The 53,304-nt window shown below is 65.3% G+C and carries 51 protein-coding genes (1 of these 51 cut by a window edge); 16 read left to right on the plus strand and 35 right to left on the minus strand.

Annotated elements, in window-relative coordinates:
• Together AC1ROX_RS23310 and AC1ROX_RS23315 are read right to left on the minus strand one after the other, a co-directional pair.
• A protein-coding gene (locus AC1ROX_RS23310; protein WP_493129625.1) for an ABC transporter permease crosses the window boundary here: on the minus strand, positions 1-752 show its 5' portion. 31 nt of this gene lie to the left of the window's left edge; 752 of the gene's 783 nt are visible here — the first part of the coding sequence; it begins with the start codon at positions 750-752; its stop codon lies beyond the left edge, outside the window.
• Positions 753-790: 38 nt separating this feature from the next.
• Complete coding sequence (locus AC1ROX_RS23315) at positions 791-1,738, minus strand: ABC transporter substrate-binding protein (RefSeq protein ID WP_493129627.1); 948 nt, start codon at positions 1,736-1,738, stop codon at positions 791-793.
• A gap of 283 nt (positions 1,739-2,021) precedes the next feature.
• Between AC1ROX_RS23315 and AC1ROX_RS23320 the strand changes: the two genes are divergently transcribed.
• Both AC1ROX_RS23320 and AC1ROX_RS23325 read left to right on the plus strand, forming a co-directional pair.
• On the plus strand, positions 2,022-3,338 hold the full coding sequence (locus AC1ROX_RS23320) for a Rieske 2Fe-2S domain-containing protein (protein ID WP_493129630.1): 1,317 nt from the start codon (positions 2,022-2,024) through the stop codon (positions 3,336-3,338).
• Entirely contained in the window at positions 3,325-3,945 is a 621-nt protein-coding gene (locus AC1ROX_RS23325) for a DUF1989 domain-containing protein (protein WP_493129632.1), read from the plus strand. The genes AC1ROX_RS23320 and AC1ROX_RS23325 overlap by 14 nt, the downstream gene beginning before the upstream one ends.
• Positions 3,946-3,953: 8 nt before the next feature.
• Here AC1ROX_RS23325 and AC1ROX_RS23330 read toward each other — a convergent pair whose 3' ends face one another.
• The 8 genes from AC1ROX_RS23330 to AC1ROX_RS23365 all read right to left on the minus strand — a co-directional run bounded on the left by AC1ROX_RS23330 (position 3,954) and on the right by AC1ROX_RS23365 (position 10,250).
• Positions 3,954-4,901, minus strand: a complete 948-nt coding sequence (locus AC1ROX_RS23330; protein WP_493129634.1) for an amidohydrolase family protein — start codon at positions 4,899-4,901, stop codon at positions 3,954-3,956.
• Positions 4,902-4,906: 5 nt separating this feature from the next.
• Positions 4,907-5,314, minus strand: coding sequence for a RidA family protein (locus AC1ROX_RS23335; protein WP_493129636.1), 408 nt, complete (start codon positions 5,312-5,314; stop codon positions 4,907-4,909).
• A 74-nt stretch (positions 5,315-5,388) separates the two neighbouring features.
• Positions 5,389-5,898 carry a 3-hydroxyanthranilate 3,4-dioxygenase gene (locus AC1ROX_RS23340; protein WP_493129638.1) on the minus strand — a complete coding sequence of 170 codons (510 nt, stop codon included), beginning with the start codon at positions 5,896-5,898 and terminating at the stop codon, positions 5,389-5,391.
• A gap of 17 nt (positions 5,899-5,915) precedes the next feature.
• On the minus strand, positions 5,916-6,821 hold the full coding sequence (locus tag AC1ROX_RS23345; RefSeq protein WP_493129640.1) for an MBL fold metallo-hydrolase: 906 nt from the start codon (positions 6,819-6,821) through the stop codon (positions 5,916-5,918).
• Positions 6,822-6,831: 10 nt separating this feature from the next.
• Positions 6,832-8,166, minus strand: coding sequence for an NAD(P)/FAD-dependent oxidoreductase (locus tag AC1ROX_RS23350; RefSeq protein ID WP_493129642.1), 1,335 nt, complete (start codon positions 8,164-8,166; stop codon positions 6,832-6,834).
• A gap of 28 nt (positions 8,167-8,194) precedes the next feature.
• The gene (locus AC1ROX_RS23355; protein WP_493129644.1) at positions 8,195-8,596 is read right to left on the minus strand and encodes a RidA family protein; all 402 of its coding nucleotides are present in this window, start codon (positions 8,594-8,596) and stop codon (positions 8,195-8,197) included.
• A gap of 15 nt (positions 8,597-8,611) precedes the next feature.
• Entirely contained in the window at positions 8,612-9,631 is a 1,020-nt protein-coding gene (locus AC1ROX_RS23360) for an ABC transporter substrate-binding protein (RefSeq protein WP_493129646.1), read from the minus strand.
• 46 nt (positions 9,632-9,677) lie between these two features.
• Positions 9,678-10,250, minus strand: a complete 573-nt coding sequence (locus AC1ROX_RS23365) for a MarR family winged helix-turn-helix transcriptional regulator (protein WP_493129648.1) — start codon at positions 10,248-10,250, stop codon at positions 9,678-9,680.
• A 188-nt stretch (positions 10,251-10,438) separates the two neighbouring features.
• Here AC1ROX_RS23365 and AC1ROX_RS23370 point away from each other — a divergent pair, with 188 nt between their 5' ends.
• Both AC1ROX_RS23370 and AC1ROX_RS23375 read left to right on the plus strand, forming a co-directional pair.
• Entirely contained in the window at positions 10,439-11,251 is an 813-nt protein-coding gene (locus AC1ROX_RS23370; protein ID WP_493129650.1) for an ABC transporter ATP-binding protein, read from the plus strand.
• Positions 11,248-12,081: an ABC transporter permease gene (locus tag AC1ROX_RS23375; protein WP_493129652.1), complete on the plus strand. Its 834-nt coding sequence runs from the start codon at positions 11,248-11,250 to the stop codon at positions 12,079-12,081. Before AC1ROX_RS23370 ends, AC1ROX_RS23375 begins: the two co-directional genes overlap by 4 nt.
• Positions 12,082-12,116: 35 nt before the next feature.
• Here AC1ROX_RS23375 and xdhB read toward each other — a convergent pair whose 3' ends face one another.
• The 5 genes from xdhB to AC1ROX_RS23400 form a co-directional block, all read right to left on the minus strand.
• Complete coding sequence (gene xdhB, locus AC1ROX_RS23380; RefSeq protein ID WP_493129654.1) at positions 12,117-14,447, minus strand: xanthine dehydrogenase molybdopterin binding subunit; 2,331 nt, start codon at positions 14,445-14,447, stop codon at positions 12,117-12,119.
• Positions 14,444-15,871: a xanthine dehydrogenase small subunit gene (gene xdhA / locus AC1ROX_RS23385; protein ID WP_493129656.1), complete on the minus strand. Its 1,428-nt coding sequence runs from the start codon at positions 15,869-15,871 to the stop codon at positions 14,444-14,446. Before xdhA ends, xdhB begins: the two co-directional genes overlap by 4 nt.
• 71 nt (positions 15,872-15,942) lie before the next feature.
• Positions 15,943-16,893, minus strand: a complete 951-nt coding sequence (locus tag AC1ROX_RS23390; RefSeq protein WP_493129658.1) for a tripartite tricarboxylate transporter substrate binding protein — start codon at positions 16,891-16,893, stop codon at positions 15,943-15,945.
• On the minus strand, positions 16,886-17,971 hold the full coding sequence (locus tag AC1ROX_RS23395; protein ID WP_493129660.1) for a TauD/TfdA family dioxygenase: 1,086 nt from the start codon (positions 17,969-17,971) through the stop codon (positions 16,886-16,888). Before AC1ROX_RS23395 ends, AC1ROX_RS23390 begins: the two co-directional genes overlap by 8 nt.
• A gap of 69 nt (positions 17,972-18,040) precedes the next feature.
• A complete protein-coding gene (locus tag AC1ROX_RS23400) occupies positions 18,041-18,994 on the minus strand; it encodes an ABC transporter substrate-binding protein (protein ID WP_493129662.1) in 954 nt (317 codons plus the stop codon).
• A 197-nt stretch (positions 18,995-19,191) separates the two neighbouring features.
• On the opposite strand from AC1ROX_RS23400, the gene AC1ROX_RS23405 reads away from it, so the two are divergent.
• Both AC1ROX_RS23405 and AC1ROX_RS23410 read left to right on the plus strand, forming a co-directional pair.
• The gene (locus AC1ROX_RS23405; RefSeq protein ID WP_493129664.1) at positions 19,192-20,214 is read left to right on the plus strand and encodes an ABC transporter substrate-binding protein; all 1,023 of its coding nucleotides are present in this window, start codon (positions 19,192-19,194) and stop codon (positions 20,212-20,214) included.
• A 24-nt stretch (positions 20,215-20,238) separates the two neighbouring features.
• Complete coding sequence (locus AC1ROX_RS23410; protein ID WP_493129666.1) at positions 20,239-21,096, plus strand: TauD/TfdA dioxygenase family protein; 858 nt, start codon at positions 20,239-20,241, stop codon at positions 21,094-21,096.
• A 13-nt stretch (positions 21,097-21,109) separates the two neighbouring features.
• Here the strand turns inward: AC1ROX_RS23410 and AC1ROX_RS23415 are convergent, their stop codons facing one another.
• From AC1ROX_RS23415 to AC1ROX_RS23440, 6 genes are read right to left on the minus strand one after another with little or no spacing between them, the layout of a single operon-like run.
• Complete coding sequence (locus AC1ROX_RS23415) at positions 21,110-22,420, minus strand: NtaA/DmoA family FMN-dependent monooxygenase (protein ID WP_493129668.1); 1,311 nt, start codon at positions 22,418-22,420, stop codon at positions 21,110-21,112.
• A 2-nt stretch (positions 22,421-22,422) separates the two neighbouring features.
• Positions 22,423-23,133: a DUF1028 domain-containing protein gene (locus AC1ROX_RS23420; RefSeq protein WP_493129670.1), complete on the minus strand. Its 711-nt coding sequence runs from the start codon at positions 23,131-23,133 to the stop codon at positions 22,423-22,425.
• Between the two features lie 3 nt (positions 23,134-23,136).
• On the minus strand, positions 23,137-23,844 hold the full coding sequence (locus tag AC1ROX_RS23425) for a DUF1028 domain-containing protein (protein ID WP_493129672.1): 708 nt from the start codon (positions 23,842-23,844) through the stop codon (positions 23,137-23,139).
• The gene (locus AC1ROX_RS23430) at positions 23,841-24,560 is read right to left on the minus strand and encodes a DUF1028 domain-containing protein (protein ID WP_493129674.1); all 720 of its coding nucleotides are present in this window, start codon (positions 24,558-24,560) and stop codon (positions 23,841-23,843) included. Before AC1ROX_RS23430 ends, AC1ROX_RS23425 begins: the two co-directional genes overlap by 4 nt.
• The gene (locus tag AC1ROX_RS23435; protein WP_493129676.1) at positions 24,557-25,273 is read right to left on the minus strand and encodes a DUF1028 domain-containing protein; all 717 of its coding nucleotides are present in this window, start codon (positions 25,271-25,273) and stop codon (positions 24,557-24,559) included. Before AC1ROX_RS23435 ends, AC1ROX_RS23430 begins: the two co-directional genes overlap by 4 nt.
• Positions 25,270-26,367 carry a LysR family transcriptional regulator gene (locus tag AC1ROX_RS23440; RefSeq protein WP_493129678.1) on the minus strand — a complete coding sequence of 366 codons (1,098 nt, stop codon included), beginning with the start codon at positions 26,365-26,367 and terminating at the stop codon, positions 25,270-25,272. The genes AC1ROX_RS23435 and AC1ROX_RS23440 overlap by 4 nt, the downstream gene beginning before the upstream one ends.
• A 38-nt stretch (positions 26,368-26,405) precedes the next feature.
• Here AC1ROX_RS23440 and AC1ROX_RS23445 point away from each other — a divergent pair, with 38 nt between their 5' ends.
• From AC1ROX_RS23445 to AC1ROX_RS23480, 8 genes are all read left to right on the plus strand, one after another.
• Entirely contained in the window at positions 26,406-27,416 is a 1,011-nt protein-coding gene (locus tag AC1ROX_RS23445) for a glutamate cyclase domain-containing protein (RefSeq protein WP_493129680.1), read from the plus strand.
• Positions 27,417-27,516: 100 nt separating this feature from the next.
• Positions 27,517-28,545, plus strand: coding sequence for a glutamate cyclase domain-containing protein (locus tag AC1ROX_RS23450; RefSeq protein ID WP_493129682.1), 1,029 nt, complete (start codon positions 27,517-27,519; stop codon positions 28,543-28,545).
• A gap of 16 nt (positions 28,546-28,561) precedes the next feature.
• A complete protein-coding gene (locus AC1ROX_RS23455; protein ID WP_493129684.1) occupies positions 28,562-30,118 on the plus strand; it encodes an ABC transporter substrate-binding protein in 1,557 nt (518 codons plus the stop codon).
• Between the two features lie 25 nt (positions 30,119-30,143).
• Positions 30,144-31,094, plus strand: coding sequence for an ABC transporter permease (locus AC1ROX_RS23460; protein WP_493129686.1), 951 nt, complete (start codon positions 30,144-30,146; stop codon positions 31,092-31,094).
• Between the two features lie 2 nt (positions 31,095-31,096).
• Complete coding sequence (locus tag AC1ROX_RS23465; protein ID WP_493129688.1) at positions 31,097-32,014, plus strand: ABC transporter permease; 918 nt, start codon at positions 31,097-31,099, stop codon at positions 32,012-32,014.
• Positions 32,011-32,997, plus strand: a complete 987-nt coding sequence (locus AC1ROX_RS23470) for an ABC transporter ATP-binding protein (RefSeq protein ID WP_493129690.1) — start codon at positions 32,011-32,013, stop codon at positions 32,995-32,997. Before AC1ROX_RS23465 ends, AC1ROX_RS23470 begins: the two co-directional genes overlap by 4 nt.
• Positions 32,994-33,968: an ABC transporter ATP-binding protein gene (locus tag AC1ROX_RS23475; protein WP_493129692.1), complete on the plus strand. Its 975-nt coding sequence runs from the start codon at positions 32,994-32,996 to the stop codon at positions 33,966-33,968. The genes AC1ROX_RS23470 and AC1ROX_RS23475 overlap by 4 nt, the downstream gene beginning before the upstream one ends.
• On the plus strand, positions 33,961-35,268 hold the full coding sequence (locus AC1ROX_RS23480; protein WP_493129694.1) for an NtaA/DmoA family FMN-dependent monooxygenase: 1,308 nt from the start codon (positions 33,961-33,963) through the stop codon (positions 35,266-35,268). The genes AC1ROX_RS23475 and AC1ROX_RS23480 overlap by 8 nt, the downstream gene beginning before the upstream one ends.
• A 24-nt stretch (positions 35,269-35,292) precedes the next feature.
• On the opposite strand, the gene AC1ROX_RS23485 is transcribed toward AC1ROX_RS23480, so the two are convergent.
• The 13 genes from AC1ROX_RS23485 to AC1ROX_RS23545 all read right to left on the minus strand — a co-directional run bounded on the left by AC1ROX_RS23485 (position 35,293) and on the right by AC1ROX_RS23545 (position 50,666).
• Positions 35,293-36,756: an FAD/NAD(P)-binding protein gene (locus AC1ROX_RS23485; RefSeq protein ID WP_493129696.1), complete on the minus strand. Its 1,464-nt coding sequence runs from the start codon at positions 36,754-36,756 to the stop codon at positions 35,293-35,295.
• 2 nt (positions 36,757-36,758) lie between these two features.
• Positions 36,759-37,928 (minus strand): acetylornithine deacetylase, encoded by a 1,170-nt coding sequence (gene argE, locus AC1ROX_RS23490; protein ID WP_493129698.1) that lies wholly within the window; start codon positions 37,926-37,928, stop codon positions 36,759-36,761.
• Between the two features lie 7 nt (positions 37,929-37,935).
• Complete coding sequence (locus AC1ROX_RS23495) at positions 37,936-39,114, minus strand: Rieske 2Fe-2S domain-containing protein (RefSeq protein ID WP_493129700.1); 1,179 nt, start codon at positions 39,112-39,114, stop codon at positions 37,936-37,938.
• Positions 39,115-39,269: 155 nt separating this feature from the next.
• Complete coding sequence (locus AC1ROX_RS23500; protein ID WP_493129702.1) at positions 39,270-40,211, minus strand: LysR family transcriptional regulator; 942 nt, start codon at positions 40,209-40,211, stop codon at positions 39,270-39,272.
• A 105-nt stretch (positions 40,212-40,316) separates the two neighbouring features.
• On the minus strand, positions 40,317-41,276 hold the full coding sequence (locus AC1ROX_RS23505; protein ID WP_493129704.1) for a PDR/VanB family oxidoreductase: 960 nt from the start codon (positions 41,274-41,276) through the stop codon (positions 40,317-40,319).
• A gap of 26 nt (positions 41,277-41,302) precedes the next feature.
• Positions 41,303-42,319, minus strand: a complete 1,017-nt coding sequence (locus AC1ROX_RS23510) for an oligopeptide/dipeptide ABC transporter ATP-binding protein (RefSeq protein ID WP_493129706.1) — start codon at positions 42,317-42,319, stop codon at positions 41,303-41,305.
• Positions 42,316-43,347 (minus strand): ABC transporter ATP-binding protein, encoded by a 1,032-nt coding sequence (locus tag AC1ROX_RS23515; RefSeq protein WP_493129708.1) that lies wholly within the window; start codon positions 43,345-43,347, stop codon positions 42,316-42,318. The genes AC1ROX_RS23510 and AC1ROX_RS23515 overlap by 4 nt, the downstream gene beginning before the upstream one ends.
• Positions 43,316-44,146, minus strand: coding sequence for an ABC transporter permease (locus AC1ROX_RS23520; protein ID WP_493129710.1), 831 nt, complete (start codon positions 44,144-44,146; stop codon positions 43,316-43,318). Before AC1ROX_RS23520 ends, AC1ROX_RS23515 begins: the two co-directional genes overlap by 32 nt.
• Positions 44,143-45,129 carry an ABC transporter permease gene (locus tag AC1ROX_RS23525; protein ID WP_493129713.1) on the minus strand — a complete coding sequence of 329 codons (987 nt, stop codon included), beginning with the start codon at positions 45,127-45,129 and terminating at the stop codon, positions 44,143-44,145. The genes AC1ROX_RS23520 and AC1ROX_RS23525 overlap by 4 nt, the downstream gene beginning before the upstream one ends.
• 13 nt (positions 45,130-45,142) lie before the next feature.
• Entirely contained in the window at positions 45,143-46,729 is a 1,587-nt protein-coding gene (locus AC1ROX_RS23530) for an ABC transporter substrate-binding protein (protein WP_493129715.1), read from the minus strand.
• Positions 46,730-46,841: 112 nt separating this feature from the next.
• The gene (locus tag AC1ROX_RS23535; RefSeq protein ID WP_493129717.1) at positions 46,842-48,125 is read right to left on the minus strand and encodes a hypothetical protein; all 1,284 of its coding nucleotides are present in this window, start codon (positions 48,123-48,125) and stop codon (positions 46,842-46,844) included.
• The gene (locus tag AC1ROX_RS23540; RefSeq protein WP_493129719.1) at positions 48,122-49,465 is read right to left on the minus strand and encodes an NAD(P)-binding domain-containing protein; all 1,344 of its coding nucleotides are present in this window, start codon (positions 49,463-49,465) and stop codon (positions 48,122-48,124) included. Before AC1ROX_RS23540 ends, AC1ROX_RS23535 begins: the two co-directional genes overlap by 4 nt.
• A 7-nt stretch (positions 49,466-49,472) precedes the next feature.
• On the minus strand, positions 49,473-50,666 hold the full coding sequence (locus tag AC1ROX_RS23545) for a Rieske 2Fe-2S domain-containing protein (protein WP_493129722.1): 1,194 nt from the start codon (positions 50,664-50,666) through the stop codon (positions 49,473-49,475).
• A 139-nt stretch (positions 50,667-50,805) separates the two neighbouring features.
• Here AC1ROX_RS23545 and AC1ROX_RS23550 point away from each other — a divergent pair, with 139 nt between their 5' ends.
• Positions 50,806-51,441 (plus strand): HutD/Ves family protein, encoded by a 636-nt coding sequence (locus AC1ROX_RS23550; protein WP_493129724.1) that lies wholly within the window; start codon positions 50,806-50,808, stop codon positions 51,439-51,441.
• Here AC1ROX_RS23550 and AC1ROX_RS23555 read toward each other — a convergent pair.
• Positions 51,438-52,622: a Rieske 2Fe-2S domain-containing protein gene (locus AC1ROX_RS23555; protein WP_493129726.1), complete on the minus strand. Its 1,185-nt coding sequence runs from the start codon at positions 52,620-52,622 to the stop codon at positions 51,438-51,440. The two genes, AC1ROX_RS23550 and AC1ROX_RS23555, sit on opposite strands and share 4 nt — an antisense overlap.
• A gap of 333 nt (positions 52,623-52,955) precedes the next feature.
• On the opposite strand from AC1ROX_RS23555, the gene AC1ROX_RS23560 reads away from it, so the two are divergent.
• A complete protein-coding gene (locus tag AC1ROX_RS23560; RefSeq protein WP_493129728.1) occupies positions 52,956-53,150 on the plus strand; it encodes a hypothetical protein in 195 nt (64 codons plus the stop codon).
• Positions 53,151-53,304: the final 154 nt, after the last annotated feature.

Below are 53,304 nucleotides of genomic sequence, written 5' to 3' on the forward strand. Positions count from 1 at the left end.
TCGCCGAAGCGGCTCAGCACGATGTGCTCGAGCCAGACCACGGCGCCGTAGAGCAGCAGGCCGATCAGGGTGATCTCGGTCAGCGCGGCAAACAGCAGGTCGGTCTCGAGATTCACGTTGGCGCGGATCATGAGGTAGCCGAGTCCGCGATCCGAGGCCACGAACTCGCCCACCATCGCCCCCACGACGCTGAGCAGCGCCGCCATCTTCAGCGCGGGAAAGAAGAACGGCAGCGCCGTCGGCAGGCGGATCTTCCAGAAGATCTGCGCCTTGCTGGCGGCGATCGACTCCATCAGCTCGATCACGTCGGCCTCGGCCGACTTCAGTCCCACGATCACGTTCACCAGGATCGGAAAGAAGGCGATGGTCCCCACGATGATGATCTTGGGCGTGAGCCCATGGCCGAACCAGATGAGGAAGAGCGGCGCCAGGGCCACCTTGGGCAGGACCTGGAGCACGACGATCAGCGGTTCGAGCAGGCGCTGCAGCCAGCGTGAATAGGCGATCAGGATGGCCAGCACGAAGCCGCTGGTCACCGCGGCGACGAAGCCCACCAGGATCGAGGACAGCGAGTACCAGCCGTTGGTGAGCAGGATGCCGGAGGAATCCACGAAGCGCTCGGCGATCTGCAGCGGCGACGGCAGGATGTAGGCCGGCACCCCGGTCACATCCGTCAGCACCTCCCAGACGATCAGCAGCAGCACGAAAGGCAGGGCATTGCGGCCCTGCTCGACGACGAAGTTTCTGCTCATGGCATTCTGATCATTGCGGTCCGGTCATTGCGTTCCGGTTAGGGCGTAACGTTCACGAAGCGGCCCTTCGGATCGACCTTCTTCTTGATCGTCCCGAACTTCATCAGATTGTCGATCGTCTCGTTCCAGCCGGCTTCGGTCTGCACCGGGATCTTGCGCCCACCCTCGCCCGGCACGGTCATCAGTTCGATCAGCATCGGCATTTTGGCCGCCTCGTGCTCGATGCTGATGTTCTTGTTGGCGGCGGCGAGGGCCGCGATCGCGGCCTTCGGGTCCTTGATGTTGAGTTCCAGGCCCTTCAGCGACGCGCGCACGAAGCGCTGCACCAGGTCGCCGCGCTTCATCGCCTTCTCGCCGGCCACGATCACCTGGCTGTAGAGATGGAAGTAATCCTTCACGTCGAACCGGATGACCTCGAAGCCCTGCAGCTTGAACACCGGATCGTTGAAATTATAGGTGTGGATCATGTCCACCGCGCCGCTCATGAACTCGCGCGTGCCGGGAATGGTGACCGGGATCTCCTGCATCTCGCAGGTCACGCCCGCGGCCTTCAGCATCGCCTTGGTCTGACCGTAGGTCGCGCTCTGCATGTAGACGCCGAACTTGCGGCCGCAAACATCCTGCGGCTTGGTGATGCCCGATCCCTTGGAGACGAAGATCGTGGTCGGCGTCTCGGGGAACTGCAGGTGCACCGAGGTGATGGGGATGCCGACTTCCCAGGCGCGGACGAGGCCGCCGCCGTCGACGAAGCCGAAATCGATATCGCCGTTGCCGAGCAGCTTGATGACCGTCGCTCCGCCGTCGCCGGGGATGATGTCGAGGTCGATGTTCTCCGCCGCGTAGAAGCCCTTCTCCTTGGCGAGATAGACGAAGGCGTGCGCCGCCGTGGGAATCCAGTCGAGGCGGATGGATGCCTTGTCCTGCGCCGCCGCGCCGCCCGTCATCACCGCGAAGGCCGCCGCCCATGACATCAATTTCTTGATCATCGCCCGCACCCCCGACCGAAAAGCAGAACCCGTTTCGTGCCCCAAGCGCTCCGCGTCATGCAGCAAGATGCATGCCGCCAAGAGCCATCCCACTGTCTCGACCTCCGCGCGCTTCCGGCACGACAGCGTCGATGCAGACGAACTAACCGTGCAAGCCGAGCGAGGGTAAAGATCAGTTTTTCGGGCGACCGCAGCGAAATTTTAGAGCTTCTCGATGCGTCGATCGCTGGCATGCTTCATGCCTCGCGATGCGCAAGCGGCGCGCCTCCGCACAAGGAGCAGCATGACAACCAGGATCGACAACGAGCAGCTCACCGCCGTTGGACCCGGCACGCTGATGGGCAACCTGATGCGCCAGTACTGGATGCCGGCGTTCCTGTCCTCCGAGATCGAGCCCGACGGCCCCCCGCTGCGCCTCATGCTACTAGGCGAGAAGCTCATCGCCTTCCGCGACAGCACCGGCCGCATCGGCGTGCTCGACCATCGCTGCCCGCATCGCTGCACCTCGCTCTTCTTCGGACGAAACGAGGAAGGCGGATTGCGCTGCGTCTATCACGGCTGGAAATTCGACGTCTACGGCAACTGCCTCGAAATGCCGAACGTGCCGGCGGCACAGGATTTTCGTGCCAAGGTGAAGGCGCGTGTCTATCCGTCGCGCGAGCGCGGCGGCCTCGTCTATGTCTACATGGGCGAGCGCAAGGTGCCGCCGCCGCTGCCCGAGATCGAGGTCACGCTCTGCCCGATGGAGGAGACCGCGGTGAGCTGCCGCCAGCGCGCCTGCAACTGGCTGCAGGCGCTGGAGGGCGATCTCGACACCTCGCATTTCGGCTTCCTCCACGGCGGCAGCATCGATCCCGCCGACATCGCGCCCGACAATCCCGACCGTTTCCAGATCCTCGACCGCGCGCCGCTGTTCCACGTCAAGGAGACCGCCTGGGGTACCGCCGCCGCTTCGTACCGACCGGCCGATGCGGGACAGCTCTATTATCGCTTCGCACAGTTCGCGATGCCGTTCTGGACGCTCTATCCCAACGGTCCACTCGACGACAACATCGTCGCCGACGTGTGGGTGCCGATGGACGACACCCACACGATGATGTTCAACATCACGTGGAAGAAGCGCCGGCCGCCGCTGGCGCTCATGAAGGACGGCAAGCCTTTCGCCGGGCTCGGCCGCATCCCGAAGCTGCAGCCCAACACGGCCGACTGGTACGGGCGCTGGCGGCTGGCGGCCAGCGCGGAGAACGACTACCTGATCGACCGCGACATGCAACGCACCCAGAGCTTCACCGGCATCGAAGGCGTGGCCCAGCAGGACATGGCGATGACCGAGAGCATGGGCGGCATCGTCGACCGGACGCTGGAGCATCTGTCGCCCTCCGATCGCATGATCACCGTGACGCGGCGGCGGCTGCTGAACGCGGCGCGGGCGCTGGCGGAGACCGGGAAGATCCCGCCGCTCGTCGACGATCCCGAAGCGGTCCGCGGTGCGCGGGCCGGCGACCTGCTCGCCCCCGCGGACCGGCCATGGCCGGAGATCTACGAAGAGGCACTGAGCGAAGCGCGCGATCCGACGGAGCGGCTTCATGCCGCCGAGTGACACGCAGACCCTGCCGGCAACCCGCGGCGCGGCGTTCAGGCTGGCCGAAGGACAGGCGATCGCCGTCATCAACACGCACGGCAGCCAGGTGGTCGACACCTGGGCCTTCTGCGCCGACGATATCGGCCATCACATGTCGATGCAGCACACGCGGGCGCACACGACGCGCCTCATGCCGGCGGCCGGATCGATCCTCTACACCAACCGGCGCGAGCCGATCCTGCGGCTGGAGGCCGATACGTCGGCCGGCGTGCACGACACGCTGATCCCCGCCTGCGACCGCTGGCGCTACGAGCTGCTCGGCCATGTCGGCTACCATCGCAACTGCTGCGACAACATGCAGGAGGCGCTGGGGACGCTAGGCCTGCGGGCGTCCTATGTTCCCGCGCCGCTCAACCTGTTCATGAACATTCCCGTCGACGAAACCAACGCGCTGAGCTTCGAGGCGCCGACCTCGAAGCCGGGCGACCGCGTCGTGCTGCGCGCGCTGCGCGACTGCATCGTCGTGCTGTCGGCCTGTCCGCAGGACATGGTCCCGATCAACGGCGCCAGCATGACGCCGATGGATGTCGAGGTCTCTCTCGTGCCACTCGGTCAGTCGGCGTAACGCCGACTTCATGCACCGCGCTGGAAAAGCGCAAGAGCATTATCACGTTCAACCGCGGACAATTGATCGGCAGACAAGCCCAACCTGCCGAGACTCTCAATCGACGCGGCCGTGGTGTCTTCGGGAGCAAACGGATAGTCCGAACCGAACAGAATCTGGCGATGGTCGACCAACTCGGTCAACGCGGCGAACGAATACCTGTTCGCCGAGAGGGCCGTGTCGAAATAGAGCTTCTTCAGCATCGCGATCACGCCCGGTTTCAGGATCTCCCGGTTCGCCGGTATTCGCTCGAGACGCGCAATGCGCTCCGCGAGGAAGGGGACAGTTCCTCCGGCGTGCGAGAAAATGAACCGTATGTTGGGGCATCGCTGGAAAATGCCGCTCATCATCAAGCTCACGATTGCCCGCGTCGTATCGAAAGGAAAATCGATCGTCGCCGCCGGCACTCCCGCGATGTGACAGGAACAGGGCCCCACGTCCGGATGCACGAACACGACGGCCCGACGCCGGTCGAGTTCCCGGAAGATGGGCTCGAACGAGGGGTCGCCCAGCAGGCGCTGGCCGTAGCTCGTCAGCAGGCCGATGCCGTCGGTGCCCGTCTCGTCGAAAACGCGCGATATTTCCGCGAGCGATTGCTCCACGTAGGGCAACGGAAGGAAGGAGAAGGTGCCGAAACGCCCGCCGTAATCCTTGCGGATACTTGCAGCGTCGTCGTTGAACGATCGAACGATCGCAGCGGTCTCCGCTTCCGGAAGGCCGGAAACGCCCGGCGCCGACATCGAGGTGTACGCCTTCTCGATGCCATGGCGGTCCATGACCTCGATGGCGATCTCGGGCGTCCATTTCGGCGCCTTGCCCGAGACGAGCAATTGGCCGATCGCCGCTTCTCCCACAGCCTCGACATATCGCGGCGGCAGGATGTGATGATGGACGTCGATGCGATGAGGGGCCGGCATTTCGGCTACGCGTCGAACATTGCCACGCAATCGATCTCGACGTTGACGCCCTTGCGATGGGGCGTGCCGCCGACGCAGGTGCGCGTCACCCTGTCGTTCTCGAAATAGCTCCTGAAGACTTCGTTGAAACGCGGAAAATCGTCCACGTTGCGCAGCACGACGCGGACGTTGACGACATTTGCCAACGTTGCGCCGCCGGCGTCGAGCACGCTCAGGAGATTATCGAGAGTCCGGCGCGTCTGCACCTCGATGTCTCCTTCCACGACGAGGCGCGTGCCGGGATCGAGAGGTCCCTGCCCCGACACGAACAGCATGTTGCCGAACCGGATCGCCTGGGCAATCGGCGGCGGCTTCTGCAGATCGGTGAATCCGGTGGTCGGCGCATTGCTGGATGTGACGAACTGTTTGGGCATGGGCTGGTCCTTCGTGGAAATGAATGGCCTGGAGCGGAGTCCGATCGAATTCTGGATGTCGCGGGAGCCGCGCCCTAGGGCGCCGGCATCACGGTGCCGCAGTCCTTGCAGGTCCGTGCCGCGACACTGTCGAAGAAGCGCTTGTAGGCCTGCGAGACGGGGTCTTTCCTGTAGTCGTCGACGACGAAAGTCTCCTCATGGAGAAATCCGCCGCACTTCTGGCAATACCAGTGAAAGCGGTCGATTTCGCCGGCTCGCCGTTGCCGCTCGAGGATCAGGGCGAATGCATCCGGCGGGAAGCGCGGCGAATGCGGTGTCCGCGCCGGCATGAAGTTCGTCGAGCCCTCCGGAATGACGGCGATCTCCTCTTTTCCCTCGGGCGTCCGGTAATGCAGGTTCATGGTCCCCTTGATCATGTAAGTGACCTCGTCACTTTCATTGACATGGAACTCGCTGCGATACTCCCGGCCTCGCGCGACGAACGCCAGGGATTCCGGCTCCTGCCACAGGACCTTCACGCGTCTGCCGCTCGTCGCCAGTTCCTCGGTGATCTCCGCAAGCTTCAGCACGTCCAGCTTTTCCATGAGCGCCTCCTGCCTGGTCAAAAGCCCGCCGACGCCGCGGCGACGAATTCCGGACGAAAGCCGTCACCCTCCGGCAGGATCGCGGCGACATGCGGCGCGGCGAAATGCGTGGGAAACAGCAGAGCGTGATCTTCGCAGCAATATTCGAGCATCCTGCGTCGCGTCGCCTGCGCCTGGGCGGGCAACTCGCAGAACCGGGTGTTCCACCCGGGCTCGTAGACCTGCACCGGGTGATGGAGAACATCGCCGCAGAACAGCGCTTTTCGATCCTGGTCGGCCAACTTCAGCACGACATGGCCCGGCGTGTGCCCCGGCGACGGCTCCACCGTCAGCCGATCGTCGATCGAATGATCGCCATCGAGGAGCACCGCCTGCCCCGACTGGATGACCGGCAGGACACTGTCGTCGTAGACGCCCGCCCGCCCCGGTGCCTTGGCGCGGCGATCACCGACATTCGGATTCCAGTAATCGTGCTCGATGCGCGAGAAGAGGTAGCGTGCCCTGGGGAATGTCGGGACCCAGCGGCCATTCTCCAGCCGGGTGTTCCAGCCGACGTGATCGGTATGGAGATGAGTGCACAGCACGATGTCGATATCTTCCGGCTCCGCGCCGGCGGCGCGCAGCCTCTCCAGGAAAGGCACGTTGAGCTGATGGAAGCGCGGCAACCAGGGCCGCTCCTTGTGGTTTCCCGCGCAACTGTCGAGCAGGACGGTGTGGGTGCCCGTTCGGATCAGCCAGGAATGATTGCTGGTAATGAGCTTGTCCGCCGCCGGATCGAAGTGGACCGGCACCATCCACGACAAATGGCGCTCAAAGCGCTCGCGGACCACCCCGCTCAGGAAACCCTCGACTGTCGAATCGTTGGGCCCCACCTGCTCCTCGATGCGCGTGACGGTGGTGTTGCCGATCTTCCAGGTAAGCATATCGGATCCCCTATCGTCCGCCGGCCCGCATCGAGTCGATGCGATCCAGGGCGCTGTAGGCCGCCGCGACAACCGGCAAGAACCACGGACGCCCGTCATAGAGCGGCGGACCGGGAAAGACCGGCTGGTCGAAAACGCAGATCGACTTCGATCGCTCCAGGATCTTGCGAGCGGTCTTGTGGCCGAGATAGTTCATCATCGCCAGGCCATTGCCGTTGCAGCCTGCGATATAGTGAAGTCCCGCCGATCCGCTCATATGCGGGATGCCGTCGAAACTGAAGGCAACCTTGCATCCCCATGCATGGCCGATCCGCACACCGTCGAGCTGGGGAAAGGTCTTCACCATCCGCCGGTAGAGCACGGCCGCGGACTCCTGCGGCGACACTTCGAAGGGCGAAGCACGGCCGCCATAGAGAAAGCGCCTGCCGTCAGGCGTGCGCCTGAAATAGGCGAGGAGCCGACGACCGTCGGCGCCCGTCCGGCGCTTCGGGATGAGCGCCTCGGCCGTCTCGTCGGCCAGGGGCTCGGTCACAATGATATGACTGGCCACCGGCACGATCCTCCGGGCGGTTCCGGCGGCCGGCACGCGCGCGGCATGGGCGTTCACCGCAACGACGACCGTATCGGCCGAGATCCGGCCGTCCGCGAGCGTGATGTCGAAGCCGGTCCCCTTGCGCTCGATCGCCGTCACCGTCGACGAATCGCGGAGCCGTACACCCGCCTGCCGGCAGAGCCCGAGCAGCCCGCGGAGGAAGCGGGCCGGATCGAGCTGCCCCGAGCGCGGGATGACCATCGTGCCGTAGAACGAGTCCGACGCGATCTCGGAATGCTGCTCGGCCCGCGGCACCATGTAGGCCTCGGCATCGAACAGCTTGTTCATCCGCTCAGTGCGCGCCGAAAGCTCGTCATAGTGGCGCATGGTCGGCGCGCACGAAAGCCGGCCGCGTCGATGATAGTCGCAGTCGATCGCGTTCGCGGAGATGAACGACTCCATGTAGGAAACCGACTCGGCCGCCCCGCGCGCAATCTCGCCCAGCCCGGGTGCCTGCGCACCGGCCCAACGGTGCCAGCGGGCGACTTTGGTGAGATCGAGGCCGAAGCTCACGCCGCCGCTGTTGCGGGCGCTGGCATTGAATCCGAATCTGTCGGCTTCGAGGACCGTGACGCCCACGCCATTGCGGGCGAGCTCGAGTGCAGTCGACAGCCCGGCATAACCGCCGCCGATGACCACGACATCGGAACGCGGCGCCAGCGGCTGCGGCGGCTCCGCGAGCGGCGGCGTCGCGTCCCACCAGATCGGTTGGGTGAGGAAGTCGGTGTTGGGGAGCTGACCGGCCGAGCGCATGATTGACCTTCCGTCCGAGGGCGCGAACTCAATCGTGCTTGGCCGCAATGACTTCGACTTCCAGACGAAGAGCCGGCTGGGCGAGCTGCGAAACGCCGAGCAGGGTCATCGCGGGTCGCGCGTCGCCCAGATACGGATTGCGTACCTTGGCGTAGGCCGGCTGCTCGGAAAGATCGACCAGGTAGCTGATGATCTTCACGACGTGGCTCATGTCCATCCTGGCTTCGGCCAGCAGGATGTTGATGTTCTCGTAGATACGGATGGCCTGGGCAGCGATGCCGTCCTCGATCACGCCGTCCTGACGGACGCCGACCAGGCCGCAGGTGTAGAGGTAACGCGCGCCGGGCTTTATTTCGATGGCGTTGCTCCACGGTCCGGGCGGCGTGCGAAGCAATGGCGAAGAGATCGGCTGGTTGACGGTCGCAAACACTTTAATTCTCCCTGATCAGCGATAGGCGCCCAGTTGCTTCGCGGCGGCTTCCGCGAACGAGGTGTCCGCGACGCTCGTCACCGGCACGGGCTGCTTCATGCTTCCGGCCGAAACCCACCACTCCATGTCGGACTGCATGCCAGCAATGTTGAGCTTCCCGTCCGGATCGATGCCGGGGAGCGCCATCTTCTTGTAGATCTCGCGATTCTTGACCGACGTGTTGCGAGCCAGGATGTCGATGAGCTCGTCGCGCGACGCCCTACCTTCGAGGGCGTCGTTGTAGAATCGCGCGGCCTTCAGGTAGGCGATCATGAACTTCACGCCCAGTTCCGGCTGCTTGACCAGCCGCTGGCCGAACATCAGCGCGCCATATTGCTGGTTCGGATAGATCGTGTCGGTGCGCTTCCAGATGACACCCAGATCCTTTTCCGCCGCTTCGGTGACCAGTGGCTCGATCAGGACGCCGACATCGACCTTGCCGGTGCCGAGGCCGGCGAGAATGTCGGGGAACGCCATGTTGATGACCTTCACCTCCGGCCACTTCACGCCAGCCGTCTGGAACAGCTTGTCGATCGTCACCTCGCTGCTCGCGCCCACTTTGTAGCCGGTGACCGCAAGCGTGCGTCCCCGAAGATCGGCAGCGGTCTTGACCTGATCAGCGATGTCCTTGCGCACGACGAAAGCGAAATAGCCGCGGCCCGGCGGCGTACTGCCCTTGTCGGCAACGATCCGGACGTCCATGCCCTGCCGGGCGGCATTGTAGAAAGCCGCTCCCGGAGCGCCGCCCGACGCGTCCATCGCGCCCGTGGCGAGCTGCGTCAGCATGACGGCCCCGGAACTCACCTGCACGAATTCGACATCGAAGCCCTGCTCGGCGAAATACCCCTTGTCCTTCGCGATATAGAGAGGCGCATCGGACACCGAATTATAGGCACCGACCTTGAGCTTGATCGGGTCGGCGGCATTGGCCGGGCCCCACGACAGCCCGAAGACCGCCATCGACAGCAGCAGAAATATCCTGATCGGTCTATTCATCCCAAGCCCCCATGCTTTGAGCGAGTGTTCGAGAAACGGGCGGCGTTCAGTCCCTGCACGCATCTTCCGGCATGTCGCCGACCAACGCCTTCAGCTTGATCAGCGCCGAGTGCAGGGCTTTGCGCTCGCCGGCGCTGAGATGGAGCAGCAGCGTGGCCTGACCGCGCCGCGCGGCGGGCATGATCTTCTTGTAGAGCGCGCGCCCCGCTTCCGTGAGGTCGATGGTCTGGCGCACCATGTGGCTGGCGTCCGAATCGCGACTGACCAGTCCGCGCTGCGCGAGAACCACGAGCGCGCGGCTCATCTGCGCCTTGTCCATCTCCGAGATGGTCCGGAGCGTCCGCGTCGAGATCGGTGCATGCCGCGCCAGGATGGTCATGGTCCGCCACTCGGGAAGCCCCAAGTCAAAAGGTTCGAGATACCGGCGTGTCACCTTGCGGTGAAACAAGGCGCTCAGATTGGCAAAGTGCATGCTGAGGAAGTCTTCCACCTCCAGCCTGCTTCCCGCCTTTCCCGGATTCAGCCAGCGCTCGATGGTTGGCTGCGGGAACGACGAAACGGGCTGGGGCTTGCGCCGCGATCGCGCCTCTGCACGCGACGCAGTCTCGATCTTCATCATCACGACCTCCGAGCAAGGATAGGCGTCGGAGTGTTGACAACGCAACACTTCTTTTGTCAATTCGTTGACATGACAACACTTTTTTCCAGGACACGTCCTGCGATGTTGGATCGGGATTTGCTAGAGCCCGGGCAGCGCGGCCGGCTTCCCGGCGGCTCGCGGCATCGATCGACTTGAAAGGAAACGGCGTGGCATCCGACAGTTCAGCGAGCGCCGGCGTTCAGCCCTTCCTCGCACCACCCAAGATCCACATCGTGGGCCTGGAAAAGACATTCAAGGTTGGGCGGCAGACCGTCGAGGCCATCAAGGGGATCAACCTCGATGTGCAGGCGGGCGAATTCATCTGCGTTGTCGGCCCGTCGGGATGCGGAAAGACGACCCTGCTGCGCATTCTCGCCGGCCTCGAGGCGCCGACTTCGGGAGAAGCGACGATCGAACACAGCGACCCGTCGAGTCCGCTGAATTCCATGATCTTCCAGGAGTCGTCGATCTTTCCCTGGATGTCGGTGCGCAAGAACGTCGCCTACGGCCTGATGCTGCGGGGCGCACCGGCCGATGAGATCGACAAGTCGGTCAATCACTTCCTCGCCCTGACCGGGCTGGACCGGTTCGCGGACGCCTATCCGCACCAGTTGTCGGGCGGCATGAAGCAGCGCGCCAGCGTTGCCCGCGCCTTCGCCAACAATCCGGAAATCCTGCTGATGGACGAGCCCTTCGCGGCGCTCGACGAACAGAACAAGGCGCTCCTCCAGGAGGAGCTGCTGCGGCTGTGGAGCGAGACCCGGAAGACGGTGATCTTCATTACGCATTCGATCGACGAGGCGCTCGTCCTCAGCGACCGCGTCATCGTGATGTCGCGCAGGCCCGGCCGCTTCAAGGCGGAGTTCAGGATCGATTTCCCGAGGCCGCGCAGGGTCTACGATCTCAAGGCGGATCCTGAATTCGGCCGCATAAGCCGCGAGATCTGGATGTTGTTGCGGGAAGAGGTTGTCGGCGCATGATCACTTCAATCGACAGGCGGGTGCGGATCGTCGCCGAACGGAATAGCGGACCGACGCTCATCCAGCGGATGCGTCGCTCGAGGTTCCTCATGGCGACTTTGTCCCCTCTTCTCATTCTCGTCGTCTGGGAAATCCTGGTAAGGCTGCACGTGCTCGATGCGCGGTTCTTTCCGACGCCATCGTCGATCATCGAGGAATTGATCTCGCTGCTGCAGTCGGGCCGGATCTACGTCAACATCGGTTGGACGCTGCAGCGGGTATTTATTGGCTTCGTGCTCGGCGCCGTTCCGGGAATCATCTTCGGCCTGGTACTCGGCCTTTCTCCAGCGGCTCGCGACTTCCTTCAACCCGCAATTTCGGCCCTGTATCCGGTTCCCAAGATCGCGTTGTTTCCCTTGATCATGATGATTTTCGGGATCGGCGAAGCCTCGAAGTGGGTGATCGTCGCCGTCGCGGTCTTCTTTCAGGTTTTCTACAGCACGCTGGCGGGCGTCGTGAACATCGAGCGCATCTATCTCGACGTCGCCTCGAATTTCAAGGCAAGCCGCTGGCAGACATGGAAGACGATCGCCTTCCCCGGCGCCTTGCCGTTCATCTTCACCGGTTGCCAGCTCGGCTTCGGGATGGCCCTGATCATGGTGATCATCGCCGAGAACTTCGGGACGGACGTCGGGCTCGGATATCAGATCTGGCAGTCCTGGCAGGTGTTCGAAGTACGCGACATGTTCGTCTACCTGCTGCTGGTTTCCTTGCTCGGCTATGTTTCGCAGGTACTCATCCTGCGGCTGCAGGGTGCCGTTCTTCCCTGGAAGAAGAGCGGATCAGAATAAGACGCAGCCTGTCGAGAGGGGCGCCGAGCCAGCCCTTATCGCTTGAGCCTCTGCACGGCCAGGAGCACGCGCTCCGGCGTCGCGGGAATATCCAGTTCGACCGGCATCCTGCCGGACGCCACGCTCGCGATCGCATCCTTGATGGCGACCCAGACCGCGACCGCGAGCATCAGGGGCGGCTCGCCGACGCCCTTGGAGCGGAAGACGGTCTCGGCCACCGCCGGGCGATCCTCGAGGATCCTGACGTTGAAGATTTCCGGCGCGTCGCGGCTGCCGGGAATCTTGTAGGTGGACGGGCCGACCGTCCGCAGGCGACCCTCACCGTCCCACCAGAGTTCCTCGCAGGTGAGCCATCCCATGCCCTGGACGAAGGCGCCCTCGATCTGGCCGACGTCGATCGCGGAATTGAGGGAATGGCCGCAATCCTGAACGAGGTCGGCGCGAAGCACCTTGGTCTCGCCGGTGAGCGTGTCCACCGCGACTTCGGCGACGGCCGCCCCGTAGACGAAATAAAAGAACGGCTCGCCCTTCATGGCGACGGGATCCCAATGGATCGACGGCACCTTGTAGAAGCCGGTGCTGGAGAGGGAGATGCGCTCCATCCAGCAGAGATGGGCGAACTCGCCGAACTCGAGGACACGGTTGGCGCCGGGCGGCCCGATATGGACGTGATTGTCGCGGAAGACCACGTCCTTCGGCTCCATGCCGAAATGCGCGGCGGCGAAGGCGATCATGCGGGCCTTGAGGATGCCGGCGGCGTTGAGGGCCGCGGCGCCGTTGAGGTCGGTGCCGGTCGAGGCCGCCGTCGGCGCGGTGTTCGGAACCTCCGCCGTCGATGTCGGCGAGACCCGCACGCGATCGAGATCGACCTGGAACGTCTCGGCCACGATCTGCGCGACCTTGACGAAGAGTCCCTGACCCATCTCGATGCCGCCGTGGTTGAGGCGGATCGAACCGTCCGTATAGATGTGCACCACGGCGCCGGCCTGGTTGAACTGCTTGGCGCTGAACGAGATGCCGTACTTCAGCGGGAAAAGCCCCAGGCCCCGCTTGACGATCGGGCTGGTCCGGTTGAAGGCGTCGATCTCGGCCCGCCGCCTCGTCCAGTCGCTGTCGCGCAGGACCTGCGTCACGCACTCCTGGATGAGATTGTCGCGGATGCGCTGCCCGTAGGGCGTCACGGAAGCGGTTTGCGGTCCATAGTAGTTGGCTTCGCGGACCTGCTCGGCGGACAGGCCGAGATGGCAGGCGATCCGCGCGACGGCGTCTTCCATCAGCACCACGCCCTGCGGCCCGCCGAAGCCACGAAAGGCGGTATTCGAGACGGTGTGCGTCTTGCAGGCGAAACCCTGCGCGCGGAAATGCGGAATGGAATAGCAGTTGTCGACGTGGGTGAGCGCGCGCGTGAGGGCCGCGGGCGTAAGGTCGACGCTGAACCCGCCATTGGCGGCGAGCGTCGAGTCGAGCGCGGTGATGCGGCCTGAATCGTCGAAGCCGATCTCGTAGGAGATGTCGAAGCCGTGCCGCTTGCCGGTGGCGATCATGTCGGTGGTGCGCGGAAGCCGCAGCTTCACCGGCCGGCGGGTCCGCCACGCCGCCACCGCGGCAGCACCGGCCACCCAGGAGGCATTGCTCTCCTTGCCGCCGAAAGCGCCACCCAGCCGGCGCACCGTCACGGCGATGCGGTTGAGGTCGATCCCGAGCAGCCGCCCACAGATATGCTGCACCTCGGTCGGATGCTGGGTCGACGAATGGATCGTCAGGTCCTGGTCTTCCCCCGGAATGGCCAGAGCGATCTGCCCCTCGAGATAGAAATGCTCCTGACCGCCGACGGCGAAGTTTGCCGCCAGCCGATGTTTGGCACTGGCCATCGCCCCGGCCACGTCGCCGTCCACAACGGCCTTGGGCGGCAACAGAAGCGACTGGGTGGCCATGGCCTGCGCGACGGTGAGGATCGACTGGAGAGGCTCGACGACGACGCGGACGAGATCCGCTGCGGCCCGCGCGATGTCCATCGTCCTGGCCACGACGATGGCCACCGGCTGGCCAGCATATTCGACCAGGTCCCTGGCGAAGAGCGGCTCGCCCGTCAGGACCGGCGCGACGTCGTTCTCGCCCGGAATATCGTCCGCCACGATGATCTCGATGACGCCGGGCAGCGCCTGCGCCTGGGCCGTCTCAAGCCCGAGGAGGCGGCCATGCGCGATGGGGCTCAGGACCAAAGCGGCATGCACCGTCCGCGGCGGTTCCGGAATGTCGTCGACATAGATCGCGGCGCCCGTCGTGTGCTTGAGGGCGCTGTCGTGCGGCTGGGAGGTATGGACGCCGCCCTGGGCCTCGCCGCGGACCCTGCTGACATGGTTCATGCCGCGTCGATCTCCACGGGAGCGTCCGATCCGGTGACGCGCCAGTAAAACCGCGTGAGAAGGTTTGCCGCCACCAGGGCGCGGTACTCGCCACTCGCCCTCGCGTCGCTGAGCGGCGTGAAATCGAGCGGCAGCGCGGCGGCCGCGGCCGCGATCGCCGTCTCGTCCCAGTCCCTGCCCTGCAGGGCGGCTTCGGCCTGTGTCGCACGCTTGGGAATTGCCGCCATGCCGCCATAGGCCAGGCGAACATCGACGATCCGCGTGTCCTCGAAGCGTACCCTGTAGGCGGCGCAGACCGCGGAAATGTCCTGGTCGCGCCTCTTCGAAATCTTGTCCGCGAAGAGATGATCGCCGGCAGCGAGTTTCGGCAGATGGATGGTCTTGATGATTTCGTCAGGCCGAAGTGCCGTCTTCCGGTATTCCAGGAAGAAGCCCTCCAGCGGCAGGCGGCGTTCGCCCGAGGCCTGCGAGCAAAGCGTCAGCTCAGCGTCGAGCGCCAGCAGGATCGGAAGGAAATCGCCGATCGGCGACGCCGTGCCGATATTGCCGCCCAAGGTGCCCATGTTGCGGATCTGCATCGAGCCCAGCCGGGACAGATAGGTCTGCAAGGTCGGGAAATGCTTCGCCAGCATCGGCAGCGCGGACGTGTAGGTGACCGCCGCTCCAAGACTCACTTCGCGGCCTTCGTCCGAGATCGTCGCAAGCTCGGGCACATGGCTCAAATGGATGATCGCCTCGGGCGGCCGCCGGTCGCGACTCGCCAGAAGGCCAAGATCGGTGCCGCCTGCCAGCAGGACCGCTTCCGGATGCGCCGCACGCAAGGCCAGCAATTCGTCGAGACTGCGCGGCGCCCGGAACCGCTGGTCATCCTCCGTCGACACGGCACCGGTCTCGCGTTCGAGACCGGCCAGGAGACCGAGCAAAGCCGGCTCGGATCCTCTCAGCGGATCCTGGCCGAGCGGCAGCGCCTTGACGATGGTCTCGACGATCGGACGATAGCCGGTACAGCGGCAGAGATTGCCCGCGAAGCTATCGTGTATGTCCTTCACCGTGACCGGCTCGTCGCCAAGCCCGAGCGCAACCGCCGACATCACGAAGCCGGGCGTGCAGAAGCCGCATTGCGTCGCGTAGCCCTCGGCCATGGCCGCCTGAAGCGGATGCGGCGTGTGGTCGGGCTCGACGAGGCCCTCGACCGTGCGCACGCCCTTGCCGTCGACCTGGCCCAGCACGGCCAGACAGGAATTGATCGCCCGGCGATGCAGCCGGCCATCCGCACCGGCCTGCTCCAGCAGGACGGTGCAGGCGCCGCAATCGCCTTCGGCGCATCCTTCCTTGGTGCCGCGCAGGCCCAGATCGTCGCGCAGCCAGTCGAGGACGGTTCGTGTCGGCGGCACGTCGCTCGCCACCACCAACCTGCCGTTCAAGACGAGCTGAATGGTTGCCGGATCAGCCATTGCGATGAGACAGCGTGTCCTCCCGATCGTCGGCGCTCATGTCACTCGACCTTGATGTTGGCACCGCGAATGACCTTCTCCCATCGCGCCGTCTCCACCTTCAGGTGCTCGCCCAGTTCGGCGGGCGTGGTACCGGCCGGCGTCAGGTTGAACTTCGCCAGCCGCTCGCGCAGTTCCGGCTGTTCGAGTGCCTTGTTGACGTCGCGATTGATCTGCTGGATCACCGCGTCCGGCGTGCCGGCCGGCGCGAACAGCCCATACCAGGAGGTCGCCTCGAAGCCGGGCAGGCCCACTTCGATCATGGTGGGGACATCGGGCAGGACGGCAAGCCGCTGCTTGCCCGTGACCGCCAGCGCCTTCAGCTTGCCGGCATAGACCTGCTCCAGCAGCGCGCCGTTGTCGAAGGTGAACTCGACCTGTCCCGAAAGGAGGTCCGACAGCATCGGCGCCGTTCCCTTGTAGGGCACGTGCATGACCTCGATGCCGGCCTGGTCCTTGAAGAGTTCGCCGGCCAGATGCATCAGCGAGCCGACGCCCGGCGAGCCGAAATTGTATTTGCCGGGATTGGCTTTGATCAGCGCCACCAGCTCGGTGACGTTCTTCACCGGCAGCGCGGCATTCACCATCAGGACGTTCGGCGCCGACGCGACCAGCGAGATCGGCGTGAAATCCTTCAGCGCGTTGTAGGGAAGCTTGTCGTAGAGCGATGCATTCACGGCGAGCGACGTCACCGCCAGGAGGAGGGTCTGGCCATCCGGAGCCGCCTTCGCGGCGGCCTCCGTGCCGACGATCGTGCCTGCCCCGGGCTTGTTGTCGACGACGACCTGATAGGGCCAGCGTGCCGAGAGTTCCTGGGCCAGGGAGCGCGCGACGAGGTCGACCGCGCCACCCGGCGGGAAGGCGACGATGATGCGCACGATGCCGTTCGGATAGGCCGCGGCGTCGGAGGCCCACAGGCCGAAGGCGCACAGGAGAAGAAGAAGTTTACGCATTTTCGACGCTAGCCCTCGGTTCAGGCGACTTGATGAAGCTGGCAGATGGGGCGCGCCATCCTTCGGCGGCCGTCACGCCGCCGCGAATGGCCCCTGGCGCAATCTCGCCCCACGAATCGCGATAGCTCTCGGGCAGGGCGCGGCTGCTCGGCGTCGAGAGCCAGAGGCGATAGAGCAGCCGTCGCCGCTCGGGCTCTTGGTGATCCTCGTAGCCGGCGCGGCAATGCCAGGTCACATGCCCGTTCAGAAGCTGCAGGTCACCGGGCAGGAACTCCGACTCGGCATATTGCTCGTTGGCGATCTCGCTGACGATGGCCAGCGCCTCGCGCTGCTTGTCGGTGAAGGTTGGCACGTCGGGGAAGCGTTGCGCCGATTCCATGTACAGGAACGAGAGCTGGCTGGTGAAACGGCCGTTCTCGAAGGCGAAGATGGGGACCTTGAAGTGAGGCCCTTCGTCCCCCGTCTGCTCGCCCTGGCGGCTGTGATGGAAATCGCCGTAGAGGACTTCGAGCAGGTCCGGGCGGCGACGCAGGATCTCGTTGTGGACGGTGGCCGAGCTGACGACGCGACTCTCGCCACCTTGCATCGCCCGGACGACACAGAGCAGGCCGACGACGTCGCAGCGGTCCGTGTGGAAGCGGGACAATCCCTTGCTGCGATAGTTGCGGGCGTCCGAGGACGACGACTGGACACCCAGGTCCGTGACCTCGCCCAGATAGTCGCCCTTCAGGCTCTGGGACAGGCCGGTTCCCAGATAGGTCCCGATGCCCCAGATCATCATCTTGTTCTCTTCGGGACTGTACCGGTCCACCGGAACGCCCCGGATCTGGACCATGCCGCGCCCCTCCTCGACTTCCCGGGCGATGTCCTCAAGCTTCGGCCGCAGCAGGGGCAGCGGGAAGGTCTCGGGCGACAGGTCCACGAGGGACAGGCCGCGGCTCATCGCGCCGCGAACCGCGCGACCGAGTTCGTCGGCTTCCGCCGGCTCGATGTGCCTGATCCAATCCGTCTCGCGCGCGACATCCTCGCGCGTCCATGCCGCGGGACCTTCCACCGGCTTGAATGGCTGGTCTTTCATCTTTCCTCCTGAGCCCGGAGCGCGTCGGACTTCGTGTCGCCCCTAGCAGGAACCATACCGCCCCAACGGTCACTCCGCGAGGAAGCGTCCCTTGGGATCGACCTTTGTTTTGACAATCCCGAACTTCACCAGATTGTCGACCGTTTCGTTCCAGCGGGCCAATGTCTGCTTCTCGATCTTGCGCGTCCCGTTCTCTCCCGGCACCGTCATCAGCTCCAGGAGCATCGGCATCTTGGCCGCTTCGTACTCGAGATTGATGCTGGGGCCGTTCGCCCGACCGAGCGCGGCGATGGCCTCCTTCGGGTCCTTGATATTGTCCTCGAGCCCCTTGAGGCTGGCCGTGATGAAGCGCTTCGCAAGATCGCCGCGCTTCATCGCCTTTTCGCTGGCGCCGATCACCTGGCTGTACAGGTGGAAGTAATCGCGCACGTCGAAATGGACGACGTCGAAACCCCTGAGCTTGTAGACGGGCGCATTGAAGTAATACGAATGCAGCATGTCCACCGAGCCGCTCATGAACTCGCGGATGCCGGGGATCGTGACCGGGATCTCCTCGATGGCACAGGTCACGTTGGCCGCCCTGAGCATCGCCTTGGCCTGATTGTAGGTCGTGCTTTGCGGGTAGACACCCAGCTTCTTGCCGCACGCATCCTGGAGCTTGGTGATCCCGGACGCCTTGGAGGCGAAGATCGTGGCAGGCGTTTCCAGGAACTGGACGTGGATCGAGGTGATGGGGATTCCGACCTCCCAGGCGCGCACCAGACCGGCGGCGTCATTCAGTCCAAAATCGATATCGCCATTGCCCAGCAGCTTGACGACGGTCGCGTCTCCATCGCCTGGGATGATCTCGAGGTCGATGCCCGCGTCGGCGTAGTAGCCCCTCTCCTTGGCGAGATAGATGAAGGCGTGAGCGGCGGTCGGAATCCAGTCGAGCCGGACCGTCGCCTTGTCTGCAGCACTTGCCGGCAGCGCCCAGGGGCACCAGCTCAACGCAAGCGCCGCGAGCGACGCCAGTAGTTTCATTCGCATTCCGCCCCCGAGGTGTGGTGATCCAGGGGAGCTAACGACGCGTGCTCAGGATGCGTAAAGAATAGTTATTCGCTCTACGGCGACTAAATTTTCGCGTCGATCAAAAGACTTAACCCGAGTTACGGTGGCGCCACTGAAAGGCGTTGGACTTTATCGGGTTGAGTATTGGTGAAACAGGAATAGGACGCGTCATGGCTTGGACCTGGAAACTCGAGGCTCGGACAGTGCAGTCCGCCCTTCTGGCAATGCTGCTCGGTGTTTCATCGGCCGTCCTTTTCTCTCCGGGCGCCCAAGCGGAACCCCAGAAAATGTCGCTTCGCCTCGACTGGTCTTCCAAAGGCGACCACGCGCCCTTCTTTCTTGCGCTCAGCCGCGGCTACTACAAGCAAGAGGGTATCGATCTCCAGATATTCGACGGAAAAGGCAGCCTCTCGACGTTGACGGCCGTTTCCGAAGGCAGCGACACGATCGGGGTGGCGAGCCTTGCGACGATGGCGCTTTCAGTATCGCAGGGGCGCCAACTCCTCGCGATCGGCGGCATATATCAGACACTGCCCGATGGAATCATTTCCTTGCCCGTGGCCGGGATCAAGAAGCCCAAGGACCTCGAAGGCAAGACATGGGGCTACAATCCGGAAGATTACTCGGCCCGTATCTTTCCCATGTTCGCCAAAGCGGCCGGGATCGACGAGAGCAAGATCAAGAAGATCCAGCTCAGTCCCAGCGTCGTTCTTCCGTCGCTCCTCCAGCACAAGATCGATTTCATGATCGGCTGGTACTGCACGAGCGGACTCAATATCGAACGGCAACAGCCCGTCGACTGGGCCGTGAGATACGCCGATGCCGGCATCAACATGCTGGGCGGCGGTATTGTCGTAACCAGGAAGACGGCAGCCGATAAGCCCGACGCCCTTCGCGGCTTTCTGCGGGCCACCGTCCGCGGATTCGACGAGGCAAGGAAGGATCCGGAAGCGGCGGTCAATGCGATGTTCGCTGCCCGTCCCGCCATCGATCAGAAGCTCGCCGTCGAGCAGCTCAAATGCATCGAGCCGTACTTCCACAGCCCTCGCTCCGCAGGCAAGGGCTTCGGGTACATGGCCGCGGAAGATTGGGAGCAGACCTTGACCCTGATGAAGGCAGCCTTCGAGTTCAAAGCCGATGTCAAAGCCGGCGACTTATACACGAACGAGTATCTGCCCAAGGCCGCCCAATAGAATCGCTCTCGGGAGGAGGATGTCGTGTTGGATACAGCGATCGGTTCCGGGATGAGCGTTCGTCCATTGAAGGGCACCTTTGGCGCCGAAATATCGGGTGTCGACATCACCACGGCCGAGAAAACGACGCTCGATCAAATCGCCGAACTCCTGGGATCGAGGGGTGCGATCGTCATACGCGGCCAGAAGCTCAGCCCTCACGATCAGGTCTCCTTCACGCGCCTTTTCGGGCGGCCCGCGTCAGGCGCCGGACGCCAATTTGCTCTTCCCGAAGCGCCCGAGGTTTCCGTCATCTCCAACAAAGTCGTGGATGGCCGGCTCATCGGGGATCCGGACCCTGGCGGCAAATGGCATACTGATCTGCCCTACGCCCAGCGACCGGCCGCGTACACTTTTCTACATGCCCTCGAGGTCCCCGAGGAAGGGTCGGACACATTGCTCGCCGACACCTGCGCGGCCTGGGATGCCTTGCCGATCGAAAAGCAGAAGCAGATAGACGGCCTGGTCATACATCACAGTTATGCGAAGCTGGCCGCCGCGTTGAATCGCCCTTTGACGGAGGAAGAGAGGCAAGAATTCCCTGACGTCCGTTATCCCGTGGTGCGGAGGCATCCGCGCGATGGAAGGCTTGCTCTTTGGGGTCTTTCCACGCGTACGACGAAGGAAGTCGTCGGGATGGAAGGCGAGGCCGGATTTGCGTTGATCAGGGAGCTCATCGACTTCGTGACGCAGGATCGCTTCGTCTATCGGCATAAATGGCAGCCGGGCGATATCCTTGCATGGGATAATCGCTGCACGATGCATACCGGCACACCCTTCGATCGCAGCCGCTACGTGAGAGTCGTTCACCGCACATGGGTCGAAGGCGAAGTTCCGGCCTGACCTGTCCCCCGGCCTAGAACTCCAGCAGATTGTCGCGGAAGTGCTTGTGCGCATAGGCCTTGCGCGTCAGGCCGCGGCGCTGCAGTTCGGGCACGAGGCCGTCGCAGATCTCCATGATGTAACGCCGGTCGAAGTGGGCGTTGAACAGCAGGAAGCCGTCACCGCCCACCTCCTGCATCATCTCCTGCATCAGGCCCGCGACGTGATCGGGCGTGCCCACCAGGTCGATGCCCTGCCGGCTGTTGATCCCGCTCGCCAGCGAGCGCGGCGTCTTGCCGATCCATTTGGCGAGCGAGGACTGGTGCCCGTTGGTCCGCAGGTGCTCGGGCAGCGGCTCGTCGGGATCGAACTGCGCGAAGTCGATATTGGTGAGGCGCGACATACCCGAGAGCTGCAGGTCGAGATGCTTGCCGAAATCCTCCTGCTCGAGCCGGCGGCGTTCGCGGGCCGCCTCCATCGTCGTGTCGACGATCGGATAGGCGAGGAACAGCACCTTGATGTCGTCGGGATTGCGGCCCCAGCCCGCGGCCTGGCGGCGGATATCCTCGCGGAAGCTCTTCATGCCCTCGACGGAGACGGCGTTGGTGATGATCGTGTCGGCCCATCTTGAGGCAAAGGCCTGGCCGCGCGCCGAGCCGCCGGCCTGGCAGATCGGCACACGCCCTTGAGGCGAGCGCGGCGCGTTGATCGGCCCGCGCACCTTGAAGTATTTGCCCTCGTGGTTGATCGGGCGGACCTTCTTGCCGTCGGCGAACATCGGCGTCTCGCGATCGAGCACGACCGCATCCGCATCCCACGCTTCCCACAGCTGGGTGACGATGTCGGCGAATTCGTCGGCGACCTCGTAGCGCTCATCGTGCGGCCGCTGGCCGACATGGCCGTAATTCTCGGCGGCGCCGTCGTTGCTGCCGGTGACGCAATTCCAGCCGATGCGCCCCTCGATGACGTGATCCAGCGAGTTGACGAGACGCGCCAGCAGGTAGGGCGGATATTCCGAGGTCGAGAGCGTCGGCACGAGACCGAGATGCTTGGTCGCCATCGCCAGCCACGGCACCAGCACGGCGGGGTCGAGCTTGGGCGAGCTGGCCGCGTACTTGAGATAGGTGTCGTGGCTGCCCTTGTAGGTGTAGGGCACCATCGAGGAATCCTCGATGATCATGTAGTCGAAGCAGCCGCGCTCCAGCCCCTTGGCCAGGTCGATGAAGATGTCCGGCATCATCCAGCGATGCTTGTCGTATTCAGTGCCGGGCCACATCGAGCGCCACGCCTTCGGGCCGTAGCCCTGCGACAGGAACCAGGCGAGATGGAAATGATCCTTGGCCATGCTCAGGCAACCGCTTTCTTCTGTAGGCTCGCGACGAACTCGGCCTGGCTCACGGCCAGATCGGGGCGATGACCGCGGTCGCGATAGAACGTCTCGTAGATCTTGAATTCCTCCAGCACGCGGCGCAGTTCGGTGACCGCGTCGTCATGCAAGTCGACCCTTGCATCGATGTCGAAATGATCCGGCTCGGAGGCGACGAAGATCGCCGCCGACCGCTCGGGGAGATGGCCGTCGGTACCGATCTGTCCGCCGGCATCGCGCCCGCCTTCCAGTGCCGCGAGCAACCGGAACTCCAGCTCGGCCGCGGGATCCTTGAGATAGCCGGCGACGATGCCCTCGATCACCTGCGGACCGGCGAGCACGTTGCCGAACGCCACGAAGCCATCGCCTTCATGATGGCCCGCCCAGGGACGGCAACCCGGACCGGTGTGCGCGGCGGTCCTGCCCTCGCGGTCGATGATGGCGATCTGGCGCCAATCGTGATCGGGATCGCCGGCCTTCAGCGCGGCCATCACGCCGGCCGGCGCCATGCCCTGCTGGAGCAGTTCGAGCGCGATCAGGTCGTTGTCGCGCTTCACATAAGCCTGGGTCTTGCAGACGCCGGCGCCGAAGCGGATGCCCTCGCAGCGGCCGCCGGCGGCAATCGAGAAGGTGGTGACGCCGAGGCCGAGGCGGCCGGTGTTGGGGCAGCGTGCGACAATCGAGAAGGTCATGACTTACTCCGCGGCCGGCTTGAGGGTTGCCATGAAGGCTTCCTGGCCCGGCGCATTACGCGGGTTGCGCCCGCGCTCGGCGTAGTAGGCCTCGTACTGCTTGTAGACCGTCCAGACGCGCCGCAATTCGTCGACCGCCTTGTCGTGCAGGTCGACGCGCAGGTCGATGTCAGGATGGATATGGCGCGAGGAGACCTGAAGCGCCGCCGAGCGCTCGGTCCGGTGGGTCATGGCGTTGCCCTGCCCGCCCGCGTCGCGGCCATATTCCAGCGCCAGCAGCAGCCGGTGTTCGAGGTCCGCGTCGGGCTCGGCAAGAAAGCCCTTGGCGATCGCCTCCACGACGTGCTGGCCGCGCAAGCCGTTTCCGGTGGCGATGTAGTTAGGACCGGTCGCCTCACCCGCCCAGCCGCGCACGTTGGCGCCGGTATAGGCCGCCACCGCGCCGGTGCGATCGATCACGCCGATCTGACGATAGCTGTGATAGGCGTCATTGGCCTTGAGCCGATCGAGCGCGGCCACAGCGCCAAGACCCTGCGACAGCAGGCGGAGCGCGAGCGCGTTGTTGTTCTCGTTGGCATTGGCCTGGGTGACCGTGACGCCGGCATTCGATTTCGTCGAATGGGTGTAGCGCCCCACCGTGATCGAGAAAGTGGCGATGCCGATGCCGACCCTGCCGGTCTTCGCGCAGCGCCCGAGGATCGTGTAGGTCATGCCTTCTCCTTCACGCGCCTGGCGTCGAGCTGCTTCACGAAGACGTCCTGCGGGATCGCCTTCGACGGATCGGTGTCGCGACCACGATAGAATTCCTCGTAGAGCTTGAACTCTTCGAGGACGCGCCGCAGTTCCTCGACGGCGGTCTCATGCACGTCGACGCGGACATCGACATCGGGGAAATCACGCCGGTCGACGACCTTGATCGCGGCGGAGCGTTCGGTGCGGTGTGCGTCAGCGGGCCCCTGCCCGCCGGCATCGCGGCCGCCTTCGATCGCACACAGCAGGCGATACTCCAGCGCATCGTCGGGACGCTCGAGGAACCCCGCGAGCATGCCGTCGAGCACCTGCGGACCGAGCAGCCCGTTGCCGAACGCCACGCAATCGGCGGCCTCCTTGTGGCCCGCCCAGCCGCGACAGCCGGCACCGGTATGCGCGGCGATCTTGCCGTCGCGGTCCATGATCGCGATCTGGCGATAGGAATGCTCGGTGTCGTTGCCCGCGAAGATCTCCATCACGCGCGCCGGCAGGTAACCCTGCGCCAGCAGCTTGATGCCGAGCGGATCGTTGGTCCGGTTGGGGAATGCCTGCGTCTTGCAGACGCCGACATTGGCCGCAACGCCTTCGCAGCGGCCGCCGACACCCAGCGAATAGGTGGCGATACCAAGGCCGAGACGGCCGGTGCGCTTGCAGCGTCCGATGAGCGAGTAGGTCACTGTGCGGCCTCCTGCTTTGCGGCGAGCGCCTGGGCGAAGGCATATTGCGGCATCGCATCCTTCGGGTTCCTGGACCGCTCCTTGTAGTAGCCGCGATAGAGTTCGTACTCCTCGAAGGCGCGACGCAGTTCCTCGACCGCCGTGTCATGCAAGTCGACACGCAGGTCGATCTCGGCATGATCGTAGTCGCCATCGACCATCACGGCGGCGGAGCGTTCGGGCAGGTGCCCGTCGTTGCCCGCCTGCCCGCCGGCATCGCGACCCGCTTCGATCGCGGCCAGCAGCCGGCGCTCGAACGACAGTTCGACTGCGCCTTCGTAGGCCGCGGCCATGGCATCGATCACCGGCTTGCCGGACAGGACATTGCCCATCGCGACATAGCCATTGCCGACCACATGCCCCGCCCAGCCGCGATTCTTCTCGCCGCTGTAGGCGGCGACCCGACCGAGGCGATCGATGACCGCGATCTGGCGAAAAGGATGGTTGGGATCGTTGGCCTTCAATTCATCGAGAACGTGGTCGGGCGAATAGCCCTGCGCCAGCAGCCTGAGCGCCAACGGATTGTTGCCCTGGTTCACGAAGGCCTGGCTCATGGTCGCGCCGACGTTGCCGCGCAGGCCGTTGCAATAGAGGCCGACACAGATCGAATAGGTCGCGATGCCGATGCCTACCTGTCCGCTCTTCGGACAGCGGGCGAGGAGTGTGAAGGTCATGAGCGTCTGTCTCCCGACAATTTTTGGGGCGATCCCTTCGCCGCCGCACGCACGGAGCGTGCCGAACCGCCGGCGGCTTCCCGCTTCAACGCCCCATAAGCCAGCTCGTGCAGATCCTGGAACTCGCCTTGAAGGAAACGCAGGAACTCCTCCGCCGCCAGCGGCAGCTGCCGCGCCGAATGCACGATCGCGTCGATGCTCGCGTTGTTCACCAGCCGATCCCTGAACGGCACGGCGACCAGTTCGCCCGAGCGTAGATTGTCCCAGGCCGACAGGCGCGAGAGGAACGTGATGCCATGATTCACCTTCACGAATTCGACCCTGAGCTGGAACGAATTGGTTTCGAGCGACGGTGCAATATGGATACCGGCAGCCTTGCAGGCGACGTCGATCAGTATCCTGCTGCCGGTATGCTTCATCGGCGACGCAATGGGCCAGGCCGCGCAATCGGCCAGCGAGATGCGAGGCCGGCTGGCGAGCGGATGATCCGCCGCCATCACCGCGACCAGGGGCTCGCGCATCTTGAACACCGTCTCCAGCTCGGATTCAGCCGGGGGATAGAAGGCGAGGCCAATGTCGGCACGGCCCTCGCGAACGGCCGCCAGCACCTGGTCGGAACCGTCGATCGTGACCTCGAACTGGATACCGGGATAGCGCCCGACGAAACGCGTCACGGCGCGTGGCAGCAAATGCGGCACCAGCGCTTCGATCGAGCGGATGGTGACGACGCCACGGCGCAGCCCTTTCAGCGCCTCGATTTCCGAACGGACACGCTCGATCTGCCGCAGGTTGATCTGGGCATGGCGCAGGAAGATCTCGCCGGCCGAGGTGAGCCTCACGCCGCGCGCGTGACGCTCGAACAGCGGCACGCCGAAATCTTCCTCGAGTTTCTGGATCTGTCGACTGAGTGCGGACTGGGCAATGTGCAGTTCCTCCGCCGCTTCGCGAATCGATCCGTGCCGCGCAATCACTGAGAAATATCGCAAAGACTGACTGATCATTTCGTGGACTCCGTCTGCCCCGAGACTGATGCCGTTTCGGCATCGCATCAACGCTGAAATGGCGCTTGTCCGATCACCGGGCAAAGCGCCCAATTTGGCTCTGTTCGCGGGAGGGGAACGTCATTCTCGACATGGTGGGAGAGGCCGTCGACCGGCTGATCACGATCGAAGCCAAGAACCACGGCATGCCGCACGGCATCCTGCTGCCGATGTATCTCGCGGCCCGCAAGGCGGCCGGCGACAAGCCGGTCACCATGACCGCCGCCAAGGGCCTCATGAAGGTGCTCGGCAAGGGCGACGTCGTCTTCATCATGACCGGCGCCGGCTACGAGCCGACTCTTCCGAAGGGCGAGAGCGACGGTCCGCCGGGCGCCGCGTCGCTCGCGCGCATCCTCTATCGTGGGCTGGGGGCCGTTCCGGTGTTCGTGAACGAGGCCTGCCACGCCGATCCCATCGTCGCGTCGAGCGAGGCCGCCGGCCTGATGGTCAAGCCGTTCGAGCAGGCGCGCGATCGCCATCTCGGTGCCGCCATCGAGAACGCGCCGGAGGACCAGTCGCAGATCAAGGCGTGGATCGCCGAGATCTACGCGAAGTACAAGCCCAAGGCCGTCGTCTCGGCCGAGCGCCTCGGCGCCGGTGCCGACGGCAATGTGTACACCGCGACCGGCCTGCCGCTCACCGGCCCGAAGTCCAAGTTCGAAGGCTGCATCGACATCGGCGGCGTCGTTACCGAGGCCAAGAAGCGCAAGATCTTCTCGGTCGGCATCGGCGATCACGGCAACGAGCTGGGCTTCGGCACGATCTACAACACGGTCGTGAAGACCATGCCCAAGGGCAAGGCGCTCGCCACCGTCGTGAAGACCGACGTGGTGATCCCGGCGATGATGTCGAACTGGGGCTGCTACGGCATCGAGGCGTGCCTCGCCTATCTCCTGAAGAAGCCCGAGCTCATCCATTCGCCCAAGATGGAGAAGCGCATCGTGCAGGCCTGCCTTGATGCCGGCGGGCTGGAAGCGATGTACTGCACGACCGAGTTCCTGGTCGACGGCCTCGACGGCGAGACCTCGATGGCCTGCATGCAGTTCCTGTCGAACATCGTGCGCAAGAATCTCGAGTCGCCCGACGCCGGGCTGACGCACTGACACCGAGAAACCCGGCCCCAATCCCGCGGGCGTCGCGCGTACTTGCGACGGCGGGCCTCACGGCCCGCGCCGGGTCCCTTATCCACGGAGGAAATGAGACATGGCTATCGACGAGATTGTCGGCGATTCGATCGACCGCGCCATCAACATCGAGATGCGCTTCCGCGCCGGCCTGCCGCGCGGCGTGACCTATCCGCTCTACGAGGCGGCCCGCAAGAAGCAGAAGAAGCCGCTCACCTGGCTGGCGGCCAAGCTTTTGAAGGACTCGATCAAGCCCGGTCAGAACGTGTTCGTCATTACCGGCGCCGGCACGCCGCCCGGCCTGCCGGCGGGCGAGACCGACGGGCCGCCGGGCGCGGCGGCAATCGCGCGCGCCATCGAGTTCGGGCTGGGCGGCAAGCCGATCCTGATCAGCGAAGAGCGCAACATGCCGGCGGTGATCAAGTCGACCGAGGCGGCCGGCCTCGCCGTCTATGACGAGGACCTGTTCGAGCAGCGCCGCTCCTGCGCCCTGGCCATCAACTTCCCGGTGGGCGATGCCGCCGGCAAGGAGGCCGCCGCCGCGCTGATCGAGAAGTACAAGCCGGCCGCGATGATCTTCATCGAGAAGGTCGGGCCCAACACCAAGGGCATCTATCACTCGATCATGGGCACGCCGCGCACGCCCGACAAGATCGCCAGCGCCTATCATCTGGCGGAGCAGGCCAAGGACGCGGGCATTCCCACGATCGGCATCGGCGATGGCGGCAACGAGATCGGCTGCGGCCTCATCAAGGAAGCGGTGGCCGAAATCCAGCCCTTCGGCAAGGACTGCGGCTGTCCCTGCCATGGCGGGGTTGGCACGGTTACTGAATGTGATGTGCTGGTCTTCGCCGCGGTATCGAACTGGGGCGCCTATGGCATCGCGGCAGCGCTCGCGGGTCATCTGGGAGACCGCGAGATCCTGCACGACGAGGCAACAGAACTTCGGATCGTACAGGCGAGCGTCGCCGGCGGCGCGATGGACGGGGCTTATTCCAGGCTCATTCCCTACGTCGACGGCACGTCGGACAAATTACAGGCCGCTTTGATCACGGTGCTGCACCAGATCATCGAGAACGGGCTGAAGGAATACGACAGAGGTTTCTAATCCAAAGGAGACGGCGATGAGTAAAGAGTTCCGGACGACAGGCAATCGAGGCATCACGCGGCGCGGTTTTGGCGCTGGAGCGCTCGGTACGGGACTCTTGCTGGCCGCGCCGGCAATCGCCCAGGGCAAGCGCGATCTGCGCGTCGGCACGTGGGGCGGCGAGTTCGGCAATCTCAGCCCCGTGATCCGCTCGGACATCCAGGGAAGCCTGGTGATGTACAACGTGTTCGACGGGCTGGTGACCATCAACTTCAAGGACCGCTCCATCATGCCGAACATGGCGCTGGAGTGGACCAATCCCGATCCGCTGACCTGGCGCATCAAGATCCGCGAGGGCGTGAAGTGGCAGAAGGGCTTCGGTGAATTCACCGCTGAGGACGTGGAATACACGTACAACTTCCACATCTCGTCGAAGAGCTTCCAGATGGGAACCTCGCTGTTCCCGATCGCAACGGTGAAGGCCGACGGCAAGTATGTCGTCGAAGTGAAGACCAAGATGCCGTTCGGCGCCTTCCCCGGCATCACCATGGGTTACGGCGGCACGATCATCTCGGCGAAGGCGCACAAGGAGATGGGCAACGACGCCTACAGCGCCACGCCCGTCGGCAACGGCCCGTTCCAGATCGAGAGCAAGAAGGGCACCGAGATCGTGCTCGCCCGGCATCCCGAATACTGGCGTCCGGGCTTTCCCAAGCTCGACAAGGTCGTCTATCGCGCGATCCCGGATTCGACCACCCGCCTGCAGGCCCTGCAGAAGGGCGAGCTCGACTTCGTGACGCATCCCGACCCGAAGGACATGAAGACCCTGCGCAAGGACACCAAGTATACGGTGAAGTCGACGCCGGGCTGGGCGTGGGACTACCAGCAGTTCAATCTCAAGGCCAAGCCGGACGCCCCGTACCAGAACAAGCTGGTACGCCAGGCGATCTCCTACGCGATCGACCGCGAGGCGATCGTCAACGAGATCTATTACGGCGAGGCCATCGCCACCGACAACCAGATCCCCGCCGGCTACATGGGCCATCGCCAGCCGATGCTGAAGTACCCGAAGAACGGCGACCTCAAGAAGGCCAAGGAGCTGATGGCCCAAGCCGGGGTGAAGGGCTACGAGGTCGAGGTCATCACTTCGGACAAGGACTGGCTGCGCAAGGAGCTCGAGCTGGTCGCCGCGATGGTCAGCCAGATCGGCATTACCTACAAGATCAAGAACATGGACATGGGCGGCTTCAACAGCCTGTGGCTCAACAAGAAGTTCGACCAGCATCTCGAGGACATCACGCTGGTCGCGCCCGATCCCGACGCGACCTCGTGGTGGTTCCTGCACAGCCAGGGCAACGCCTCGGGCTACAACGTGCCGGGCATGGACGCGATGCTGGATGGCGCGCGCAGCGAGCTCGATCCGGCCAAGCGCGAGGCCATGTACCACAAGATCGTCGACACGACGCTCGAGGAATGCCCGATCATCTATCACTGCAACACGAACAACATCCAGATCTACAACAGCAAGCTCCAGGGCTTCGAGCCGGCGCCGCAGGAATACACCGAAAAGATGGACACGGTTTTTTGGTCCTGACGCCGCATAAAGGATAGTCCGGTCGATGTGGTCCTATCTCGGGCGGCGCCTCATCCAGGTGCCGCTGGTTCTCCTCGTCGTGTCGCTGATGACCTTCGCCATCACGCGCGCGACGCCGGGCGATCCGGTGACGATCATGCTCGGCATGCAGACTTCGCCGGAGGCGGCGAAGGCGATGCGCGAGGAGTTCAACCTCGACCGTTCGCTGCCCGAGCAGTATGGCTTGTGGATCGGCAAGGTCCTGACCGGCGACCTCGGCCGCTCGATGCGGCTCAACGATCGCGTGACGACCCTGATCGCCGAACGCCTGCCGATCAGCCTCCAACTCGCCAGCGCCGGCATGCTGTTCGCGCTGCTGGTCTCGATCCCGCTCGGCGTGATCGCGGCCCTGAGACGCAACAGCTGGATCGACTATCTCTGTACCGGCTACACGGTGATGGGTTTCGCCGTGCCGAATTTCGGCCTGGCGTTGATCCTGATCTACGTCTTCTCGATCCAGCTCGACTGGCTGCCGATCACCGGCATCGGCTCGTCGGAAGCCGAGGCCGGCGGGTTCTGGAGCCACTATAGCCCCTTCATCATTCCCGCCGTCGCGCTGGGCTCGCTGCAGACGGCGATGCTGACCCGCCTGCTGCGCTCCAGCATGATCGACGTACTGTCGCAGGACTATATGCGCACCGCGCGGGCCAAGGGCCTGCTGCCGGCCAACATCGTGATCATCCATGCGCTCAAGAACGCGATGATCCCCTTCGTCACCATGGCGGCGGTGCAGTTCGGCTACATGATCGGCGTCCAGGTCACGATCGAATACATCTTCGCGGTACCGGGCATGGGCTCGGCGGTGCTGAACGCCGTGATCAACCGCGACTTCCCGGTGATCCAGGGCTTCACGCTGGTGATCGCGGTCTTCTTCCTGATCATGAACATCCTCGCGGACATGATGTACGCGCTGCTCGACCCGCGCATCCGGTACTGACCATGGCTGACGCGCGCGCCCTTCCCTCTCCCGCTCCCGCCCCCCTGAAGTTCCGCGGCTCGCTGGCGCTGGCCGCTCGGCAGTTCCCGCGCAACCGCGCCGCGACCATCGGCTTCGTCATCCTGCTGCTGATCTGCCTGGCCACGGCCTTGGCGCCGTGGGTCGCGCCCTACGACCCCATCCAGATCAAGCTCTCGATGAAGCTGAAGCCGCCGTCATTCGAGCATCCGATGGGGACCGACCATTTCGGTCGTGACATCTTCTCTCGAATGCTCTGGGGCGGCCGCACCTCGCTGGCCGTCGGGCTCCTGGTCGTGGGCTTCGCCTTCACCTTCGGCGTGCCGCTCGGCCTCGCCTCGGGCTACTTCGGCGGCAAGGTCGACAACCTGCTGATGCGGCTGGTCGACGCCTTCCTCACCTTCCCGCCGCTGCTGCTCGCCGTGGCGCTGGTCGGCCTGCTCGGCCCCGACATCAAGAACGTCATGCTGGCGCTCGGCCTCGTGCAGGCGCCGATCCTGGCGCGTATGATTCGCGGCAGCGCGCTTGCCATACGCGAGGATGTCTATGTCACGGCCGCGCGCGCCCTGGGCGCCAGCCCGATGCGCATCGTGCTCTCCCACATGCTGCGCAACATGGTCTCGCCCATCGTGGTGCAGCTCACCGCCGTCTTTGCGGCCGCCGTCGTCTCGGAGGCGTCGCTGAGCTTCCTGGGCTTCGGCACCCAGCCGCCCGAGCCGAGCTGGGGCCGCGACATGAGCGAGGCGCGGCGCTTCCTGGGCGATGCGCCGTGGATGTTCCTGGCGCCGACCTCGGTCATCGCGATCTGCGTGCTCAGCATCAACTTCATGGGCGACGGGCTGCGCGATGCGCTCGACCCTCGTGCCTGGCGCACGCGCCGCAGCGTGAAGGCCGACGCATGACCCTGTTGCGCGTTCGCAACCTCCGCACGAGTTTCGCCACCGACCGGGGCGACGTGCGCGCCGTCAACGGTGTGTCGTTCGACCTCGCCGAGGGCGAGATCCTGGGCCTGGTGGGCGAAAGCGGCAGCGGCAAGAGCGTGACGGCGATGTCGATCATGCGCCTGGTGCCCGAGCCGCCGGGCCACATCGCCGCCGACAGCCTGGCCTTCGATGGCCGCGAGCTGCTGCAGCTCAGCGAAGCCCAGATGCGCGAGGAACGCGGATCGAGCATGGCCATGGTGTTCCAGGACCCGATGCGCTCGCTCAATCCGGTACTCACCGTCGGTCGCCAGATCCTGGAGGTGCTGCGCCGCCACCAGAAGCTCGACGGGCCGACCGCCAAGCGCCGCGCGATCGAGCTGCTGGAGACGGTTGGCATTCCCTCGGCGGAGAAGCGCCTCAGCGCCTATCCGCACCAGTTTTCCGGCGGCATGCGCCAGAGGGTGATGATCGCGATCGCGCTGTCGTGCAATCCGCGCCTTCTGATCGCCGACGAGGCCACGACCGCTCTCGACGTTACCATCCAGGCGCAGATCATCGACCTGGTGAAGCGCCTGACGCGCGAACGCGGGACGTCGGTGATCTGGATCAGCCACGATCTCGGTGTCGTCGCCGGCCTCTGCGACAGGGTCAACGTCATGTATGCGGGCAACATCGTGGAATCGGGCCCGATCCGCGAGCTGTTCCATCGCCCCAGCCATGGCTACACGCTGGGTCTCATGGGCTCGACGCCGCGGGTCGACGGCGTCGGCCTGCGCCGGCTCACGCCGATCGAGGGTGTGCCGCCCAACCTCATCGAACCGATCAAGCTCTGCCCCTTCCTGCCGCGCTGCCGCGTCGCGGTCCCGGCCTGCCAGGCCACGCCTCCCGAGCGGCGCGACCTGGGCGGCGGACACTGGGCCAGGTGCCTCGCCGATCTCGCCCCCGCGGGTGCCGCCCGATGAGCACGCTTCTCGAGATCGAGGACCTCGAAGTCCAGTTCGGCCGGCCGGGCGCCCCGGGCACGGTGAAAGCCGTCGATGGCGTCACCTTCTCCGTCGAGAAGGGAAAGACGCTCGGCCTGGTGGGCGAGTCGGGATGCGGCAAGTCGACGACCGGCTACGCCATCCTGCAACTCGTGCGGGCCACCTCGGGCCGTGTCCTGTTCGGCGGCACCGACCTCTGCCAGCTCGGCAAGCGCGACCTGCGCCGGCTGCGGCGCAAGATGCAGATCATCTTCCAGGACGCGCACGCTTCGCTCAATCCGCGCATGCCGATCGGCGACCTGATCGGGGAGGCGCTCGACATTCACGGCCTGTATCGCGGCAAGGCCCGCGCCGGCCGCATCCGCGAACTGCTGGATATGGTCGGCCTGTCGGGCCATTTCTTCGAGCGCTACCCGCACGAGCTCAGCGGCGGCCAGGCGCAGCGGGTGGCCATCTGCCGCGCGCTCGCCGTCGAGCCCGAGCTGATCATCTGCGACGAGCCGGTGTCGGCGCTCGACGTGTCGATCCAGGCGCAGATCGTGAACCTGCTGCAGGATCTGCAGGAGCGGCTGGGCCTCACCTACATCTTCATCTCGCACGATCTCTCGGTCGTGCGGCACATCAGCGACCGCGTGGCGGTGATGTATCTCGGCAAGATCGTCGAGATGGCCAGCAAGGAAGAGATCTACACCGCGCCGGCCCACCCCTACACCAAGTCGCTGATGTCGGCGGTGCCGGTGCCCGACCCCGACATCGAAGCCAAGCGCCAGCGCATCATCCTGAAGGGCGACCTGCCCAATCCGGCCAATCCGCCGTCAGGCTGCCGTTTCCGCACGCGCTGCCCCGTCGCCGTCGCCGAGTGCGCCAAGGTCGAACCGCCGCAGTATCCGCTGGGCGGCGGTCACTGGGCCAAGTGTATCTGTTTAAAAGGAGTACCCTCGCATGCCTAAGCCGTTTCATCTCGCCTGGTTCCTGGGCCAGAGCTTCGCGTCCAAGAACTGGCGCTCGATATGGGCCGGCAGCGCCTCCGACGTTAAGCGCTGGATGATGCCCGACCTCTTCATCGACCTGGCCAAGGGGATGGAGCGCGGCTGCTTCGACTACATGATCATCGAGGACTCCTCGAACGTGCCCTATACCTACAAGGGTAACCACGACACCTACCTGCAGTACGCCCAAGGGTCTCCCAAGCTCGACCCGCCGGTCCTCGTGCCGTACCTGGCGCAGGCCACCACGCATCTCGGCATCGTGCCGACGCTTTCGATCTCGGAATACCCGCCCTATCTGGCGGCGCGTCTCATCAATTCGCTCGACCATGTCACCGAGGGCCGCATCGGCTGGAACTGCGTGACGGGCAGCAACGACGGCACCGCGCAGAACTACGGCCACGAGAAGCACCGGCCGCATGACGAGCGCTACGAGGTGGCCGACGAATTCGCCGACGTCGTCACCCGGCTGTGGGAAGCGTGGGACGAGGACGCGGTCGTGCTCGATCGCGAGACGCCGATGTTCGCCGACGGCAAGAAGGTCCGGCCGATCCACCACGAAGGCAAATACTTCAAGGTGCGCGGACCGATCAACGCGCCGCGCTCGCCCCAGGGGCGCGTGCCGATCGTGCAGGCGGGCGGCTCGGCGGCCGGCAAGAAGTTCGCGTCGAAGTGGGCCGACACCATCATCACCGAAGGCGCCAACGTCGCGAAGATGAAGGCCTATCGCGAGGAGGTGCGCGCCAACGCCGCCGCGATCGGCCGCAATCCGGACGACATCAAGCTCCTGTTCCTATGCTCCCCGATCATCGACACGACGATGGAGGCGGCGCGCGAGCGGCGCCGGCTGCAGCAGGAGGACTCGCTGAAGTATGTCGACATGCAGCTCGCCGGCATGTCGCGGCTGACCGGCATCGACTTCTCCAAGTTCGACCTCGACGAGACCTTGCCGATGGACCTGAAGACCAACGGCCACCAGTCCTCGCTGGCGCGCTGGCTCGGCAAGCCCCTGCGCGAGATCGTGCGCGGTTACGCCGCCAAGGGCAGCCTCGATTACACCGGCACGCCCGAGCATGTGGCCGGCGTGATGCGCGAGGTCATGGAGGAAGTGGGCGGCGACGGCTTCCTGATCTCCGATACCCCCATCGACCGCCGTGGCGTGATGGAAGTCTGCGACGGGCTGGTGCCGGAACTGCAGCGCCAGGGCCTGACCCGCAAGGCCTATGCGCACAAGCATCTGCGCGACAACCTGCTGGAATTCTAGACCAGCCGGTTTGCATATTTTGCCCTACGCGACGGCTCCCTCTCGGCGGCCGCGTGGGGGATGCTTGCCGTAAGCCTCGTTGGCGTCGGGCTCGGCATAGCCGACGAACTCGCGATAGAAGGAGTCGGCGTCGGCCGTGAACAGGTCGCGCGAGATCGCCAGCGCGATCGCATCGACTCCCCAGGGCAGGCCGTTGATGCCGCTGCTGATCAGCCCGACGCTGGGCACGCCGGAGATATTGAACAGGTGGAGATTGCGCAGCGCCCGGTCGGCTTCGGGAGTCCGGCCGACCGCCTGCATGGCCGGGCCGAGATAGGGATACTTGCCCAACCGCTGATCGACATCGTCGGCTTCGTCCAATTCGACACGATCCCGCCACAGCGTCAGGTGCGGCAGCAGCGGTGCGAGAAAAGGCAGGCGCGCGAGATCGATGTGGAAGCCCGTTCCCAGGATCGCGAAATCGGCCTCGACGCTGCGCTTCGGCGTGGTGATCCGCAGAGTTCCCTCCTCCGTCGGCGCCATGCCCGTCCAGCCCTCGCCGCAGCAGAGGATGAAATTGTCATGCGCCTGGCAGCGGTCGAGCGTGTCGGCCGGCGGTGGCGTCGGCAGCGACAGGTAATGACGCATGAAGCGCAGCCTGGTGGCATCGTCGAGCGAGCCGAAGTTGCGGAAAAAGCCCGAGGTTTCGAGGAAGCGCAGCGCATTGACTTGCGGCAGCTCGGGACGCCGCAGGAAATGCATGACGCTCGCGGCGCCGGCTTCGAGCGCCGTCGCCGTATTATCGAACGCCGAGGCGCCGGCACCCAGCACGGCCACCCGCTTGCCGGCGAGGGCGGCGAAATCGATGGGATCGGCGCTATGGGCCCACAGCGAGCGCGGCACGCCGTCGGTGAACGCTGGCCGGCGCGGCCCGCCCGAACCGTCGACACCGGTCGCCAGCACGACCTTGCGCGCGAGCACGCTGCGGGTGCCCTGCGGCCCCTTCAACTCGACCCTGAGATGCTCGCCTTCCATCGCGATGGCGGTCACCTCGGTCTCGCTCTCGACCGGCAGCTTGAGGACGGCGCGGACCCATAGCAGGTAGTCCATCCACTCGCCCTTGGGGATGCGCACGAGATCGCGCCACGCCGCCTCGCCCTTGCGCGCCTCGTACCAGGAGCGGAACGAGGCCGAGGCGATGCGGCCGTCGGGACCGGTCAGTTCCTTGATCGTCCGCAGGGTGATCATACGGGCCCAGGTGTTCCACGGCCCCTCCTCGCCCGGCGGACAGCGGTCGACCAGCAGGATGTTGGTGATGTGCTCGCGCAGCAGGCCGACGGCAAGCGACGTCCCGGCCTGGCCGGCCCCCACAATCACGACATCGAGGATCGGCTGTCCGGCGGCGCTCCGCGTGACGCGCGGCCAGACCTTGTTGGGATAGGCAAAAAGCTCCAGCTCGCGCGCGATCGCCTGTTCGAGCCGGTGCAGCGCGAGCGCCTCGGCGGCCATCGCTAGCGCCGCTCCGCGCGCGCCTGCAGGCGGCCCATGAAATCCTCGCACTGCGCGATCTGGTCGAGCAGAATCCATTCGTCGGGCTTGTGCGCCTGCTCGATCGAGCCGGGTCCGCAGACCACGGTGGGGAAGCCCGCCTTCTGGAACAGGCCGCCTTCGGTGCCGAAGCTGATCTTGCCGGTGCGGTTGGAGCCCGACAGCGCTTTGGCGAGTTCGGTGACTTCCGCCGCCTCCTCGGTGTCGAGGGCCGGCAGTTGCGACTTGAAGCGGAAGTCGATGCGCGCTTCCTCAGCCACCGCCTTCATCTCGGGCTCCAACACGTCGCGGGCATGCTCCTCGAGCCGCTTGAGATAGACGTCGGGATCGTCGCCCGGCACGTACCGGAATTCGAATTCGAAGGCGCATTCCTTGGGGACGATGTTCATCGCGGTGCCGCCCTGGATCGTGCCGGTATGGATCGTCGTGTAGGGCGGGTCGAAATCCTGGTCGAACGGGCCGATCGTCCTCTTCTCACGCGCCATGCTGCGCAGCCGGTAGACGAGGTCGGCGGCGATCTCGACGGCATTCACGCCCTGGTTCGCCAATGCCGAATGGCATTCGCGGCCATGGACCTCGCAGCGATAGCGCTTGTTGCCCTTGTGGGCGGTGACGACCTTCATGTCGGTCGGCTCGCCCACGACGCAGAGGCGCGGCGGCGCCGGCAGCACCTTGAGATGGTCGATCAGGCTCGGCACGCCCTTGCAGCCCACCTCCTCGTCATAGGAGAAGGCGAGATGGATGGGTGTCTCCAGCTTCGCGGCGGCGAACTGGGGCACCCGCGCGAGCACGACCGCGATGAACGACTTCATGTCGCTGGTACCGCGGCCGAAGAACCGGTCGTCCTTCTCGACCAGTTCGAAGGGATCTGTCGACCAGTCCTGGCCGTCGATCGGCACGACGTCGGTGTGACCCGACAGCATGTAGCCCGATCGGCCGGCATCGCCGATCGTGGCATAGAGGTTGGCCTTCTTTCCGGTGTCGTCGTGGATCAGGGTACTTTCGATCCCGTACCCCGACAGATAGTCCCGCACCCAGGCGATGAGATCGAGATTGGGATTGCGGCTGACCGTGTCGAACGACACGAGCCTGCGCAGGATCTCGACGGTGGACTCGGCTGGACGACGGGACATTGGCACCTTAGCGGAAGTCGGCGTGGACCTTGATGACGGCGGGATCGTAGCGCCAGTCCTTGACCGGCTCACCGTTGGCGAACTTGGCCAGCTCGCGCATCCAGATGCGGCGATAGAGGATCACCACCGCGTCGCCGCGGCCGAGATTCTCGCGCGGCCGGCCGGCGATCGGACCGACGCCCGCCTGCGCGATGTCGTCCTGCAGGAAGATCATGTGGACGCGGCTGGGATCGACGTCCTGCAGGCGCTTGCGGCCGGCCAGGATATCCTTCGCCAGCGCCTCGCGATCGATGTCGTGGCGGGCATAGGTCGCCTTGCGGCGCTCGTGATAGGCTGCGAGCTGCTCCGGATCGGCCTTGTTCTTCACAACGACGGTGAACTGGGTGTGGCGGTCGTCGTCGTGCGGCACCCACCAGCCGATGAACTCGCGATAGGGCACCGCCACGTCATCGGGCACGCCGCGCGTGTGATAGACGTTGGGGAAGCCGATCTGGCCGACATTGCGCCGGCCGCTCGGGCGCTGGGCGCGGGTCTCGACGCCCCACGGCGATTCCACCGGCGTCAGCACCGGACCATCGACCGTCTCGTCCCACGACACCGAAGCGTCGCGATGGGCGAAGGCAACGTGGCTGAGGTCGCCGGCATTCTCCATGTTGTTGAAGAAGCCGCAGGCGCGCGTGTAGCTGTCGGTGTGGGTCACCACATCCTCGCCCTCGAAGGCGGGATAGCGCGGGAACTCGGGCGCCTCGCCCTCGCCGAAGTACGCGAAGATCAGGCCGAGATACTCGCGCGTCGGATAGGACGGGATCCTGATCTTGTCGCAGAAGGCGTTCTTCTCGGCCGGCTGCTCGACGCACTGGCCGGTCGGGTCGAAGCGCCAGCCGTGATAGAAGCAGCGGATCGTGTCGCCCTCGATCCAGCTCGGGACCAGCGACATGTTGCGATGGGGGCAACGCGGCCCCGTGACCTGCGGCTTGCCGCTCTCGCCGCGATAGACGACGAAGTCCTCGCCCAGGATACGGATCGGCTTCACATGGCCGACCTCGAGATCGGCGGCATGGAACACCGGATGCCAGAAGCGGCGCATGTAGCGGCCGTTCAGGGTGCCGGGGCCGACGCGCTCGATATCGGCCAGGGTCACTTGAACGCGTTCGGTTGTATCGAGATCGATTGTCTGGTCAGGCATGGATCGACTCCGTCAGGGTGCCGTCGGGTACCTGTCGCAAGTGCCGATCGGCCTCCGCGACTCAGGTTCGGATCGACGAAGCTTCCTCCGGATTCGTGCATGTAATCCAATATCAATTGGGAGGGTGCGTGATATCGGTTTCAATATCGGCGCGCTCATCCGCAGTCGGGAAAAAGTCCAAGGAAACTCGCCACCAGCGGCGAGGCATTGTCCTTCTTGCGGATGAGTCCCAGTTCGATCAGCGGCGTCTTTTCCGCCAGCGGCCGAAACACGACGCCTTTATATTCGAGGATCCCTTCCTGCGAGGCCGGCGCCAGGGTGAAGCCGAAGCCCGAGGCGATCAGGGCGAACATCGTGGGGATGTGGGAGATCTGCTGGCTGATCTTCAGTTCGTGCCCCGCCATCCGGAACAGGCTCACGATGTAATCGAAGTAGGATGGCGCCACCTCGCGCGGGAAGGCGATCAGGTTCTCGAGCGCGAGATCGGCCATCTTCACCTTCGGCGATCGCGCGAGCTTGTGGTCGTGCGGCAGGGCCACGACCATCTCCTCGGCATAGATGGTCGTTTGGTCGAGGTCGTGATGGCGGACCGGCAGCCGCACGACGCCGACATCGAGCTTGCCGGCCACGACGGCGTCGATCTGTTCGGCCGTCGTCATGCTGCTGATCACCACGTCCACCGAGGGATAGCGCTTGTTGAACTGCGCGAGGCGCTCCAGCACGAACAGGTGGTTGCCGCTCGGCACCAGCCCGACCGAGATCTTGCCGGCCTCGCCCTGCTCCGCGCGCCGCGAGGCCCACTTGGCCTCCTCGATCTGCTTAGTGAGCCGCAGCGCATGGGCGCGGAAGACCGTGCCGGCCTCGGTGAGCTCGATGCCGCGCCGGTTGCGGTTGAAGAGGGAGACGCCGAGATAGGATTCGAGGCGCTTGATCTGCTGGCTGAGCGCGGGCTGGGCGACGCTCAGGCGGCGCGAGGCGCGCCCGAAATGCATCTCCTCGCAGATCACCAGAAAGTAATCGACATGGCGCAGGTTCAGCAGCCCGGCGCCGAACCGGCCGATCGTCCTTTCACTGGGTTCGTCCGCCCTGGCCAACAAGGGACCCCGCTTTCGACGGGCCATCACCCTGCCGGGCACCGGCGGGACGGCCCTATCGGTGAGGTTACAGCAAAGTATGGGCCAGTCGACCCGCAACCCTGCCCTTCAGAGATCGAGGACCAGGCGGTTGCCGCGGGCGCGCGAGACGCAGCAGAACATGGTGCGGCCCTCGGCGCGTTCCTGCGGCGACAGGATGCTGTCGCGATGGTCGACCTCGCCCTGGACGACCGGCACCTCGCAGCTCGAGCAGACGCCGATTTCGCAGGAGCGAGGAACCTGAATGCCCGCCTCGCCCAGCACCTGCAGGACCGACTTGTCGGCGGGCACGAGGAGCGTCTTGCCGGACCGGCGGCAGACCAGCTCGAACGCATGATCCTGCCCGGCCGGCTGGGCCTGGGCCGCAAACCATTCGCGGTGCAGCGTGCCTTCCGGCCAGGCCGCCATGGCCTCTCCGACCGCGTCCATGAGCGAGGCCGGGCCGCAGCAATAGACGAGCGTGCCCGGCCGCACGGCGCCCAGGGTGGCCCGCGGGTCGAACCGGCTCCCCGCCTGCTTGATGTAGGTCGAAGTCGCGTCGCCGAAGGCGGTGCGGGCCGAGGTGAACAGGTCCTCGGCCGGATCGCCGATGCAGTAATGCAGCTCGAATGAGGCGCCGGCCCCGGCTGCCGCCGTCAGCATCGGCAACAGTGGCGTGATGCCGATGCCCCCGGCCACGAAGACATAGTTCGCCGCCGGCAGCAGCGGGAAGTTGTTGCGCGGCAGGCTGGCCGCCAGGACGGTGCCCTGCACCACCGCGCGATGGATGAAGCTCGAGGCCGCGCCACCGGGCACGGCCTTCACCGCGATCTTCCAGCCGTCCGGCGTGCCGTCGCCGCACAGCGAATACTGGCGCACGACGTCGTTGGGCAGGCGGATGTCGATATGGGCACCGGGCTCGTAGGCCGGCAGGGGCTGGCTCGCATCGGCCGGGGCCAAGTCGATGCTGACGACGCTGGGCGATTCGCGCTCGACCGCGAGCGCCTTCACCAGAAGCGTCTGCTGACCGCCAATCACGATCGTGTCCACCTACAGCATTTCCAAATGCAATGCCGTCAGGCACGCAGCGACCGGGGCGCTTCGACATCGAAGGCCGGGAACGGCACCGTTCCGGCAAGCCGGCGCTTCTCGCGCACCGCCTCCGCGAAGTGGCAGGCCGCCTTGTGGCCGCCGCCGATGTCGCGCAGCAGCGGCACTTCCGACGCACAGCGGTCGGCCGCGAAAGTGCAGCGCTTCTGGTAGGCGCAGCCCTGCTCGACGCGCGCCGCCTCGACCGACGGCAGTGCGCGGATCTCCTGGCGCTTGGCGCGCGCCACCGCCGGATCGGCGACCGGCGAGGCCGCCATCAGCGACAGGGTGTAGGGATGCGCCGGTTCCGCCCAGAAGCTCTCGTAGCCAGCCTCCTCGACGGTGTTTCCGGCGAACAGCACGAGCACGCGGTCGGCGATGTGCTGCACCACCGCGAGGTCGTGCGAGATGAACAGATAGGTGAGGCCCAGCGTCTTCTTGAGATCGATGAACAGGTTGATGATCTGGCTCTGGATCGACACGTCGAGCGCCGACAGCGCCTCGTCGGCGATCAGCAGGCTGGGATCGGCCGCGAGCGCGCGTGCGATGCAGACGCGCTGGCGCTGTCCGCCCGAGAGCTGGTGCGGATGCTTCTCTGCCATCTCGTCGGTCAGGCCGACCTGGCGCAGCAGCTCGTCGACCCGCTTCTTGCGCTCCGCGCGAGGGATGCGGTGGAGCTTCATCGGCTCCTCAATGAGGCGCCGCACCGCCATGCGCGGATTGAGCGCCGCCTCGGGATTCTGGAAGACCATCTGGATGGCGGTGCGAACCCGGGGCTCGGCGCGCGGCGCAAGGCCGACGAGGCGGTTGCCGTCGAGATCCATCCCGCCCGCCTTGGTCGGGATGAGACCGGCGACGGCGCGCGCCAGGGTCGTCTTGCCCGAACCGGACTCGCCCACGATGGCGAGCACCTCGCCCGCCTGCACTTCGAAGCTGATGTTCTGGAGGATCGTCGTGCCCCCCAATTCGACCTTCAGACCTTCGATGGAGAGAAGCACGCTCATAAGGGGCGATCCTGCAACAGACATGCCACGCGATGGCCGGTCGCCACCGGCTTGAGCTCGGGCGCGACGTCGGTGCATTGCGCCATCGCGTACGTGCAGCGGGTGACGAAGGCGCAGCCCGCAGGCCGAGCGTTGAGCGCGGGAACGGTACCGGGGATTTCGGCGAGACGCGTCAGCTCGCGTCGGGCGCCGAGGCGCGGGGCCGCGCGCATCAGGCCCATCGTGTAGGGATGCTTCGGCGCGGCGAACAGCGTGTCGACATGGGTCTGCTCGACGATCTTGCCGGCATACATGACCGCCACTTCATCGGCATAGCCCGCGACGACACCGAGATCGTGGCTGATCAGCAGGACCCCCAGGTCCTCTTCCTGCTGCAGGGTCGCCAGCAGTTCGAGGATCTGCGCCTGCACGCTCACGTCGAGCGCGGTGGTGGGCTCGTCGGCGATCAGCAGCTTCGGCCGCGACGCCAGCGCCATGGCGATCGACACGCGCTGGCACATGCCGCCCGACATGCGATGCGGATAGTCGTCGATCGTGCGGCGCGGATTGCGGATGCGCACCCGGTCGAGCAGCTCCAGCGCCGTCTCGCGCGCCTCGCGCTTGGCGATCGGCTGGTGCGCGCGGATCGCTTCCATCATCTGGTCGCCGATGGTGCGGACGGGATTGAGCGAGGCCGATGGCTCCTGGAAGATCATCGCCATCTTGGCACCGCGCCGCAGGCGCATCTCGCTCTCCGGCAGATCGAGCAGCTCGTCGCCCAGGAAGTTGATGCCGCCGGCGGTGATCGTCACCTGCGGCTTGGGCATCAGGCCCATGATCGCCAGCGCCGTCATCGACTTGCCGCAGCCCGATTCGCCCACGATGCCCAGCATGCGCCCGGCCTGCAGCGAAAAGCTCACGCCATCAAGGATATCGCACGGCTTGCCGTCGATGACCGTCGTCGCATGGATGTCGGTCAGGCGGAGGATCGTCTGCCGGCTTGCCGCCGGGACGGGGCTAGTTGGTCGTGCGGCGGCTGTTGAGAGCATCGCTCACCCCTTCGCCTAGAATGTTGAGAGCGATCGTCGTCACGAAGATGGCGCCGCCCGGCAGCGCCACGAGGTACCAGGCCGTGCGCAGCGCGGCGCGGCCGTTGCCGATCATGCGGCCCCAGCTCATGAGGTTCGGGTCGGACAGGTTCAGGAACGACAGCGCCGCCTCGATCAGGATCGCCGAGGCGGTGATCATCGAGGCCATCACGAAGACCGGCGCGAGGCTGTTGGGCAGCATCTGCGTCACGATGATGCGAAAGCGCGACATGCCGATCAGCCGGCAGGAGGCCACGAAATCGCGTTGCCGGAGCGACAGCATCTGGGCGCGCACGATGCGGGCCACAGGCGGCCACGACACGATCGAGATGCAGACCACCATCTTGGTGACGCTGACGCCGAAGATCGACAGCAGCACGATCGCCAGGATGAAGCCCGGGATGTTCTGGAAGACCTCGCAGATGCGCATCAGCACGTCGTCGACATAGCCGCCGACGCCACCGGCCGTCGCGCCGACCGCGATGCCGATCAGGATCGCCGTCGAGGCCGACACGATGCCGATGCCGAGCGAGATCTGTGCCCCCGACAGGAGGCCGCTCAGCACGTCGCGGCCGAGCTGGTCGGTGCCCAGCGGGAAGTTCGGATTGACGCCCGGCCACACGAACGGCCGGCCGACCATCTCCATCGGATCGCCGGGATGGATGATCGGGCCGACCAGCGAGGCCAGCCACAGCGCGACCAGGATGGTGGCCCCGAAGGCGATCCGGCTGGAGGACAGGGTCTTCATCGAGAGCGTCATGACGGACTCCCGAACTCGATGCGCGGATCGAGCTTGATATAGAGGATGTCGACGATGATGTTCACGCAGACCACGAAGATCGACGAGAAGAACAGCAGGCCGAGCAGAAGCGTATTGTCCCGCTGCAGCACGGCGTTGAAGGCGAGCTGGCCCAGCCCCGGCCAGCTGAACACCACCTCGACGACCAGCGCGCCGCCCAGCATCGAGCTGATGTTGAGCCCGGCCATGGTGAAGACCGGCAGCAGTGCGTTGCGGAAGATGTGGCGGAACACGACCTGCGACCGCGGGATGCCCTTGGCGGTCGCGGCACGCACGAACTTCTGGTCGGAGACGTCGATCATCGTGGCGCGCGTCAGTCGCGCATAGGCCGCCAGGTAGAAGAGCGACAGGGTCAGCACCGGCAGGACCGCGTGCTGGAACAGGTCGAGCGCCAGGGCGCCCGGGCTCTGCGAGACGCCGACGGTCAGCATGCCCACGCTCGGCAGCCAGCCCAGGTGGATGGTGAAGACGACGATCAGCATCAGCCCCAGCCAGAAGAGCGGCGTCGCATAGCCGACCAGGACCAGGCTGGAGACGAGGAAGTCGACGATCGAGCGCGGCTTCAGCGAGGCGATCACGCCCAGGGTGGTGCCCAGCAGGAAGGAGATGAACAGCGCCGGCACCATCAGCAGCAGCGTGGCCGGCAGCCGCTCCAGCAGGAGCTTGATGACCCGGTCGCCGCTGAACATCGACTTGCCGAGGTCGAGCTGCACGAGCTGCCCGACATGCTTCATGAACTGGATATAGAGCGGCTGGTCGAGTCCCAGATGCTCGCGCATCGCCTGCAGGACGGCGGGATCGGCCGATCCCGAGCCGCCGGCCAGGGCGTCCACGACGTCGCCGGGCGACGCGTGGACGATCAGGAAGTTCACGGCGATGAGCAGCAGAACGGTGACGAAGCCCTGCGCGATCCGTCGGAGGATGTAGCGATTCGCGGAGGACATCTTCACCCTCCTCCTAGCTGCCGACGCTGACCGCGGTGAAGTCGTCGTAGACGCCGAGCAGCGGCCCCACCAGGTTCTTCACCCGCTTGTTGTAGATCGTGGCGTAGCGCTCCTCGGTGAGCGGCACGTTGGGCACGTCCTCGGTGATGATCTTCTGGATCTCGGCGAAGATCTTCTTGCGCTCCCCGGCATCGTTCTCGTTCTGCGCCTTGTTGAAGAGCTCGTCGACGCGCGGATTGCTGTAGCCCGAGCCGTTGCCGAAGATGACGCCGATCGTGTTGGTGACGTACTGGCGCTGCACGCCGAGCGTCGGGTCCATCATGTTGAAGGTCGCATAGACGACCGCCTGCGCCTCGCGGGTCGTGAAGGCGCGCTTGATCCAGGTCGCGGAGTCCTGCAGTCGCACATCGACCTTGATGCCGACCCGGCCCAGCGACTGGGCGATGTACTCGGCCATCTGCGGGATGTGCGGCGCCCAGGGCGCCGGCTCGATCGTGAAGCTGAAGCGGATGCCGCCGGCGCCGCGCTTCATGCCCGCCTCGTCGAGCAGCTTCTCGGCCGCCTTGAGGTCGTATTTGTACTGGGTCACGGCATCCGTATAGAAGCCGCCCGGCATCTTGGAGTTGATCGGACCGGTCGCGGGCCGCGCATAGCCGCAGTAGATCGTGTCGACGATGCGGGTGCGGTCGATGCAGTGCGCCATCGCCTTACGCACCTTGGCGTCCTGGAACATCGGCAGCTTGAGATTGAATTCGAAGAACGACATCGGGCCGAACGGCGTGAAGCCATCGGTCGTGATGGAGACGTTCTTCACCGATTCGAAGCGCTGCATGTCGGCGAGCGGCACCGGCCACGGCGCGCCGATGTCGAGCTCGCCGCTTTCGAGTGCGACCGAGCGGGCGCCGGCGTCGGCGATGTTGGTGAAGACGATCTGTTCGAGCAGCGGCTCGTCCTTGCGGAAATACTTGTCGTTGCGCTCCAGCAGCACGTAGGCGCCGCGCTTCCACTCCTTGAACTTGTACGGGCCGGTGCCGATCGGCGCGTTGTTCGCCGGATTGGCCAGCACCTCGCCCACCTCGTAGATGTGCTTCGGGACAATCGGCGTCTCCGCCGAATGCAGCGCCACCATGATGTAGGGCGCCGGCGCCTTCAGGCGGAAGATCGCCGTGTAGTCGTCCGGCGTATCGACGGTCTCGAGGTTGGCGTAGGTGATGCGGCCGCGCGAATGGAAGCGCTTGATCACGTTCTCGATCGTGAACTTGACGTCGGCCGAGGTGAACGGCTTGCCATCGTGCCAGGTCACGTCCTTGCGCAGGCGGAAGGTGATCGTCTTGCCGTCGGGCGCGACTTCCCAGCTTTCCGCCAGGTTGGGCTTGGGCTTGGCGAAATCGCCATCGTAGGTGAGCAGGCCGCTATGGATCTTCGAGGAGATGATCTGCACGGCGGCGGCGGTGTTGATCGCGAACTGCAAGGTCGGCGGCTCGCCGAACATCGCCATCGCGACGCGGCCGGGCGCCTTGCCCTGCGACCACGCCATGCCGCTGTAGGTGGTGAGGGCAGCGATCGCGCTCCCCTGGAGAAGGCTACGTCTCGAGATCATCGTGCGACTCCCACATCCCTGGTTTGGTCCGTGACTCTTTCACCCATATCGCCGGAGGCATCACAGCATTGAGGGCGATGTATCGATCGCCCGCGTGGCTCAAGACAATGGCTCAGGACGATGGCGATGGCTTCGTCTCCATAAGCTTGCCGCCGAACGTCTCGCTCGTGCGGAACTCCAGGAAAGATGCAAATAGCGCGCCCTCATCCTCGATGAAGAAGTCGCAGCTGATCGCTTCGAGCACGTCGAGCAGTCCGTAGCGGGCGAGAAACGGCGAAGACGCGCGCGGACCGGCCGCGGCGGCGGCACCGGTACCGAAGGCGAGCACGGGCAGGACGGTGCCGTCGGCGTCGATCAATCGCGCGCGCTCGTCCGTCCCGAAGTGATTGAAAAGATTGGCAAGCTCGCAGACATCGCCCGTTTCCAGACCCACCACGCAGCTCGCATGCGAGGACCTGTTGCGTCCCGGTGCGACGACGAGATCGGCGGCCGGCATTTCCTGCGGCGCCAGCGCAAAACCGTAACGGCCGCCCGCCTGCTTCAAGGTGCGCGCCCAGTTCGACGGCACCATGCCCTGATTCGGTCCGGCTGCAGCGAGCAGCGCCACGCGCTGCTCAGGCTCCAGGACCTTGAAGGGATGGCGCAGGATCTGCGCGACCGGCGACGATCCCTTCGTCTCGACCTGGGGCAGTGCCCGGCCGATCTGCAGGACCGAGCTTGCCCTGCCCTCGCCCAGCGCGGCGATCGCCCAGTCGAAGGTGGCGAGCCCGTCGCCCATCACCAGGACGCGCTTACCCGCGAGAGAGCCCGACGCCGGCAGCGACTCCGTCTCGTCGGTGAACGCAGTCTCCATCTCGTCGTCCGCCGCGGGTCCCGCGAGGACCAGCCGGCGGACATGCCGCACCGTGTCGTCGGTCTGCACGAGACGCACGCTGTCGGTGCCGATCTCGATGGCGGCGAGCGGCACTGCTTCGGGCTGCGGCACGTCGAGCAGCCGGGCGAGCCATCGGAGATAGGCCAGCCATTCCATGCGAAGGGCGGCGCCGGTCGGGATCTCGGATTTGCGGTCGTCCCAGCCCGACAGCCAGGCGCGGAAGGTGAGGTCGGGATGCCAGAACTCGCCGCCCGCCAGATCGAGGTTGGGCAGGCCGACGCGCGGCTCGGCCAAAGCGCCGTACATCTCGACGGCGTCGGCGACTGGATCGGCCAGCAGGATCTGCCGCGTGATCCGCTCGCGCCTCAGCGCATAGGAAAGAAGGATCGCGCGCCTGCCGTTGCCCAGGATCGCGACATCGGCGTCGCGGTCGCCGGCATCGATCATCCAGTCGCGCAACGGATAGAGATAGTCGGCCAGGTCGCGGGCCAGTCGGGCGGTGATGGCGTCGACGTCCCTCACGAGACGGCGGCCCGTGCCGTCTCGTCTCGCGCCTGCACGACCTCGAGATCGCGCAGGATGCCGCGCGCGAGGCGGGAGACCATGAACTTGAGGCCGTTGATGCCGCCCGAGCTGATCGGCCCCATCGAGGCGACGGCCATGCTGTTGACCAGATGGATGTTCTCCACCCACGCCGCCGCGCGGCGGTCGACGGCCTGGAGCTGGAACTGGGCCCCGAGATAGGGATAGCGGTCGATGCGGTGGTCGAGCGCGTCACCGCCTTGCGGCGCGGGCGCCCGATCGCCCCAGTGCCAGATCAGCGGCAGCACGCCGGCGAGTTCCGGGACGGGCGCAAGGTCGAAGGCGAAGCCGGTGCCCAGGATCAGGAAATCGAGATCGAACGCGCCGACCGGCGTCTGCAGCAGGAGGCCCTCGCCCTTGCGCTGCAGCCCATCGATCGAGGCGCCGAGATGGAGGCTGTGATTGGCGAGACGCCGCGTGCGCTGGAGCGTCTCCGGCGGCGGCGGCATGGCGGTGCCGAGGAACTGCCGGACATAGGCACGCCGGCGGGCATCGGGCAGGTGATGGAAGTTGCGCCCGAAGGCCGCGAAATCCATCCAGCGCACGACATTGACGGTCGGCAGTTCGCTCCGTCGCACGAAATGATGGACGATTGCGGCGCCCGCTTCCGCCGCCGTCGCGGCATTGTCGAACGCCGAGGCCCCGGCGCCGATCACGCCGACCGTGCGGCCGCGCAGCGCATCGAAATCGATCATGTCGGAGGAATGGGCGATGTTCTCGCGCCCCAGCCCCGCGACGAAGTCGGGCATCGCCGCGCCGCCGGCGCCTTCGAGGCCCGTCGCCAGCACCAGCTTGCGCGTCAGCAGCGTGTGCGGTGCCGCGGCACCGGCTTTCCGGCAGACGAGGCGGATGAAGCCCTCGGGACCGTTCGCGACTTCGAGCAGCCGCGTCTCGTTGGCGACCTCGATCCCGGTCTGCTCGCGCACCCAGTCGAGATAGGCCATCCAGTGCGCGGTCGGCATCAGGGTCATGCGTTCCCAGGTCGCGCGGTCCAGCACCGCGTCGTGCCAGGCGCGCACCGTCAGGGTCGGCACGCCGCAATCGGCGCCGGTCGGCCCCTTGGGCGTCCGCAGCGACGGCATGCGGGCATAAGTGTTCCACGGCCCTTCCTTGCCGCGCGGCCGGGCGTCGAGGACGGCGACGTTGGTCGTGCCTTCGCGGCGAAGCGCCCAGGCGACGGAGAGGCCGGCCTGGCCGGCCCCCACGATCACCGCATCGTGGCGGGGGACGCGCGCTTCGCTCGCCGGCAGGCCGGTCGAGAGAGGGGGCGCGCCATCCATGGGCATCTCAGAGGAATTCGCTCTTGATGGGCAACTGGCCGGCGTCGTAGCGCCAGTCGGTCAGCTTCTTGCCCTCGGCGAACTTCGCCAGCTCGCGTACCCAGAGGCGACGCTGCAGGATCAACACGGCATCGCCGCGGCCGAGATGTTCCTTGCCACGTTCCTCGATCGAACCGACGCCCATCTGCGCGAAATCGTCCTGCAGGAAGATCATGTTGACCCGCTGGGGATCGATCTCCTCCATGCGCCGCGTGCCGGCCAGCAGCTCGCGCGCGACCGTCTCGCGGGTCGGATCGAGATCGCGCTTCTGGGCGCGCTCCTCGCGGCGCTGCATGTAGCGCGGCGTGACCTCGGAATTCTTCGGCTGGATCACCACCGTGAACTGGATGTGGCGGTCGTCCTCGACCGGCACCCACCAGGCGATGAACTCGCGATAGGGCACTTCGGGATCGTCCGGCACGCCGCGGCCGTGGAAGATGTTGGGCATGCCGAACTGGCCGGTGACTTCGCGGCCGCTCGGGCGGACGGCGCGGATCGTCACGCCCCAGCAGGATTCGAAGGCACTGATGACCGGCCCGTCCGTCGTCTCGTCCCAGGCGACCGATGCGTCGCCGTGGGCGAAGGCGACATGGCTGAGATCGCCGACATTCTCGAGATTGTTGAAGAAGTTGCAGGCCCGCATGTAGGTGTCGTGCATCACCAGCACGTCGTCGGCCTCGAAGGCCGGATAGCGATCGAAGGCCGGCGGCTCGCCCTCGCCGAGGAAGGCGAAGATCAGGCCGAGATACTCGCGCGTCGGATAGCTCTTGATCCTGATCTTGCTGCAGAAGTCCGGCCGCTCCGCCGGCTGCTGCGTGCAGGCGCCCTCGGCGTTGAACTTCCAGCCGTGATAGAAGCAGCGGATCTCGTCGCCCTCGACCCAGCCCGCATGCAGCGGCATGCCGCGATGGGGGCAGCGCGCCTCGATCACCTGGGGCACGCCGCTTTCGCTGCGATAGACCGTGAAATCCTCGCCCATGATCCGGATCGGCAGGGTGCGCTTGGCAGCGATCTCGACGGAGTGGCAAACGGGCTGCCAGAACTGTCGCAGGTATCTTCCGGAGATCGTGCCGGGACCGGTCTTGCCGACGTCCCTGAAAGAGACACCGGACTTTTCCGTCATCCTGGCGTCGGCGAGAGTGCGAACAACGGCTGAGGACACGGTGGCTTCTCCCTTCGGGGTGCGACACGTGTATTTCGCCGTCCGCGCGAGCTTTGCGTCAAATATGTTGTTGCGACATGCGTGATATCGAATTGCTTATGCAATGAAGACACGGAAGGCGCTTGCGTCGCCGCTCCGCGTGACGCATCTCAGTCACATGAATCATGGTTCATCAAAGCGCGAGCCCACCGTCACTTTCGCAGGGACACAGGACGGTCGCGAGATTCCCTGGGGCAATGGCGGCGGCTCGAGCCGCGAACTGATCCTGCGTACCCAGCCCGACAGGCAGGATCGCCTGCTCTGGCGCATGTCGACGACCCGCATTCTGGAATCGTCTCCTTTTTCAACCTATGCGGGCTTCAAGCGGACCATCACCCTGCTGTCCGGAGGCGCCTTCACACTGGATTTCTTCGGCCAGGTGCCGGCCCACACCGTCTCCCGCTTCGAGCCGTTCGACTTCAACGGAGGATGGAAGACCCATTGCCATCTGTCGGGCGAAGCGGCGAGCGTCCTCAACGTCATGACGGACGATTCGGTGATCTATTCGCATACCTTGCTGATGCCCGGCGTCTCGGCAGAGCCTCATCAGTTGGGAAGCGAGGCGGTGTTGCTGTATGCGCTCGAAGGCTCGACACGCCTTGCCTCCGCTCTCGATCTCCCCGTCGCCTCGTTGAAGGCCGGGGAGATGCTGGCGTTCGAGGACGCAACGGGGGCGTCGCTCGACATGACGAGCGATGCCGATGCCAAGATACTCTGCTTCTCTTTCGCGGTTTAGCGATAGTCCGACCGTACCTGGATCTTCGCCGGGTCGTACTTCCACTGCTTGATGGGTTCGCCATTGGCGAACTTGGCCAGCTCCCGCAGCCAGATGCGGCGATAGAGGATCACGGCGGCGTCGCCGCGGCCCAGGTGATCGGTCGGTCGCGTCGCGATCGGGCCGACGCCCATCTGCGCGATATCGTCCTGCAGGAAGATCATGTGGACGCGGCTCGGATCGACGTCCTGCAGGCGCTTGCGGCCGGCCAGGATGTCGCGCGCCAGCTGCTCGCGATCGAGGTCCTGCCGCTTCAGCGCGGCGAGACGGCGCTCATGATAGGCGGCGAGGCCGGGCTGCGACTTCTCCTTGCGCACCACGGTGAACTGGGTGTGGCGATCGTCATCGTGCGGCACCCACCAGGCGATGATCTCGCGGAACGCCACCTCGGGGTCGTCGGGCACGCCGCGGATGTGATACTGGTTGGGGAAGCCGATCTGGTGGATGTTGCGCCGGCCGCTCGGGCGGACCGCATGGGCTTCGACACCCCAGTCCGACTCGACCGGCGACAGCTTGGGTCCATCCGTCATCTCGTCCCACGACACGGCGGCATCGCGGTGAGCGAAGGCGATGTGGCTCAAGTCGCCGGCATTCTCCATGTTATTGAAGAAGCCGCAGGCGCGCGTGTAGCTGTCGGTGTGCGTCACCACATCCTCGCCCTCGAAGGCGGGATAGCGCGGGAACTCGGGCGCCTCGCCCTCGCCGAAATAGGCGAAGATCAGGCCGAGATACTCGCGCGTCGGATAGGACGGGATCTTGATCTTGTCGCAGAAGGCGTTCTTCTCGGCCGGCTGCTCGACACACTGGCCGGTCGGGTCGAAGCGCCAGCCGTGATAGAAGCAGCGGATCGTGTCGCCCTCGATCCAGCTCGGGACCAGCGACATGTTGCGATGGGGGCAACGCGGCCCCGTGACCTGCGGCTTGCCGCTCTCGCCGCGATAGACGACGAAGTCCTCGCCCAGGATACGGATCGGCTTCACATGGCCGACCTCGAGATCGGCGGCATGGAAGACCGGATGCCAGAAGCGGCGCATGTAGCGGCCGTTCAGGGTGCCGGGACCGACACGCTCGATATCGACCAGGCTGACCTGGATGCGCTCGGGCGCGATACCCGCACCATCTGCAATATTCTGATCAGGCACTTCGTCCTCCATCCCAGGCACGGGCTTCGTGCAACCGCGAGAGCGTGGACGTTGACCTTTGCCAATGTGGGGACATCAATCAAATATCATTAGTTTAAGGGTCTCATATCCTTTTCGATATTGATCTGAACGCCATGTGCAGCGCAGGCACCGCAGGATAGCGCCAGGCGGAAAGGTTGGGGACATTGGGCACGCTTTCCATGCCGATGCCGAAATAGGCGTAACCGCCCACGGCCGGGCAGAAGGGGAATGCGAAAATGCACAGGACCAGCGCGATCGTCAGCGCGGTCAGTACCCGCCAGGCGTGCGGGCCACGTCCGATGACGCAGAAATATGGTTGAGCGCCTTCTCGCCAGTTTCACCCTGCTCTCTCGTGTCAATGCCACGAGCGCCTGCGCACTCTTGATCATCGCCCTCTCGGCCGCCGGTGCGATCTTCCTTATCGAGGAACTCGCCAGCCCCTTCACCGGTGTGCTGCACATCCTCAGCGAATCCCTGAGGAGTTCACTCGGCGTACTGGCGCCGTAAGCATCGTTGCCGGCGATCCTCCGCAAGTACCGCGACAAAACTCGGATCGGTTTCGATGTGCCGGGCATGCACATGCCCTAGAGTCTTTCCGTCTCATATCGAAGCGTAGCCGGCGTTTTTGATGTAGGCGGCGCATTCGTGGGGTGCGAAGCAT

This window comes from Reyranella sp. GW821-FHT14A01 (genome assembly GCF_058803965.1).

Excerpts from the sequence above, each read along its gene's own strand:
- AC1ROX_RS23485 (WP_493129696.1), bottom strand. The coding sequence starts at position 36,756 with ATGGCCGCCGAGGCGCTCGCGCTGCACCGGCTCGAACAGGCGATCGCG.
- AC1ROX_RS23420 (WP_493129670.1), bottom strand. The coding sequence starts at position 23,133 with ATGACCTTCTCGATTGTCGCACGCTGCCCCAACACCGGCCGCCTCGGC.
- AC1ROX_RS23365 (WP_493129648.1), bottom strand. The coding sequence starts at position 10,250 with ATGATGAAGATCGAGACTGCGTCGCGTGCAGAGGCGCGATCGCGGCGC.
- AC1ROX_RS23400 (WP_493129662.1), bottom strand. The coding sequence starts at position 18,994 with ATGAAACTACTGGCGTCGCTCGCGGCGCTTGCGTTGAGCTGGTGCCCC.
- AC1ROX_RS23510 (WP_493129706.1), bottom strand. The coding sequence starts at position 42,319 with ATGAGCGTGCTTCTCTCCATCGAAGGTCTGAAGGTCGAATTGGGGGGC.
- AC1ROX_RS23360 (WP_493129646.1), bottom strand. The coding sequence starts at position 9,631 with ATGAATAGACCGATCAGGATATTTCTGCTGCTGTCGATGGCGGTCTTC.
- AC1ROX_RS23330 (WP_493129634.1), bottom strand. The coding sequence starts at position 4,901 with ATGCCGGCCCCTCATCGCATCGACGTCCATCATCACATCCTGCCGCCG.
- AC1ROX_RS23465 (WP_493129688.1), top strand. The coding sequence starts at position 31,097 with ATGGCTGACGCGCGCGCCCTTCCCTCTCCCGCTCCCGCCCCCCTGAAG.
- AC1ROX_RS23445 (WP_493129680.1), top strand. The coding sequence starts at position 26,406 with ATGGTGGGAGAGGCCGTCGACCGGCTGATCACGATCGAAGCCAAGAAC.
- AC1ROX_RS23530 (WP_493129715.1), bottom strand. The coding sequence starts at position 46,729 with ATGATCTCGAGACGTAGCCTTCTCCAGGGGAGCGCGATCGCTGCCCTC.
- AC1ROX_RS23495 (WP_493129700.1), bottom strand. The coding sequence starts at position 39,114 with ATGCCTGACCAGACAATCGATCTCGATACAACCGAACGCGTTCAAGTG.
- AC1ROX_RS23315 (WP_493129627.1), bottom strand. The coding sequence starts at position 1,738 with ATGATCAAGAAATTGATGTCATGGGCGGCGGCCTTCGCGGTGATGACG.
- AC1ROX_RS23540 (WP_493129719.1), bottom strand. The coding sequence starts at position 49,465 with ATGGATGGCGCGCCCCCTCTCTCGACCGGCCTGCCGGCGAGCGAAGCG.
- AC1ROX_RS23390 (WP_493129658.1), bottom strand. The coding sequence starts at position 16,893 with ATGCGTAAACTTCTTCTTCTCCTGTGCGCCTTCGGCCTGTGGGCCTCC.
- AC1ROX_RS23520 (WP_493129710.1), bottom strand. The coding sequence starts at position 44,146 with ATGACGCTCTCGATGAAGACCCTGTCCTCCAGCCGGATCGCCTTCGGG.
- AC1ROX_RS23455 (WP_493129684.1), top strand. The coding sequence starts at position 28,562 with ATGAGTAAAGAGTTCCGGACGACAGGCAATCGAGGCATCACGCGGCGC.
- AC1ROX_RS23470 (WP_493129690.1), top strand. The coding sequence starts at position 32,011 with ATGACCCTGTTGCGCGTTCGCAACCTCCGCACGAGTTTCGCCACCGAC.
- AC1ROX_RS23415 (WP_493129668.1), bottom strand. The coding sequence starts at position 22,420 with ATGGCCAAGGATCATTTCCATCTCGCCTGGTTCCTGTCGCAGGGCTAC.
- AC1ROX_RS23345 (WP_493129640.1), bottom strand. The coding sequence starts at position 6,821 with ATGCTTACCTGGAAGATCGGCAACACCACCGTCACGCGCATCGAGGAG.
- AC1ROX_RS23460 (WP_493129686.1), top strand. The coding sequence starts at position 30,144 with ATGTGGTCCTATCTCGGGCGGCGCCTCATCCAGGTGCCGCTGGTTCTC.
- AC1ROX_RS23320 (WP_493129630.1), top strand. The coding sequence starts at position 2,022 with ATGACAACCAGGATCGACAACGAGCAGCTCACCGCCGTTGGACCCGGC.
- AC1ROX_RS23435 (WP_493129676.1), bottom strand. The coding sequence starts at position 25,273 with ATGACCTTCACACTCCTCGCCCGCTGTCCGAAGAGCGGACAGGTAGGC.
- AC1ROX_RS23350 (WP_493129642.1), bottom strand. The coding sequence starts at position 8,166 with ATGCGCTCGGCCGGTCAGCTCCCCAACACCGACTTCCTCACCCAACCG.
- AC1ROX_RS23480 (WP_493129694.1), top strand. The coding sequence starts at position 33,961 with ATGCCTAAGCCGTTTCATCTCGCCTGGTTCCTGGGCCAGAGCTTCGCG.
- AC1ROX_RS23475 (WP_493129692.1), top strand. The coding sequence starts at position 32,994 with ATGAGCACGCTTCTCGAGATCGAGGACCTCGAAGTCCAGTTCGGCCGG.
- AC1ROX_RS23395 (WP_493129660.1), bottom strand. The coding sequence starts at position 17,971 with ATGAAAGACCAGCCATTCAAGCCGGTGGAAGGTCCCGCGGCATGGACG.
- AC1ROX_RS23405 (WP_493129664.1), top strand. The coding sequence starts at position 19,192 with ATGGCTTGGACCTGGAAACTCGAGGCTCGGACAGTGCAGTCCGCCCTT.
- argE (WP_493129698.1), bottom strand. The coding sequence starts at position 37,928 with ATGTCCCGTCGTCCAGCCGAGTCCACCGTCGAGATCCTGCGCAGGCTC.
- AC1ROX_RS23425 (WP_493129672.1), bottom strand. The coding sequence starts at position 23,844 with ATGACCTACACGATCCTCGGGCGCTGCGCGAAGACCGGCAGGGTCGGC.
- AC1ROX_RS23335 (WP_493129636.1), bottom strand. The coding sequence starts at position 5,314 with ATGCCCAAACAGTTCGTCACATCCAGCAATGCGCCGACCACCGGATTC.
- AC1ROX_RS23450 (WP_493129682.1), top strand. The coding sequence starts at position 27,517 with ATGGCTATCGACGAGATTGTCGGCGATTCGATCGACCGCGCCATCAAC.
- xdhB (WP_493129654.1), bottom strand. The coding sequence starts at position 14,447 with ATGAACCATGTCAGCAGGGTCCGCGGCGAGGCCCAGGGCGGCGTCCAT.
- AC1ROX_RS23560 (WP_493129728.1), top strand. The coding sequence starts at position 52,956 with ATGGTTGAGCGCCTTCTCGCCAGTTTCACCCTGCTCTCTCGTGTCAAT.
- AC1ROX_RS23525 (WP_493129713.1), bottom strand. The coding sequence starts at position 45,129 with ATGTCCTCCGCGAATCGCTACATCCTCCGACGGATCGCGCAGGGCTTC.
- AC1ROX_RS23515 (WP_493129708.1), bottom strand. The coding sequence starts at position 43,347 with ATGCTCTCAACAGCCGCCGCACGACCAACTAGCCCCGTCCCGGCGGCA.
- AC1ROX_RS23325 (WP_493129632.1), top strand. The coding sequence starts at position 3,325 with ATGCCGCCGAGTGACACGCAGACCCTGCCGGCAACCCGCGGCGCGGCG.
- AC1ROX_RS23375 (WP_493129652.1), top strand. The coding sequence starts at position 11,248 with ATGATCACTTCAATCGACAGGCGGGTGCGGATCGTCGCCGAACGGAAT.
- AC1ROX_RS23340 (WP_493129638.1), bottom strand. The coding sequence starts at position 5,898 with ATGGAAAAGCTGGACGTGCTGAAGCTTGCGGAGATCACCGAGGAACTG.